This window comes from Streptomyces sp. NPDC040610, from assembly GCF_055594065.1.
This window is the reverse complement of sequence record NZ_JBVIXA010000010.1, coordinates 57,672-113,353: the sequence shown is the minus strand read 5'-3', so window position 1 is coordinate 113,353 and position 55,682 is coordinate 57,672. Positions and strand designations below refer to the sequence as shown.

Sequence of the window (55,682 nt, the reverse complement as noted above, 5' to 3'; positions counted from 1 at the left end):
TGAGCGCCACGTCCACTCCGTACGTCTCGCGCCAGCGGCCGACCAGTGTCATCAGGCGCACCGAGTCGAGGCCGTAGTCGACGAGGTTCTCGTCGAGGGGGATGTCGGCGGGCTCCTCGCCGAGGACGTCGGCGATGTCCTGGCGGAGCTGATCCAGGGTCAGGGTCGGGGTCACGGCGGTCAGTTCCCTTCGAGTACGGAGTCGGTGGTGGTCACCACGGCGCAGCGCCCGGCGGCCCAGCGCAGCGCCATCGCGTGGTCGTCGGCGGAGAAGTCCGCGACGGCGTCGGCGACGACGAAGGCCTGGATGTCCCGCATCCACGCGTCGCAGGCCGTCATCAGCACGCCGATGTGGGCGTAGATCCCCGTGATCACCAGCTGGTCGCGGCCGAGGGCGCGCAGGTGCTCCTCCAGGTCGGTGCGGACGAACCCGCTGTACTTCCACTTCGTGAGGACCTTGTCCTCCGGTGCGGGCGCGACGGCGTCGGCGATGGCGGCGGCGTGCGGGTCGTCCGGGAGTCCCGAGCCCCAGAAGTCCTGCTGGAGGCCGCGCTCCTCGGGGGTCTGCCCGCCGGGCTGGGCGGTGTAGAGCACGGGCACGCCGAGGGCGGCCGCGCGCTCCTTGAGTCCGCGCACGTTGGCCAGCAGTCCGGGGACGGGCGCGGCCTCGGTGTCGTACGCGGACAGGAAGTAGTTCTGCAGGTCGTGCACGAGGAGCACGGCGCGGGCCGGGTCGACCTTCCAGTCGACGCGGCTGGCGGGCAGGTCGGCGGCGGTCGGCAGGGGGTAGGGGGTGATGGCGGGCAGGGCCATGATGCTGAGTTTTCCGTTTCGGCTGGTCAGAGGGTGCCGGGGCGGGGCCCGGCGGGGTCGGCTGCGGGGGCCTTGCCGGTGTCGGTGGCACCGGCCCTGAGGTCCTTCTTGGAGATCTTCCCGACCCCCGTCTGCGGGAACGCGTCCACGAACTCCACGCGGTCGGGCACCTTGTACGCCGCGAGGCCGCGCTCGCGCACGAAGCGTTTGACGGCGACGGGCCTGAGCGGCTCGGCGCCCGCCTTGAGGATCACGTAGGCACAGGTGCGTTCGCCGAGGTACGGGTCGGGTTCGCCGACGACGTTGGCGTCGTGGACGGCGGGGTGGGCGAGGAGGTGGTTCTCGATCTCCTCGGCGGCGATCTTCTCCCCGCCCCGGTTGATCTGGTCCTTGGCGCGGCCCTCGACGACCAGGTGGCCCGTCGGGGTGAGCCGGACGATGTCGCCGGTGCGGTAGAAGCCGTCGGCGGTGAAGGAACGCGCGTTGTGCTCGGGCGCGTTCCAGTAGCCGCGGATGGTGTAGGGGCCGCGGGTCAGCAGATGGCCGGTGGCGCCGACGGGCAGGTCGTTGTCCTCGTCGTCGACGACCCGGATCTCGTCGTCCGGGGAGATGGGGCGGCCCTGCGTGGTGACGATGGTCTCCTCGGGGTCGTCGAGGCGCGTGTAGTTGACGAGCCCCTCGGCCATGCCGAAGACCTGCTGGAGGGTGCAGCCGAGCGCGGGCCTGACCCGCCGGGCCGCCTCCTCGCTGAACTTGGCGCCGCCCACGAGGAGCACGTCGAGGCTGCCGAGGTCGTGGGTCGTCGTCGCGGCGGCCTCCGTCCACAGCAGCGCCAGCGGCGGGACGAGGCCGGTGAGGGTGACGCCCTCGGCCTCGATCAGCGGGAAGGCGGTCTCGGGCGCGGGCTGGGGGCAGAGCACCACCCTGGCACCGGCGTACAGGGCGCCAAGGGTTCCCGGTGAGGACAGCGGAAAGTTGTGGGCGGCGGGCAGCGCGCACAGATAGACGCTGTTCTCGTCGACGCCGCACAGCTCGTTGGAGCCCCACAGCGAGTAGATGTAGTCGTCGTGGGTGCGCGGGATGAGCTTGGGCACGCCGGTGGAGCCGCCCGACAGCTGGAGGAACGCGAGGTCGTGCGGGGCGGGCCCGGCCACGGGCTCGGTGGGCTCGACGGGCACGTCGGCGAGGGCCTCGAACTCCCCCGGCTCGCCCTGCGCGACCCACACGTGCCGCAGCGTGGGCACGTCGGCGCGGACCTTCGCGGCCAGCGTCCGGTAGTCGTAGCCGCTGTGTTCGGCGGCGATGACGTAGGCGGCGGCCCCGGTGAAGCGGCAGAAGTAGGCGATCTCCGTCTCGCGGTGCGCGGGCAGCGCGAACACCGGCAGCGCGCCGACGCGGAACAGCGCGAAGACGACTTCGAAGAACTCGGCGATGTTGGGGAGCTGCACCACCACGCGGTCGCCCGCCGTGATGCCGCGGGCGAGCAGTCCGGCGGCGAGCCGGTCGGCGCGGATGTCGAGTTCGCCGTAGGTCCAGCGGCGGTCGGTGGCGGGGTCGACGACGGCGATCCGGTCGGGGTGTGCGGCGGCCCGTTCGCGCAGCACGCTCCCGAAGGTCTCGCCGCGCCACCAGCCCGCGGCGCGGTAGCGCTCGGCGAACTCCCTCGGCCAGGTGGGCGCCTGGGACTCCCGCGCGGTGTCGGACGCGACGGTCACAGCTCGGCCCCCACCGCGGCGAGGAACGTACGGAACTTGGCGGCGGTCTCCGCCGTCTCGGCCTCCGGCTCGGATGCGGCGACGACGCCCGCGCCCGCGAAGAGGCGCAGGGAGTCCCGTTCGGCCTCCGCGCAGCGGATGGTGACGACCCATTCGCCGTCGCCCGCGGCGTCGCCCCAGCCGACCATGCCGGTGAAGAAGCCGCGGTCGAAGGGCTCGCTGTCGCGGATGACCTCGCGGGCCGTGTCGGTGGGCGTGCCGCAGACGGCGGGCGTCGGGTGCAGCGCGCAGGCCAGTTCGAGGGCGGAGGCGCCCGGGCCCGCGAGGGTGCCGGTGACGGTCGTCGACAGGTGCCACATGGCGGCGGTGCGGATCAGGGTGGGCTTCGCGGGGACGGTCATGTCCGCGCAGTGGGGCGCGAGGGCCTGGTGGACGGCGTCCACGACGACGGCGTGCTCGTGCAGGTCCTTGGCCGACTGCAGCAGCGCGGCCGCCCGGCGCACGTCCTCGGCGAGGTCGTCGCTGCGCGGTATGGAGCCCGCGAGGGGGTTGGCGATGACGCGCCGCCCGCGCCGGGACACCAGGAGCTCGGGGCTCGCGCCGATGAGGGTGCGGGCGGGTCCGGTCGGCAGGGCGAAGGTGTAGCCGCCGGCGTCGCGCCGGGCCAGGCGCTGGAGCATGGCGGGGACGTCGAGGGGCTCGGCGCAGTCGAGTTCGAGGGTGCGGGCGAGGACGACCTTGCTGAACTCGCCGCGCCACATGCGGTCGACGGCGGCGGCCACGGACGCGCCGTACACCTCGGGCGCGGGGACCTGGCGGATGCGCCAGTCCACGCGGGCGGGCGACTCGGCGGGCAGCGCGATCAGCGGGTCGGCGGCCAGCGGCGGCGCGGTGCGCAGGGCAGCGGGCACCGCGAGGGCGGCCGGGGCCGTCTGGTCGAAGGGCACCGCCCCGATGACGACGGGCGACTCGGCCCCGTCCGCGCGGGCCTGCCCGAGCGTCTGGGCGACCCGCGCCGCCAACGGTCTCTCGTCGTGCGGCACTTCACTGTGCGCTCCCTGCCCGAGCAGGGTGCGGGTGGGGGTACCGAGGAAGCGGGCGCCCGGCCGGTAGTCGGCGAGGAGCGCGGTGGCAGCTCCTACGGCGGGGTGGGCCGGGTCGGCCAGGGCGGGGACATGTGTGGCGACATCGGGTGCCGTCGACACGGAGGGCTCCGTTTCTCCCGGGGCCCGCGCCTCCGGTGGGAGGTACGGCCGCGGGTGCGGGGGGGGTGAGTGAGGGCACGTGTGTTCTGCCGGTGGCGGCGGACGTGCGGGGGCGAGGCGCGAGGGGCGCGGCGGGTCACCGCAGGGTGGCGCCGCCGTCTACGTAGAGCTCTTGCATGGTGATGTGCCGCGCCCGGTCGGACGCGAGGAACAGCACCGCCTCCGCGATGTCGCGGGGCGCGGCGATACGGCCCAGGGGGATGCCGGTGCGGAACGTGGCGGGGTCGCCGTCGACGACCCGCTGCGGGGCCGCGTCGTCGGTCCACAGGGCTCGCTGCATCGCGGTGTCGGTGGATCCGGGGGCGACGATGTTGCAGCGCACGCCGCTGCGGGCGAGTTCGAGGCCGAGGCACTTGGTGTACATGGCCGCGGCGGCCTTGGAGGCGGCGTAGGCGGCCATGCCGGTGCGGGGCACTCCGGCCGCGTTGGAGCCGACGGTGACGATGCTGCCGCTGCCGCGCGCGGCCATGCGGGCCCCGACGGCGCGGGAGGTGTGGAAGACGCCGGTGGTGTTCACGGCGAAGGTGTCCGCCCAGTCCTCGTCACTGAGCTCAACGGCCGGACCCGGGCGAAGGATTCCGGCCACGTTGACCAGGATGTCGAGCGGGCCGCGGTCGCGTTCGACGGCGTTCACGGCGGCTTCGACGGCCGCGGCGTCCGTGACGTCCATGACCTGCGCGGTGATGGTGCCCGTAACGGTGGCGCCGCGCGGGGGCGGGTCGCCCACCGGCTCGGCGGTCAGCTCCTTCAGACCGTCCGCGGTGCGGTCGGTGGCCAGTACGTGGGCACCTTCGGTGGCCAGCAGCCGGGCCACGGCCGCGCCGATTCCTTGTCCGGCCCCGGTGACCAGGGCGGTCCGGTCGGCCAGTTCCGTGCGGTCGCCGGATATGGGTATGGGCATGATCAACTCCCCCCGTCGTTCTTAGGTAAGCCTAACCTTAGACGAATCGAGCGCGACACCACCCCATCTCGACCGCTTGTTTGGTTAGGCTAACCTCACTTCATGCAGTCGCAGCGCACGGGTACGTCACATCCCGCAGCCGAAGAGGACCCGTCACCGGGGCAGTTGACCGACACACCCGCGCAGGGTGGTGTTTCGGCCAGCACCGCGGTCCCGCCGTCGGCGGTGGAGGCGGTTGTACGGGAGACGGGGCCGGACGCCGCGCGCGAGCAGGCGGGCCCGGTCACCGACCGGCCGTCCGCTCCGGACCGCGCACGGCGCCGGATCCGTCTCTGGCTCGCGGGCCTCGCCGTCCTCCTGTTGGTGCTGTGCGCCCTGTCGCTGTCCATCGGGGCCGGTGAGGTCGGGCCGGGCGGTGCCCTGGACTATCTCCTCGACCGTGGCGGCGCCCGCGACGACGCGCGGCTCGCCCTCGTCATCGGCGACCTGCGGCTGCCCCGCACCCTCACCGCCGTCCTCGTCGGCACCGCGCTCGGCGTGGCCGGGTGCCTCCTCCAAGCCGTCACCCGCAACCCCCTCGCCGAGACGGGCCTGCTCGGGGTCAACGCGGGCGCCTCCCTCGGCGTCGTCGCAGGAATCGCGCTCCTCGGGTTCGACTCCGGATACGCCTACCTGGTCTGCGCGTTCGTCGGCGCCGTGGTCGCCAGCGCCCTGGTCCTCCTCATCGCCGGGCGCGGCGGCGGCTCCCCGATGCGTCTGGTGCTCGCCGGGTCGGCCCTCGGCGCCACGTTCGGCGGGCTCACCAGCGTCGTCGTCGTGAACTCCGCCGAGACGTACGACCGTTTCCGGTTCTGGGTGCTCGGCTCGCTCGCCGGTGTCGAGGGGTATGGCGAACTCGCCCGCCTCGCCCCGGTCCTCGGCGTGGGACTGCTCGTCGCCGCGCTCGTCGTCCGGCCCCTCTCCGCACTGGCCCTCGGCGACGACCTGGCCCGCGGCCTCGGCCACCGGCCGTCGGTCATCCGTACCGTCGTCGCCGTCGCCGTGACGCTGCTCACCGCCGCGGCCGTGGCGCTCGCGGGCCCCATCTCCTTCCTCGGCCTGCTCGCCGGGTTCGTGGCCCGCTCCCTCGCGGGGCCCCGGCTCGCGGTGCGCCTGGTCCTCGCGGGGCTCGTCGGCGCCGGTGTCCTCACCACCGCCGACGTCGCCGCCCGCGTGGTGTCCCGACCCTTCGAGGCACCCGTGTCCGTCATCGTCGCGCTCATCGGCGCGCCGGTCCTCATCGGCATCGTGCGCTCCAAGCAGCTCGCGACGATGGGGATGACGGACCCGGCCACGGAGGAGGCGGGCGGCGGCGGGCGGCGACTCGGGGGGACGGTGCGGGCGTTGGTGTCGCGTGCCGTGCGCTTCGGCCGGGCGGGCGGCGCTGATCGCCCACGCGGCGCCGGCGACCCCGAAAGCCCGGGCCACCCCGGCAGCTCTGCCAGCCCCGCAAGCCCCGCTCAGCATGGCCGACCCAAAAGCCCCATCCGCCCCCTCCGCCCCCTCCGCCCTCTCCGTCCCGAACGCACCGACGGCCTCATGGCCCTGCGCACCGGCCCGATCTCGTTCCTCGTGGCCCGCCGCCCCGCCTTCGCCGCTCTCGGCCTCGCCGCCCTCCTCGCCTGCGCCGTCGTCCTCTCCGCGTACGCCGGGCAGAGCGACATGGGCATCTCCCGGACCTTCCACGCCGTCCTCGGCCAGGGCGACCGCTTCGACGTGCTGCTCGTGCAGAAGTTCCGGCTCGGCCGGATCGTCGCCGGGCTCGTCGCGGGCGCGGCCCTCGGCCTCGCGGGCTGCCTCACCCAGACCCTGGCCCGCAACCGCCTCGCCACCCCCGAACTGCTCGGCGTCAACGACGGCGCCACCGCGGCCGTCCTGCTCTCCGCCACCCTCAGCGCGTCCGGCTCGTTCGGCGCCTGGTGGGCGGGGCCGCTCGGCGCGCTGATCGCCGTGATCGTGGTGACCGCGGTGTCCGGCGGGGTGGGCCAACGCGGCTACCGGGTCCTCGTCGTGGGCCTCGCGATGTCGGCCCTCGCCTCCGCCGTCACCCAGGTCGTGCTGTCCCGGCGCTCCCTCAACTCGGCCAGTTCGCTGTACGTGTGGACCTCGGGGAGCCTCAACGGCCGCGGCTACTCGGTCGCCGTGCCGGTCCTGATCGGCCTCGCGGTGCTGATTCCGGTGGCCCTGGCCGTCGCCCGGCATCTGGCGGTGCTGCGGTTCGACGACGACACCGCCGCCTCCCTGGGTTCGGCCCCCGCCCGTACCCGCGTCGTCTGTCTGCTGCTCGCGGTGGCGCTGGCCGGTCTGGCCGTCGGTGTCTGCGGTCCCGTCGGGTTCGTGGCGCTGGCCTCGCCGGTGATCGCGTCGCGGCTCGCCGGGCCGCTGCGGGTGCCGTTGATCGGCTCGATGCTCACCGGGGCCGTCCTCGTGGTCGCCGCCGACACGCTCGGACGGATCGCGTTCTCCGGCTCCGAACTGCCCGTGGGCATCGTCACGACCGTCCTGGGCGGGCCGTTCCTGCTGTGGGTGCTGCTGGGCCGCTCGGCGGCGACCCGCGTCTGAGACGGCTCCCTCGCCGAGAGAGCTGCCGTACCCGAGACAGCTCGCCCACGGAGACAACTGCCGTACCCAACAGGGCTCCCCCGCCATCACTCCCGGCACCGCCCCGTCCCGCCCCGCTCGACCCGTGAGAGGTACCCCACGTGACCGACACCCGCAGCCCCCTCCTGCGCTCCCTGCGTCAGGCCGTCCGCGCCCAGGTCGCGGGCGCGGAAGCGGAGTTCTGGCTCCGCGCGGAGGCGCTGGGCACCCCGCTCGTCGAACCCGACCCCGAGGGCGACCCCGCGTACCGTCTGGTCACGTTCGTGTGGCGCGACGACCCCGCGGCGCCTGTGTCGGACGTCCTGGCGCTGCTGCACACCGTCACCGACCGGGCCCGGCACGCGGGCGATCTCACCGCCCATCTCATGGACCACGTGGACGGCACCTCGGTCTGGGCGATCGGCCACCGGCTGCGCGCCGACCACCGCGCCTCGTACCAGTTCCTGCCGCACCGCGGCTCCCGCGAGGACGTCCTGCGCACCGACCGGGCGTCCTGGAGGGCCGTACTGGACGCGGCGGTTCCCGACCCCCTGAACCCCGCCCCCGCCCTGCCGTCCCGCGACGGCCGCTCCCCCGCGTCCATCGTGTCCCTCCAGGACGCCCCCGCGGAGCCGCACACCGGCCGCAGGCCCGGCGTGCCCCGGGGACGCGGCGTCGAAGCCGAGGTACAGGGGCGGCGGATCACCGTGCACCTGCCGCCCGGCCACACCCCGGAAGGCGGCCCGTACGCCGTGGCGGTGCTCCTGGACGGCGAGATGTGGGGTCCCGTCCTCGGCGTCGGCGATGTCCTCGACAACCTGCACGCGGACGGCGCGCTGCCGCCGACCGTCGCGCTGCTCGTCGACACGATGGGCCGCCGGATGGAGGACCTGTCGTGCAGCGGGCCGTTCGTCGACTGGCTGGCGGACACGTTGCTGCCGTGGGCGGCCGGACGGTACGGCACGGAGAGGCGGCCCGAGCGTACGGTCGTGGCGGGCCAGAGCGCTGGCGGCCTCACCGCGGCGTTCGCCGCGCATCACCGCCCGGACCGGTTCGGCCTCGCGCTGTCCCAGTCCGGGTCGTTCTGGTGGCCCGACGACGAGCGCGGCACCGAGTGGCTGACCCGGCAGTACGCGTCCACCCCGCGCCGACCGGTGCGCCTCCGCCTCGAAGTGGGCCTCCAGGAGTGGATGCTCCTGGAGGAGAACCGCAGGCTGCGGGACGTCCTCCAGGAGCAGGGCTACGACGTGTCGTACGCGGAGTTCAACGGCGGCCACGACTACGCCTGTTGGCGGGGCGGCCTCGCGTCGGGCCTGACGGCGCTCCTCTCGGAACGCTGAGCGGGCGGCTCGGTCACGCCACGGGGGCGGCCAGCGCCGGATCCTGACCGGACCGGCCGAGCGCCTCGGCGACGAACCCGGACGCCGTCAGCTCGGCCACCGTCTCGCTCAGGAACCGCACCGTCTCCGGACGCCGGTCCCTGGTCGTCCCCACGGCCTGCCGGATGGTCATGAACGCGGGCTCGACCAGCCGCAGTTCGGGCCGCGCGGCGACGTGCGCGGTCAGTGGCTGCCGGATGCCCGCCCCGGCCTCCAGCCTCTCGGAGTGGAAGACGTCGACGCCCTCGGGGCCCCGGACCACGGTGGCGTGGCGCAGCGTGCGCGTCAGATACAAGTCGTACGCGGAGCCCTGCTTCACCCCGATGCGGACTCCCGCGCGGTCCACGTCCTGCGGCGTCCGCAGCGTCGAGTCGGCCGGGACTGCGTACAGCCCCTCGATGTGCACGTACGGGGCGGTGAACGCGACCTCCGCCTCGCGGGCCGGGTCGACGGCGAGGAAGCACAGGTCGGCCTGCCCGGTGGCCATGGCCTCGTAGGACTTGCGGGCCGCGTCGAAGCACCGGAACTCGACGGGCAGGCCTAGGCGCCGGGCCGTCTCACCGGCGAGGTCGACCGTGACTCCGCGGGGCGCGTCCAGGGTGCCCTGGGCGAGGACGGGGTTGCCGAGGTTCACGGAGGCGCGGAGCACGCCGGTGGGGGCGAGGTCACGGGCGAGGGCGACGATGTCGGTGATCTCCATGGGGCCGAGTCTAGGAACGCCGGGCGGGCGCCCACCGGGCGGACCCCGCCCGAGCGTGCCTCAGGCCACCACCGCGTCCCCCTCCTCCCTCTCCGCCTCGTCCTTCTCTTCGTCCTCGTACTCTTCGTCCTCGTACTCTTCGTCCTCGTACGGCGGCGGCTGCGGTGCCTCGGCCGGAAGGCGCAGCGCCACCAGCGCGCCCACCGCCACCAGCGCCGCCGTCCCCCACACCGCAGCCCGGAACGGTCCGGCGTCCGGGGTGCCACCGTGGCCGCCGCCTCCGATGACGGCCGCGCACAGCGCGATGCCGACGGCTCCGCCGAGGGTGCGGACGATCTGGAAGAGCCCCATGGCCTGGCCCATGTCGGGCGGAGCGATCGACTCGAACCCGGCGAGCTGCACGGTGAGTACGGCGGTGCCGAGGACCAGGCCGACCAGGAACATCAGGAGCCGGACCGTCCACGCGTCGTCGGCGACGCCGGGCACGCCGAGGAGGGCGAAGACGGCGGTGGCGAGGAGGAGCGCGGGCACGGTGAGACGGCGGGGGCCGAGGCGCGGCAGGAGCCGGTCCACGAGCTGGGAGGCGAGCATCAGGCCGAGTGCCTCGGGGAACACGCTGAGCCCGGCGTCGAGCGCGGAGGCGCCCATGGCCGCCTGGTAGAGCAGCGGGAAGACGAAGAGCAGGCCCATGAGTCCGGCGGCGGTGAGGACGGCGAGCACCGAGGCCGTCCCGTAGTTCCGGTCGGTGAACAGGCGAAGGCGCAGGAGGGGTTCGGCGGTGCGCCGGAGGTGGCGGACCGCGGCGACGAGGAGGACCGCGCCGAGGACTCCGGCGGCGGCCACGGGCGGGCTGCTCCAGCCGTGTGCGGGGCCGTACCCGAGGGCGTACGTCAGCAGGCCGAGGGCCGGGGTGGCGAGCCAGAAGCCGGTGCGGTCGAAGGGGCCTTCGGTGCCCTCGACGTGCTCGCGCAGGCCGAGGACACCGATGAGGAGCGCGGCGAGGCCGACGGGCACGTTCACGAAGAACAGCCAGTGCCAGGAGGCGTGTTCGGTGAGCAGGCCGCCGAGCGGCGGGCCGAGCGCGGGCATGAGGGCGGTGGGGACGATGAGCGCCTTGGCCAGCCTGCCGCGTTCGTGCGGGGCGTACGTACGGAAGAGCAGGGTCATGCCGACCGGGGTGAGCAGGCCGCCCGCGAGGCCCTGCACCGCGCGGGCCGCGATGAGCGTCGGCAGGTCCTGGGCGAGTCCGCACAGCGCGGAGGCGGCGGTGAACACCGCGAGCGAGCCGAGGAAGACGCGCTTGGTGCCACAGCGGTCGCCGAGCCAGCCCGCGACGGGCAGGGTCAGGGCGAGGGCGACGAGGAAGGCCGTCTCGACGGCGTTGGCGGCGGAGACGGGACGGCCGAAGTCCTCGGCGATGGTGAACAGCGCCGGGTTGACGATCGTGGAGTCCAGGCCGTTCATGCACATCGCGGCCACGTAGACGACCACGACGGCGGCTCTCGGCGAGAGCAGGCGTGCGCGTACGGAGCCGTCCTTCGCCGGGTTCGCCTCGGAGTTGTTCACCGGGTCTGCGGGGCTGTCCTTCACCGGGCGAGCGCCCCGGCGTCACACGCGGTGATCCACTCCAGCGCGGCGGCGCGCGGGCAGGGCCCGTACACGACCGTCCAGCCGTCGGGGACGGCTGCGAACAACGGCCACAGGGAGTGCTGCCGCCGTTCGTTGACAAGGACGACGAAGGCGCTCGTGGGGCCGTCCGCGTCGAAGGGGTTGGCGGGGGCGTCGCCGGTCACGGACATGGGGGTCACTTCTCCAGATCGGTCAGGCGGTCGGCGACCACGCGGGCGATGTGCGCGATCGGCTCGGGCAGGGTCATGTCCTTGTGGGAGCAGGCGACATCGGTGTTGTCGACGCGTCCGCTCACATAGGGCGTCCAGGTGTCGGGCGTCAGGGCGTCGTCGATGGTGTCGACGGTGGCCCGGAAGAAGAGGACGTCGCCGTCGAACCGGCGGTGGTCGTAGCGCCGCACCAGGTCGTTGGTGTTGAGGTAGATGTCGGCGAGGGCCTCGATGGTCGCGGTGGGGAGCGCGGCGAGGGGGCTGTTCTCGCGGTGGAGCACGTCGACGACGTTGGCGGTCGTCAGCGCCTTGCCCTCCAGGCTGTCGGGGCCGTAGCCGCCCATCGTGAGGAGCGATTCGAGCGCTTCGGCGCGGTCGGACTCGGGCAGGTCGCGGAAGCCCTCGGCCGGGTAGGCGTCGAGGATCGCGAGGAGCTGCACCTCCTCGCCTTCGGCCTGGAGGTGGGCCGCCATCGCGTGCGCGATGATGCCGCCGGTGGACCAGCCGAGGAGCCGGTAGGGACCGTGGGGCTGGACCTCGCGGACGCGGGACGCGTAGTGCGCGGCGAGTTCTTCGAGGGTGGCGGGCAGCGGTTCGGCGGCGGTGGCGGGTCCGACGCCCTGGGCCTGGAGGCCGTAGACGGGCACGTCCGACGGCAGGTGCCGGATGAGGCCCGCGTAGCACCAGCTGAGCCCGCCGGCGGGGTGCACGCAGTACAGCGGGGCGCGGTCCCCGGCCGGACGCAGTGGCAGCAGGACGTCCAGCGGGTCGTCCTCGCGGTCGGCGTCGAGCACGGCGTCGAGGGCGGCGACGGTGGGCGACTGGAACACGGTGCCGATGGACACGTCGGTGCCGAACGCGGCCTGGACGCGGGCGGCGAGGCGCACGGCGAGCAGCGAGTGCCCGCCGAGGTCGAAGAAGTTGTCCTCGGCGCCGACCCGTTCGAGGCCGAGCACGTCGGCGAAGATCACGCAGAGCTGTTCCTCGCGCGGGGTGCGCGGGGCGCGGCCGCCACCGGTGGCCGCGGGCGCGCCGGGCGCGGGCAGGGCCTTGCGGTCGAGCTTGCCGTTGCCGGTCAGCGGGAGGCGGTCGAGGAGCACGACGGCGGAGGGGACCATGTGGACGGGCAGGTGCCGGGCGGCGTGTTCGCGCAGCTCCGAAGCGTCCGGGCCGTCCGCTCCCGGGGTGGGCACGGCGTAGCCGACGAGGCGCTTGTCGCCGGGGGTGTCCTCGCGGACGACGACGGCCGCGTCCGCGACGTCGGGGTGCGCGGCGACGACCGCCTCGATCTCGCCGAGTTCGATGCGGAAGCCGCGGATCTTCACCTGGTGGTCGGCGCGCCCGAAGTATTCGAGGGTGCCGTCGGCGCGGCGCCGCGCGAGGTCGCCGGAGCGGTACATGCGGCTGCCGCGCGCCCCGAAGAGGTGCGCGTAGGGGTCGGCGACGAACCGGGTGGCCGTCAGGTCGGGCCGTCCCAGGTAGCCGAGGGCCACGCCGTCGCCCGCCACGTACATCTCCCCGGTGACACCGGGCGGCACCGGCTGGAGCCGGTCGTCCAGGACGTACACGCGCAGGTCGGGGATGTTCACGCCGATGGTCGACGAGGTGGCAGCGGCGGCGGTGGCTCGGTCGAGCGGGAAGTAGGTGACGTGCACGGTGGTCTCGGTGATGCCGTACATGTTGACCAGCGTCGGCGCGTCCTCGGCGTGCCGCTCGTACCAGTCGGCGAGCCGTCCGAGCTCCAGCGCCTCCCCGCCGAACACGACGTAGCGCAGCGCCAGTTCGGTCCCGGGCGCGTCCCGGTCGGCGGCGGCCAGCTGGTAGAAGGCGGACGGCGTCTGGTTGAGGACGGTGACGCGCTCCTCGGCGAGCAGGCGCAGGAAGGCGCCCGGGTCGCGGCTGGTGAGGTGCGGTACGACGACGACCTTGCCGCCGTACAGGAGGGCGCCCCACAGCTCCCACACGGAGAAGTCGAAGGCGTAGGAGTGGAACAGCGTCCAGGCGTCGTCGGGGCCGAAGCCGAACCAGTGGTCGGTGGCGGTCAGGAGCCGGGTGACGTTGTGGTGGGAGACCACGACGCCCTTGGGGCGTCCGGTGGAGCCGGAGGTGTAGATGACGTACGCCGGGTCCTCGGGGGCGAGGGGCCTGGTGCGGTCCTCGTCGCGCAGCGGTGTGTCCGCGTACGAGCCGGTCGTGTCGCCGTCGACGGTGAGGACCGGCAGGTCGTGGGCGGGCAGCCGGGGCGCGGTGGCCGTGTCGGTGAGGACGGCGGCGGGCCGGGCGTCTTCGAGCATGTACGCGAGGCGCTCGGCCGGGTAGTCCGGGTCGAGCGGCAGGTACGCGGCGCCGGACAGGGACACCGCGAGGAGCCCGGTGACGAGTTCGGGAGAGCGGGGCAGGGCCAGGGCCACGATCGAGCCGGGGCCGATGGAGCGGGCGGCGAGCAGCCGGGCCAGGCGGTGGGCGCGGGCGGACAGTTCGGCGTAGGTGAGCTGCTGCCCGTCGTGGCTGACGGCGATGCGGTGGGGGTGACTGCGGGCCGCTTCCTCGTAGCGCTCGGCGAGGGTGGCGGGCTCGGCGTGGCCGCCGGGCAGGGCCTGGGCGTTGCCGTCCACCAGGGCGCGGCGCAGTTCCTCGGGGCCGAGCAGGGGCAGGAGGGCGAGCGGGGTGTCGGGGGCGTCGGCGGCGGCGGTGAGCAGCCGGGCGAGGCGGTCGGCGAGTGCCTGGGCGGTGGCGCGGTCGAAGAGGTCGGTGCGGAATTCGAGGAATCCGCCGATGCCGCCGCCGGGCAGTTCCCCGGCGTTGAGGGTCAGGTCGAACTTGGCGGTGCCGGACGGCACGGCGGTCATGCGGGCGGTGAGGCCGGGGCCGAGTGGGAAGGCGGTGTCGGGGACGGACTGCCAGGCGAGCATCGTCTGGAAGAGCGGGTGCCTGCCCAGGGAGCGGGCCGGGTTGAGCGCCTCGACGAGGTGGTCGAAGGGCAGCGCGTCGTGTTCGTGGGCGCCGAGGGTGGTGGCGCGCACCCGGTCGAGCAGGGCGCGGAACGTGGGGTCGCCGGAGGTGTCGGTGCGCAGCACCACGGTGTTGGTGAAGAACCCGACGAGGTCGGCGGTGGCGTCGTCGGCGCGGCCCGCGACGGGCGTGCCGAGGGGGATGTCGGTGCCGCAGCCGTGCCGGGTGAGCAGGGCGGCGAGCCCGGCCTGCACGGTCATGAACACGCTGGTGCCGGTGGCGCGGGCGAGCCGCGTCAGGGCGGTGTGCGCGGCCTCGTCGAGGTGGAAGGGGACGGTGTCGCCCTTGTGCGACGCGACGGCGGGACGGGGCCGGTCGGCGGGCAGTTCCAACTGGTCGGGCAGTCCCGCGAGGGCCTGCTTCCAGTACGCGAGGTGCCGTTCGGCGAGTGCCGTCGGTGCCTGGGCGGGGCCGAGGAGGCGCTGCTGGTGGGCGGCGTGGTCGGCGTACTGCAGGGGCAGCGGGGCGAACTGCGGGGCGCGGCCCGCGAGCCGGGCGGCGTAGGCCGTGGCGAGGTCACGGGCGAGGGGTGTGGTGGAGGCTCCGTCACCGGCGATGTGGTGCAGGAGCAGCAGGAGGGTGTGCCGGTCGGGTCCTGTGGTGAACAGCGTCGCGCGCAGCGGGGGTTCGGCGGCGAGGTCGAAGCAGTGGCGGACGGCGCCGCCGAGGTCGTCGCCGGGCGCGGCGAGGTGGAGGACCGGCCGGGCCGCGGGGTCGTCCGCGGCGAGGATCCGCTGGCACGGCAGGTCGTCGGCGGCGCCGTCCGCGATGGGGTACACGGTCCGCAGCGTTTCGTGGCGCGCGCTCAGGTCGTGCAGGGCCAGCGTGAGGGCGTCCCGGTCGACGGGGCCTTCGAGGCCGAGGGCGAGCGGGATGTTGTACGTGGCGCTCGGACCCTCCAGGCGGTGGAGGAACCAGAGCCGCTGCTGGGCGGGCGACAGGGGCAGGTCGCCGGTGCGGGGGACGGGGGTGACGGGCGCGGTGTCCTGGTCGTCGCCCGGGGCGCTCTCGACCTCCTGGGCCCGGACGAGCGCCGCGAGCCCGGCGGGCGTGGGGGCGCGGAAGACGTCGGCGAGGGAGACGGCGGCGTGGAAGGTCTCTCTGATGCGGGCGGCGAGCCGCGCCGCGAGCAGCGAGTGCCCGCCGAGGTCGAGGAACCCGGCGTCGGGGGCGACCGGGCCGTCGAGGCCGAGGAGGTCCGCGAAGAGCCCGCGGATGATCTCGGTGTACGGATCGGCGGTGGCGGCCGAAGCGTCGGGCGTCCCGGCGGCGGGGGTCTCCGGCTCGGGCAGGGCGCGGTGGTCGAGCTTGTCGTTGGCGGTGCGCGGCAACGCGTCGAGGAGGGTCACGGTCGTGGGGACCATGTGCTCGGGGAGGACGGCGGCCAGGTGGTCGCGGAGGGTGGCGGGGTCCAGGCCGGTGGAGAGGTCCGCGCCGGCGCCGGGGTTCGCGCCGGAGGCGAGGTCCACGCCGGTGCCGGGTTCCGCCCCCGCGCCGGTGCGCGGCACGGCGTACGCGAGCAGCCGCTTGCCCGTGGCGCCCTCACGGGCGATGACGGCGGCCTGCGCCACATCGGGGTGCGCGGCCAGGACGCTCTGGATCTCGCCGAGTTCGATCCGGAAGCCCCGGATCTTCACCTGGTCGTCGGTGCGCCCCAGGAACTCCAGGGTGCCGTCGGCCCGGCGGCGCACCAGGTCCCCGGTGCGGTACATGCGGCCGCCCGCGGGGCCGAACGGGTCCGCCACGAACCGCTCGGCGGTCAGGTCGGGCCGTCCGAGGTAGCCGCGGGCCAGGCAGGCGCCCGCGACGTACAGTTCCCCGGCCACGCCGTCGGGGGCGGGGCGCAGGCTGGAGTCGAGGACGTAGGCGCTGCCGGCGCGCACGGGCCGCCCGTCGGCGTCGGCACCGGTCCAGTAGTAGGCGTCGACGGTGGTCTCCGTGGGCCCGTACAGGTTGAGCGGATGCAGTCCCGGGACGGCGGACAGGCGCCGCCACAGCGGCTCCGGCACGGTCTCGCCGCCCACCACGAGGACGGCGGGGTGGTGTCTGCCCTCGTCGAGCAGGCCCTCGGCGATCAGCGCCTCCGCGTAGGAGGGCGTGACGTCGAGGTAGTCGACACGGTGGGCGTCGACGTAGGCGGTGAGGGCCGCCGGGTCGCGGTACGTCACGTCATCGAGCAGGTGCAGTTCGTGGCCGTGGACCATCCACAGGACGGGGTCCCAGGACGCGTCGAAGGCGAACGAGGCGCTGTGGGCGACGCGCAGGCGGGCGCTGCCGGTGCGGGCGACGGCCGGGGCGATGTGGTCGCTGCCGTGGCCCGCGAGGAGGTTGGCCAGGGAGGCGTGGGTGACGACGACGCCCTTGGGGCGCCCGGTGGAGCCGGAGGTGTGGATGACGTAGGCGGCGCTGTCCGGGGCGGGCGCCGCCGCGGGGACCAGGGCGGGTCTCTCCGCGAGCGCGGCCCGCACTCCTGGCTCGTCCAGGGCGAGTTCGGGCACGGTGTGCAACGGCAGCGCGGCCAGGGTGTCGGTCGTGCCGAGCACGCACACGGGCCTGGCGTCCGCGAGGACGGCCCGGGTCCGGGCGGCGGGGTGGCCGAGGTCCAGAGGCTGGCAGACTCCGCCCGCCTTGAGGACGGCGAGCAGGGCGACGACCATGTCGGTGCCGCGCGGCAGGGCGAGGGCGACGGGGCTCTCCGCGGTGACGCCCCGGTCGGCCAGTTCGTGGGAGAGCCGGTTGGCGGCGGCGTCCAGTTCGGCGAACGTGAGGGCCTGCTCGCCGCAGCGCACGGCGACGGTGTCGGGGGTGCGGGCGGCCTGCGCGGCGAAGGCGGCGGGCACGGTCGTCGTCGCGGGCTCCTCGGTCCGGCCCGACGTCACGCGGCGCACCTCGTCGGCGGCCATCAGGTCGAGGGCGGCGAGGGGGCGGTGCGGGTCGTCGAGGAGCTGGTCGGCCAGGGCGCGCAGGAGGTGCTGGAACGCGGCCTGGTGGCGGGTGAGTTCGTCGGCGTCGTAGCGGTCGGCGGCGGCGTCGAGGCTGACGGCGAGGCCTCCGTCGCGGCTGGGCCAGGCTCCGATCGCCAGGTCCTCCACGGGGCCCGCGGCGAGATTGCGCACGGTCCCGGGCAGGCCCGCGAAGTCGAGGGGGTCGCCGTCGAACGGCTTGACGTTGACCATGGGCCCGGTGAGCGGCGCGGCGGCGGAGCCGAGGCCGAGGTCCCTGCGCAGGTCCGCCTGCGGGTAGCGCTGGTGGCGGCGCACGGCGCGGATCTCCAGGACGACGCGGCGCAGCAGTTCGGCCGCGCTGTCCTGGGGGCGGACGGCGAGGCGCAGCGGCAGCACGTTCACCGTCATGGCGGGGGTGCGCAGGGCGGCGGGGGCGCGGCGGTTGGTGACGGGCAGGCCGAGCACGACCTCGGGGGCGCCGGTGATCCGGTGCAGATAGGTGGCGGCGGCGGCCACGACCAGCTCCGCCCAGGTGGCCTTGGCGGCGGTGGCGGCGGCGGAGATCCGGTCGAGGCCCGCCAGTTCGGCCGTCGCCTTGCGGAGTTCGCCCGTGGCGCCGGTCGCGGGGCGCCCGGAGAGCGTCACGGGCGCGGGGGCGTTCGCCATGCGCTCCGCCCAGAACGCCCGGTCGGTGGCGAGGCGGTCGCTCGCCAGGTACTGGGCCTCGTCCTCGACGAGTTCCCGCAGGGGCGCGAAACGGCAGGCGGGAGCGGATGCTTCGGGGTCGGCCGTGAACGCGGTGTACAGCTCGGCGACGCGGCGGCCGATCAGCTGGAGGGCGTAGGCGTCGACGGCGATGTGGTGGACGCGCTGGTACCACCAGGTGCGGTCGTCGGCGATCCGGATGAGGGCCTGCGTCATCAGGCCGTGCCCGTCCCCGGCGTCCCCGGCGTCGGCCGGGCGGGCCAGGTCGGCGCGGATCCAGGCGTCGGCGGCCTCCTCCGGCCGGTCCTCGGCGCGCAGGTCGATCCGATGCACGGGCACATCCGTCGCGTACGCCGCGTCCCGTACCCACTGCCGCGGCTCGCCGCCCGCCTCGGTCACGCGCAGGCGGAGCGTGTCGGCCTCCGCGACGGTCCGGCGCACGGCGCGCTCCAGCCGGTCCTCGTCCAGGGCGCCGTGGATCTCCATGAGGTCCGCGGTGTGGAACGCGGCGCCGCCGGGGTCCAGTTGCTGCGCGTAGTGGATACCGGCCTGCGGCGTCAGCAGCGGGAACACGTCGTCCGGACGCGGATGCATGCGTACAACTCCTCGGGGATCGAGCGCACCGGACCACCAGCGCGAAGTTAGGTAAGCCTAAGCTATGTTCTCGGGGGCGATGGCGCGAGCCGTTCCGTCCGCCCCCGCACACGAAGAGGACCGATGCCGCACCCCACCCCCGACGAAGCCGCAGCGACACGAGAAGCCGCAGCGACACAAGGCGCCACCACCGCCCCCGACGACCTCAAGTCCGCCGTGCGGCAGCGCGTCGACGCACACCGCGACGACCTCGTCGCCCTGAGCCGCCGCATCCACGGCCACCCGGAGACGGCCTTCGCCGAGCACCGCGCCGCCGCCTGGTGCGCCGAGGCCCTGACGGCAGCCGGATTCGCGGTCGACTCCCCCGCGTACGGCCTGGACACCGCGTTCTCCGCGACGCTCGGACCGGGGCCGCGGACGGTGGCGATCGTCTGCGAGTACGACGCCCTGCCGGACCTCGGGCACGCCTGCGGCCACAACCTGATCGCCGCCGCGGGGGTCGGCGCGGCCCTCGCGCTCGCCCCGTTCACCGACGAACTCGGCCTGCGGATAAGGGTGCTCGGGACACCGGCCGAGGAGCGCGGCGCGGGCAAGGCCCTGATGCTCGACGCCGGGGCGTTCGACGGGGTGGACGCCGCGATGATGGTGCACCCGTGCCCGTTCGAGATGTCCGACTTCCGGTCGTTCGCGCTCGGCACGCTGTCGGTCACGTACACCGGTCGCGCCGCGCACCCCAGCCTCAACCCGCACGAGGGCCGCAACGCCGCCGACGCCCTGACCGTCGCGCAGGTCGCGCTCGGTCTGCTGCGCCAGCACCTGCCGCCGCAGTGGCGGGTGCACGGCATCACCACGGAGGCGGGCACGAGCCCCAACGCGGTCCCGGCCCGCGCGACGGCCTCGTACGAACTGCGGGCGCTGGCCGCCGAGGACCTCGCCGAGCTGCGCGCCCGCGTGGAGGACTGTTTCCGCGCCGGTGCCCTGGCGACCGGCTGCGACGTCACACTGGAGCGGCCCGAGCCGGACTATCTGGACTTCCGCGGCGACCCCGCGCTGATCGACCTCTGGACGCGCAACGCGCGGGCGCTCGGGCGGCCGGAGCCGGTGCAGCGCCCGCCCTTCGCCTGCACCGACATGGGCAATGTGTCGCACGCGGTGCCGTCCATCCATCCGGTGCTCGACATCAGCGGCGGCACCTGCGGCCCGCACGAGCCGGAGTTCGCGCAGGCGGCGCTGTCCCCGGCGGGGGAACACGCGCTCCTCGACGGGGCGACGGCGATGGCGTGGACGGCGGTGGACTTCGCCCGCGCCGCCGGGGAGACGCCCGGCGGCTGACGTCCCTGTGGCCCGACGTGGCCGCTCCCCGGGCTCCATCGGGAAGCGGCCACGGCCACATGACGGCTCATCGGGACCGATCAGCTACCGGCCGCCGACAGCACGTCAGGACTCACAGACCCCTCGGGCTCCTCAAGGCCTTCAAGCCAAGGCCTTCAAGTCCCCCGAGTCGCCCTCGGGACCTCAGGACTTGGACAGCGCCTTCGTGATGTCCTTGAGCACGACATCGCTGGCCAGCGGCCCGCCACGGGTGGACCAGACCGACCCGTTCACGGTCACGACGTGCTTCTTCTTGACGGCGCCGAGCTCCTTGTACGCGGGCTTGGACTGGACGTCCTTCAGGGCCTTCTCGCCGTCGGACGTCAGGGTCGAGAGGAACAGCCAGTCGCCGTCGATCTGGTCGATCTTCTCCAGGCTGAGCGACGGGGTGTGCGCGTTGCCGTCCTTGTTCTGCGCCTTGGGCCGCTTCAGCCCCATCTCCAGGGCGACGCCGCTGGCGAACTGCTTCTTCTCCATCCAGCTGGGGCCGTCCGGGTTCCAGCGGACGATGGACACCTCGGCGCCCTTGTCGGCGCCGAGCTTCGCGCCCGCGGCCTTCGCGGCGGACTCGTGGTCGGCGATGACCTTGTTGGCCTTGTCCAGCTTGTTCACGGCGTTGCCGATGCCACGGAAGGAGAGCTTCCACTCGTCGGCGGGCGCCATCGTGACCAGGGTGGCGGGGGTGATCTCGCGGAGCTGCTTGAGGACCTGCTCGTCCTGCATGTCACCGGCGAGGATGAGGTCGGGCTTGGCGGCGACGACCTTGTCCATCACGGGCTGGAGCAGATTGCCGACGACGTCGATGTCCTTGACCTTGTCGGCCAGGTACGCCGGGGGCTTGTCGAGGCCCTGGCCGTTGGTGATGCCGACCGGCTTGACGCCGAGGGCGAGCACCGCGTCCAGGTCCTCCTGGGTCAGGGTGACGACGCGCTTGGGGTGCGCGGGGACCTTGACGGTGCGGCCGGTGGCGTCCTTCACCGTGCGCGTGCCGGAGGCCTCGCCCGCCGAGGCGCCCTTGGAGTCCTTCTTGTCCGAGCCGGAGTCGGAACCGCATCCGGTCAGCAGCAGCGCGGCCGCCCCGAGGACTGCGACTGCCTGCGCCGCGCGGCGCGGCACGAGGGGAAGGGATCTGCGGGGCAGGTTCATCAAGGGCTCCGTGTTCAATGGGACATGACTGGGCCGAGGCACACGCGACCATCCGGCCGCGCCACCCCACGGCGCAGAGACTAAGGTTAGCCTTACCTTACAGTTTCGAGGCAAGGGGTTGCCTCATCCCCCGGGAAGGGCGAGGCACACAGTGGAACTGCGCGTCGAGCGAGTCACCGCCGGATACGCCGGTCGCACCGTGGTCGACGAGGTCGACCTCACGATCGGCTCCGGCCAGGTGGTGGCCGTCGTCGGCCCCAACGGGTGCGGCAAGTCGACCTTGTTGCGGACGATGGCCCGGCTGCACACGCCGGATTCGGGCCGGGTCCTCGCGGGCGACGCGGACGTGTGGCGGCTGCGTCAGCGCGACGCGGCGCACCGCATCGCCCTGCTCCCCCAGGCCCCGCAGGCACCCGAGGCCGTCACGGTCGCGGGTCTCGTACGCTACGGCCGCCACCCGCACCAGGGCCTGTTCCGCCAGTGGTCCCGCGAGGACGAACAAGCCGTGACCAAGGCTCTGGACGCCACCGGCACGACCCCGCTGGCCGAGCGCCGCCTCGACGAACTCTCCGGCGGCCAGCGCCAACGCTGCTGGCTCGCCATGGTCCTGGCCCAGGAGACCCCGGTGGTCCTGCTCGACGAGCCGACCAGCGCCCTCGACATCGGCCACGCCGTGGAGGTCCTCGACCTGGTGCGCGACATCGCCGCGGGCGGCCGCACCGTCGTGATGGTCGTGCACGACCTCGCCGCCGCGGCCCGCTACGCCGACACCGTCGTCGCGATGCGCGACGGCCGCGTCCTGGCGTCCGGCCCGCCGCGCGAGACCATCGACGCGGACCTGGTCAGGGAGTTGTACGGCATCGATACGGAGATCCTGTTCGCGCCGTCCGACGGCGCTCCGGTCGTCGTACCGACCGCGCGGGTGGCGGCGACGGCCGGGGACAGCCGCTAGACGGGCAGTTGCGACAGTTCCGCGAGCCCTGATGGTTCCGCAAGCCCCGGTGGTTCCGATGGGGTGAGTGACCGGCTGCGGTCGGCGGCAACGCCGAGCACGGCCGCCTGCCGCAACCGGCTTGCCCGGGCGGCCAGGTGGCGCCCCGTCAGCGGACGGCGTCGGCCGCCGCGGTCTCCGGCTCGTCCGAGGCCGCGGGGGCCGGGCCCTTCGGGCCGCGCAGAGCGATGTGGACGAGCAGTGCACCCATGACGGCGACGCCCGCCCACATGGCCTGCTGCCACCCGTCGACGAAGGACTGCTGCGCGGCGTGGACGAGGTCCTGGGCGTGCGTACCGCTGCGAGGGGCCACCTCGACGGCGTTGGCGATGCCTTCGCGTGCGGTGTCCGCGGCTTCCCGGGGGATGCCGTCGAGCTTGTCGTCGATGGCGCCGCGGTAGCCCGCCGACAGCAGGGCGCCGAGCATGGCCACGCCGAGGGCGGTGCCGAGCTCGCGGGTGACGTCGTTGAGCGCGGAGGCGACTCCCTGCTCGGCGCGGGGCAGGGAGCTGGTGATGGCCTCGGTCGAGGGCGTCATCGAGAGGCCCATGCCGATGCCCATGGCCAGCATGCCGGCCAGGATGGACAGGTATCCGCCGTCGACGGAGACGAACACGGCCATCAAGGCCAGGCCGAGCATGCCCAGGGCGACGCCCACGGCCATGGTGACGCGGGCGCCGACGCGTCCGGCCATCCCGGGGGCCAGGCCGGACGCCACCATCATCATGACGGCCATGGGCATCATCGCCACCGTGGACAGCAGCCCGGACCAGCCCAGGACGGCCTGGAAGAACGGGAAGAGAACCACGGCGACACCCGCCTGGACCCCGAAGACCACCAGGAGCGTGATCGAGCCGCCGGCCAGGCCGCGCTCACGGAACAGGCGCACGTCCAGGAGGGCCGCGTCGCGGCGGCGCAGCTCCCAGGCCACGAATCCGACAGCGGCCATGACACCGACGACCAGGCTCATCAGAGTCACGGGCGCGGTCCAGCCACGCTCGGGGCCTTCCTGCAGGGCAAAGATCAGACCGATCACGGCGACGGCGGACAGGAAGGCGCCCGTGGTGTCGAAGGAATGAGCGGAGCGCCGACGGGAGTTGGGCACCGACTTCAGTGTCATCGCCAGAGCGACGACGACCAGGGCCACGGGCAGGACGAACAGCCAGCGCCAGTCGGCGACATCGACCAGGAGCGCGGACAGGAACATGCCCAGGACGCCGCCGCCCCCGGCGACACCGGTCCACACGCCGATCGCCTTGCCCCGCCGCTCCTCGGGGAACGTACTCGTGATGACGGCCAGCGTGATCGGCATGATCATCGCGGCACTCACGCCCGCGGCCACACGCGCGGCGATCATCACGCCGGCCGACGGAGCGAGCCCCGCCACGACGCCGGCGGCGCCGAAGACGGTCAGTCCGGCGATCAGCATGGGCTTACGGCCCAGCCGGTCACCGACGGCGCCGAGCGGCAGCAGCAGCGCGGCCAGGGCCAGGGTGTAGATGTTGATGATCCACAGGACGGTGTTCTGCGACGCGCCGAACTCCACGGCCATCTGGGTCTGGGCGACGTTCAGCCCGGACACCGACGCGATGACGGCCATCAGCGCGACGGAGACGGCGATCAGGATGGAGCGCAGCCGACGCGCGTCGGGTGTGCCTCCGCCGCTCGCCGATGCCGCCGCCTGGGGAGGCTGGTTCGTACTCATGTCGTCCTTCCGAGGGCATGCGGGACCAGCGCCGGAGCAGGGCCGGTCGCCGCACTGAAGGGGGGAACGTGCGTGGCCCACCGATCCGGGCCACCTGCCGTCGACGCTAGGCCCGCATTGCGGAGAAGGCATACGCTGTTGCCCATGACGCAAGAAGATGGGCAGCTGGACAGCCTCGTGCGCAAACGGATCCGCGCCCTGCGGGTCGCCCAGGGCTGGTCCCTGGAGGATCTGGCCACCCGCGCCAACCTCAGCCAGTCCTCGCTCAGCCGCATCGAGAACGGCCGGCGCCGCCTCGCCCTGGACCAGCTCGTCACCCTCGCCCGCGCCCTGGACACCACCCTGGACCAGCTGGTGGAGAACGCCGCCGACGACGTCGTCGTCAGCCCGATGATCGACGCCGCCCACGGACTGATGCACTGGCCCGTCAAGGGCGACCCCGGCATGAGCGTGATGCGTCAGCGGATGACCGAACCGCCGCCCGACAACCCTGCCCGCATGCGCGCCCATCCCGGCCGCGAATGGCTCGTGGTCCTGTCCGGCACCGCCGTCCTCATGCTCGGCCATCGCCGGTTCCGCGTCGAGACCAACCAGGCCGCCGAGTTCCCCACGATGATGCCCCACGCGATCGGCGCCGAGGGCGGGCCGTGCGAGATCATGGGCATCTTCGACCGCGACGCCCGCCGCGGCCACCAACGCGACACCGCCGAGGCCGATGGCGGCACTCCGGCCTCCGGCACGTGACGGCCCCGCGGCGCCCGCGGGATCTTGCGTGACGGGCAGCAGGAGCGGCGACTTCCTTGCGCAGGCAGCAAGGATCTGTGCCGCAGACGCATGAGCGTCCTACGGTGTCGCCATGACCCGAATCCACCAGCACACCCCGCACGGCGAAGGCGGCCACCACCAGGCACACGACCCCGGCCAGGCGGAGATCCTCGACCTGGACGCCGAGGTGCTCGCCGACCACATCGCGTTCATCACCGCCTGGCTGCCGCTGAAGGCCGAGCCGCGCCGGATCGTGGATCTGGGCTGCGGCACGGGGGCGGGCACCTTCGCGCTCCTGGAGCGTTTCCCCGAGGCGCACATCACCGCCGTCGACACCTCGGCCGGGCATCTTCAGCTCCTGCGCGAGAAGGCCCGCGCCCGTGGAGTGCGGGAGCGCGTGCGCACCGTGCAGGCCGACCTCGACGCCGCCTCCTGGCCCGATCTCGGGACGCCGGACCTGGTGTGGGCCTCGGCCTCGATGCACCACATGGCCCACCCCGACCGGGCCCTGGCCCGCGTCCACGACCTGCTCGCCCCGGGGGGCCTGTTCGCCGTCGTCGAGCTGGACGGCTTCCCCCGCTTCCTGCCCGCCGACGCCCCCGAGAACCGGCCCGGTCTCGAAGAGCGCTGCCACAGGGCGACCGACGGCTTCCACGCCGAGCACGTCCCGCACCGCGGCGCCGACTGGGGACCGATGCTCTCCGCCGCCGGGTTCACCGTCGAGGACGAGCGGACCATCACCGTCGACATCCAAGGCGACCGCAGCGAAGCCGTCGGCCGCTACGCCCACGGCAGTCTCCAGCGCGTCCGCGGCGCCGCGGCACCGGCGCTCAGCCCCGAGGACCTCGCCGCGCTCGACGAACTGCTCGACACCGAGAGCCCGTACAGCATCCTGCGTCGCGACGACCTCTCCGTACGCACCGAGCGCACCGTCTGGGCCGCCCGCCGCGCCTGAATCCCGGCCGCGTCGTGACTCCGCATTCTCTCGCGCAACCACCGCTAGGCTCACGCCTGATGCCGAGAAGCCGCCAACCCCCGCCGGGGTCATCCACTCCGCAGAAGATGCCCAGCGGAGCCGGGTGGCTGCCGCACGGCTACTCGGTGGCCCCCCACACGCACACGGCGGGCCAACTCGTCTACGCGGCAGCCGGGACGGTCGCCACCACGACGGAGCGCGGCACCTGGGTGGCCCCCGCCAACCGTGTGACGTGGACACCGCCCGGCTTCGCCCACTCCCATCGCTTCTACGGCCGCACCGACGCGCGGCTGCTGACCGTTCCGGTCGAGCTGTGCGGCGAACTCCTCGACCACCCCAGCGTGTTCGCCGTCAGCCCGCTGCTGCGCGAGGCCGTTCTGACCCTGACCGGCGACCGGCCCGAGAAGCGTTCCGGCGCCCACCGGCGGCTCCTCGCCGTGGTCATCGACGAGCTGTCCGACACCCCGGAGCAGTCCCTGCACCTGCCCGAAGGGGCCGATGACCGGCTCCGTGCGGTCACCGGCCTCCTGCACGCCGACCCCGCCCGGCCCGCGACCCTGGCCGAACTCGGACGCGTCGCGGGGGCCAGCGAGCGGACCCTGAGCCGGCTGTTCCACAGCGAGCTCGGCATGAGCTTCCACCGCTGGCGCACCATCTTGCGCATCCACCACGCGCTGGCCCACCTGGCCGAGGGCACGTCCGTCACCGATACGGCGATGGCGTGCGGTTGGTCGAACCCGTCCAGCTTCATCGACGCCTTCAACGAGGTCGTGGGCCAGACCCCGGGCAGCTACCGGACGGACCTGCGCAGCAGCCCTACGGTGCCCTAGCGGTCGCCCTCGAGAAGGTGCCGCACGTCCAGCCACACTCTTGGCGGGTTTTCAGCATCGCGTGTCCATTTGCCGGTTGGTGGCGCGGGCGTCGGGTTCCACAGTGGTGGCAGTGCGCCGCTCCACCAGGGGGCGGCACGGCCGCCCACGCACTGGTGCGTGCGGTCCCCTTTTCTGCGAGGAGTTCGAGGAACCATGACCGGAACCGTCAAGGACACAACCGTGGTGATCGTAGGGGGCGGGGTCGCCGGCCTCGCCCTGGGCACCTTCCTCCTGCGGAAGGGGATCGGGTGCGTCGTCCTCGAAAGGCACAGTCGTACCTACGTGGAGCAGCGACAGCGCGCCGGGGCCCTCGATGCCGGCGGTGTGGGTGTGCTGAACGAGTGGGGGGTGGGCGAGGCCGTGGTGGGCCACGGCCGCATCAGCTCCGACTCGGGTGTGCCCCTGCTGGTGGACGGAGCACAGCGGTGGTGGAAGAGGGGCGATGACGACGAGGGCGACAGCGACGGGGTGTTCTGTCCGCAGCAGGTTCTCGTCCGCAACCTGATCAGTATCTTTCTGCGCGACGGCGGCGACCTGCGCTTCGGGGCGGAGGACGTGTCGCTGTGGGACATCGACACCGAGCAGCCGCTGGTTCGCTACCGGGAGCCGGACGGCTCGACGCGGACGGTCACGTGCGACTTCGTCGCCGGTGCCGACGGTTACCGTGGCGTCAGCCGAACAGCCGTCCCCGAGGACGTCCTCACCTGCTCCAGCCATGAGTTCGGCTACGCCTGGCTGACGGTGATGGCGGAAGTGCCGGCGGATCCCCAGTCCCTGTTGGCCGTGCACGCGTGCGGTTTCGCCGCGCAGATCACGCGGGGGCCGAACGCGAGCCGTCTCTACCTCCAGTGCCCGCTGTCCGACACCGTCGAGCAGTGGCCCGACGAGCGTGTCTGGAGCGAACTGGAGAAGCGCTTCGGCAGGCCCGTGGAACGCAGGGGCCCGATCATGAGCAAGCAGGTCGTGCCGCTGCGCGGAGTGGTCTTCAGCCCCATGAGCCACGGTCGGCTCCACCTTCTCGGGGACGCCGCCCACCTCATCTCCCCGATGAGCGCGGAAGGCATGAGCCTCGCCCTCCACGACGCCGACGTGCTCGCCCGCGCGGTCGTCCAGCACGTGCAGAAGAATGACCCGAGCCTGCTCGACAGCTACTCCGACACCTGTCTCCACCACACATGGGAGCGCCAGGTGTCCGCGGTCCGGATAACCCGGACCATGCATGACTCCGGCGACCCCACCTACGAAGGAGAGTTCCGCAAGCAGATCGCCCGCAAGGAATTGGAGACCATGCTGAAGCCACTGACGGCGCCTCACCCGGCCGCGTAGGTCGCCGTGGCCGGACGCCGACGGAAACCACGGCCCGGCCGCCGCCCCGGCCCACTGTGCCCCGACTCGCCCGCACCAGAAGGGATCCGACGAGGTGACACCCCGAGCAGAGCCCGACCACCCGGCCGAGAGCCCGGCGGCCGCGGCCGCCCGCCTCACCGGACACGCGGCGACCGGACAGCACCCGCTGTCCGGCGCGCTCACCGAAGTCGCCCTCGACGGCGGGCAGTCGGTCGTCGTCAAGCGCGCCGACGCGCCGGGCGCGGTGCGGGCCGAGGCGGCCGGGCTGCGCTGGCTGGCCGCCTCGGGCACGGTGCGGGTCCCGGCCGTGCGCGGGCACGACCGGCACTGGCTGGTGACCGACCGCGTCCCGCAGGGCGCGCCGACCGCCCGGGCAGCCGTCCGGTTCGGCCGCGGCCTGGCGGCCCTGCACGCCTGCGGCGCCCCCGCGTTCGGCGCGCCGCCGCCCGACGGCATCGAGGACGCGTACATCGGACTCGCCCCCATGCGGAACGTCCCCGGCGACGACTGGCCGCGCTGGTACGTCGAGCACCGGGTGCTCCCCTACCTGCGGCGCGCCGTCGACGACGGGACCGTGCGCCCCGCCGAGGCGGACGTGGTCGAGCGGGTCTGCGCACGGCTGCCCGCACTCGCCGGGCCCGCCGAGCCGCCCGCCCGACTGCACGGCGACCTGTGGAACGGCAACGTCCTGTGGGGCGCCGACGGGCAGGCCTGGCTGATCGACCCGGCCGCGCACGGCGGCCACCGGGAGACCGACCTGGCCATGCTCGCCCTGTTCGGCTGCCCGCACCTCGACGACGTACTGGACGGCTATCAGCAGGAGGCCCCACTCGTCGATGGCTGGCGCGCACGCGTCGGCGTGCACCAGCTGTTCCCGCTGCTGGTGCACGCCGTGCTGTTCGGCCGCGGCTACGCCGAGCAGGCCGTCGCGGCGGCACGGGCCGCGCTCATGAACTGACCCGCCCGGGTGGCATGGTCACCGGATCGGGCAGCCGCATCAGGCGGAGGATGTTGCCGTGGTAGATCCGTGCGCGGTCGGTGTCCGTGAGGTCGAGCGTGTCCAGGGCGCGGATCGTCTCGCGGATGAACCCGGGCCCGCCTTCGGGGTCGAAGGGGCAGTCCGTGCCGAACAGGACGTGGTCGGCGCCGAAGAAATCGAGGCCGCACCGGATACCGCTGGCGGAGCCCGACAGGGCCGTGTCGGCGTAGAAGCGGCGGAAGTACTCCAGCGGCCTGTGCGGCAGCACCGTCTCGCGCAGCCGCGCGAGGTTCCCACCCGCGGTGCGGCTGCCGAGCTGATCGCTCCAGCCGAGTCCGATCCGCCCTTCGAGGTAGGGGATCATGGCGCCCAGATGATGGGTGATGATCTTGATGGTCGGGTGTTGTTCGAGCAGGCCGGAGAAGACGAGCCGGGCCATGGCGGCACTCGTCTCGTACGGCCAGCCGAGCGCCCACCAGATCTCGTACCGGGAGGTGTCCTCGGTGGCATAGTCGGCGAAGGCGGCTCCCCGGGCGGGGTGCAGCCAGATGGGCAGGTCCCGCCGGGCCATCTCGGCGAAGACGCCCCGGAACTCGGGGGCGTCCAGTGGCTTGCCGTCGACATTGGTGAAGAGCTGCACGCCCCGGGCGCCGAGGTCGTCGAGGGCGTGGGCGAGTTCGGCGAGTGCCGCGTCCGGGTTGTTGAGCGGCAGGGAGGCCACGAAGGCCGGGAAGCGGTCGGGGTGCCGTTCGCACAGCTCGTGCAGCGACTCGTTGGCGAGGCGTGCCAGCGCCGGGGACTCGTGCGGGGCGGCGAGCCGTTCGATCGGCGGTGAGGACAGCGTGAGGACCTGCTGGTAGCCGTCGCCGAACTCGTCCATCATCCGCAGGCGTGCGTCGATGTCGTGCAGCGCGTCCAGCTCCAGCCAGCGTTTGAGGGCGGCGGTGTCGACGGCGAGCTCGCGCATGCGCGCGAAGTAGCGCCGGGGCAGGATGTGGCTGTAGGCGTCGAGTTTCATCGCTCGCTCCTCGCGGTCCGGGGAACCCAGTGGGTGATCTTGCGGTCGACGGCCTGGACCAGGGCGAGGGCTCCCAGGGCGACGGCGACGACGACCAGGAGCACGGCGAGGACGCTCGCGCTGTCGAAGCGGCCGCCCGCCTCGGTGACGAGGTGGCCCAGGCCGACCACGGCGATGAACATCTCGCCGTTGATCATGCCGGTGACGGCGCGGCCGACGCCGAGCCGCACCCCGGCCATGATCATGGGCGCGGCGGCGGGCAGCGCGACGCGCAGCAGCACCTGGGGTTCGCTCGCGCCGTACGACCGTGCCATCTCCACCAGATGCGCGGGCACGGACCGCACGGCCTCTTCCGTGGTGACGATGACGATGAAGACGGCGTACATCACCACCACCGCCACGATCGAGGCACGTCCCGCCCCGAGCAGCGAGAAGAACACCGGCGCGAAGACGAGGGAGGGGGCGCTCAGCAGTGCGTGGACGTAGCCGCCGAGTGCTGCCTCGACACGGCGTGAGCAGCCCATGGCGGTGCCGACGACGAGCCCGGTGGTGAGGGAGACGGCCAGGCCGATGGCGAGGCTGAGCAGGCTGTCGGCCAGGCTGCTGAAGATCAGGCCCTCACGGCACAGGGCGACGAGCCGGTCGAGCACCCGGCTCAGGGGCGGCAGCGACGACGCCTCCGCCGTCCGCCCGACCACCTCCCAGACCGCGGCGCCGACCGCGAGGCTGACGGGCGCCGCGGGCACGCGTCGTAAGGAGGACCGGGCGTTCATGAGGCCGCCCTCTCCGGCCGGTGCTCGGCGTGCATCGCGCGCAGCCGCTCCCACAGGTAGCCCGTGAGCTCGCCGTACTCGCTGGAGCGCGCCACGCCTCCGACGTCGCGCGCACGCGGCCGGGGCAGCTTCACCGGCACGATCTCGGCGATCCGTCCCGGGCGGGCGCTCATCAACGCGACGCGGTCACCGAGGAGGACGGCCTCCTCCATGCTGTGGGTGATGAACACGACGGTCAGCCGCTGCTCCTCCCACAGGGACAGCAGTTCCTCCTGAAGGAGCCGCCGCGTCTGCTCGTCCACCGCCCCGAAGGGCTCGTCCATGAGGAGCACACGGGGGCGTACGGCCAGGGCGCGGGCGATCCCGACGCGCTGCTGCATGCCGCCGGACAGCTCGCCGGGCAGCTTGGCCGCGCAGTCCGCGAGTCCCACCATGGCGAGCAGCGCGCGGGCGCGTTCGGCGCGCTCGGCCCGGCCGACGCCGCGCACGCGCAGGCCGAAGGCGACGTTGTCCAGGACGGTCGCCCACGGCAGCAGCGCGAAGTTCTGGAAGACCACGCTCCGGTCGGGTCCGGGCCCGCGCACCGGCACGCCGTCGACGAGGATGTCGCCCTCGTCCCAGGGCACGAGCCCGGCGATGGCCCGGAGCAGGGTGGTCTTGCCGCAGCCGCTGGGGCCGAGGACGGTCAGGAACTCGTTCTCGGCCACGTCGAGGCCCACGTCGCTCAGTGCTCGCACACAGGTGCCGTCCCGCGCGGTGAAACTCTTGCTCAGTCCGTCGATGGTGATCATCGGGTGCTCCTTGCCGGGTACGGAGGGGACTTCGGGGTGCGGGCCCAGCGGGTCAGCCTGCGTTCGGCCCAGTGCGCGGCGGTCACCAGGAGCAGCGCCTCGGCGAGGATGATCGCGATGGTGCCGTAGAGCGGCGGAGCCTTGAGCAGGCCGCGGTAGGTGAGGATCAGCCCGCCCAATCCGTCGGAGACCATGAGCAGTTCGACCAGGACCATGCCGGTGACGGCGCGGCCGAGACCGAGGCGCAGACCGGTCATGATCGCGGGCAGGGCGCCGGGCAGCAGCACCCACCGCCAGATCCAGCGCTCGCCGGCGCCGAACGAGCGGGCCATCTCGATCAGCGCCGGGTCCACCTGCCGTACGCCCGCGCGGCTGTTCACGATCACCATGACGACCGAGAAGGCCGCGACGAGCGCGACCCGGGAGGCGAGGCCGACGCCGAACGACATCACCAGGAGCGGAATGACCGCGGCCACCGGGGTCACGAGCAGGATGTTCAGGTAGACGTCCGCGTACCGCTCGAGGAGCCGGAACCGGCCGAGCGCGGTGCCGGCCGGGACCCCGAGGACGACGGCGGCGCCGAAGCCGAGCACCAGGGCCTGGTTGCTCACGTACAGGGCGCGCCACAGCTCCGCGTCGCCGAGCAGGTCGACGGTGGCCCCGAGCGTCTCGGTGAAGCCGGGGAGCAGCAGGCCGCCCCGGGCGTGGGCGTAGAGCTCCCAGGCCGTGGCGAAGAGCGCGAACGTCAGGAGTTGGTAGGGCAGTTTCCGGTCGAGGGACCGCCGCAGCGGTCCCGGCCGCCGCGCGGTGCGGGGGCCCGCCTGTGGGCTGACGCGTCCGCGCCGCGTGCGGGGGGCCGCCTTCGGGGGCGTGGTCGCGGCTGTCACGACGCGGCCCTGAGGAAGCTGAGGTCGGCCGCGTCGCGTGCGGACACGCCCTGCCCGATCACACCGGCGCGGGCGAAGAAGTCGATGGTTCCCTGCACGTTCTGCGGGGTGAGGGCGGCCGCGTCGAAGAGCCGCGCCGCGCGGTAGCGTTCGGCGACGGGGCCCACGTCGGCCTCGTCCTCCTGGGGAAGGTAGCGGCGCACCAGACGTTCCAGGTATCCGGGCCGGGCGTTGATCCGGGCGTGCTCGCGCACCAGTGCCGTGACGAACGCCTGGGACACCTTTCGGTGGTCGGCGAGGAAGTCCGCGTTGGCGTAGACGGTCTGCGGGTGCAGGTCCGGCAGGGTCCGGGCGAAGTCGGCGAGCTTGGTGAGGCCGCCCGCGCCCGGCTGCGCGGAGGATCCCAGAGCGACGGCGTCGGCGACCTCCAGCGGCGTCGCGTCGATCTCCCCCGAGGCGAGGGCCTGTGCGCGGACGTCCGAGCCGCCTAGCGTCAGATAGCGCGGGCGCCGGTCCGCGCCGCAGTGCGTGCGCACCCAGTCCTTGGCCATGGCGGTGGCGACCGCTCCCGCGCTGAAGATCCCGAAGGGGCGCTTGTCGAGATCGTCGCAGGACGTGACGCCGGGGCGGCCGTAGAGCGCCCACTGGTTGCCGACGACATCGGCGATGATCTTGATAGGGGCGTTCTGCTCGATGGCGCTCAGCGCCGGCCCCGTCGCCTCGGCCGAGATCGCGTAGTCGCCCAGCGCGAGCCCCTCGATGGCCAGTTCGGGTGCGGCGAGCTCCACGACGTCGATGTCGTGCCCCTGACGCCGGACGGCGTCCACGGCCGCCAGGAACGGCACGGTCGTGATGTCCGGCTCGACGACCGCCACGGTGAACGACAGCGTCCCGTCCGCACGGGTCTCGGTGCCCGCGCCGCTGCCGCAGGCGGTCGCCGCCATGGTCGCGACGCATAAGACCGCGGTGGCGGTGAATCGCTTCGTGCGCGTCCAGGCGGCCCAGGCCGCGGTCGGAGTCCAGGCATGCATGGCCATCCCCCTTTGTGCCGCCTCGGTTCCCCGAGGTCATCAGCTAGGCAAACGTATGCCTTGCCCCGGGATGCTAGACAACCAGCCCTGCGATCCGTCAAGAGGCAACACGCAAACACTCAGCAGGAGTTGAGCCCTCACGTTGCCAACGATTCACTTCCTGTGGCATGTTGGGACCCTGGAGGGCAAACGTTTCCCGAACACCCTCCGCGAACCCCTGGACGGTGGTGTGTGAGCTCACTGGTGGAAGTCGCCCGAGCGGCGGGCGTGGCCGTCTCCACGGCGTCGCGCGTGCTCAGCGGGGCCGACCATCCCATCTCGGCCAAGACCCGCGCCAAGGTCATGGAGGCCGCAGAGCGCCTGGAGTACTCGCCCAGCGCCCTCGCCCGCGCCATGGTCTCGCCGCACAGCCGCCTCGTGGGCGTCCTGGTGAGCGACATCGACAATCCGTATTTCTCCGTCATCGCCCGCGGCGTGGACGACATGGCGACCCGCGCCGGGTACGTGACGATGCTGTCCAACGTCGACCGGCGCACCACCACGGAGATCAGCCGTCTGCGGGCCATGCGGGACTACCGCGCCGCGGGCGTCGTCTTCGCCGGCAGCGGCCACGTCGACGACCCGCAGGCGCCGGCCCTGGTCAAGGCCGTGCGCCGCGCCCAGGAGGAAGGCTTGCAGGCGGTCTCCCTGGCCGTGCGCGACCTGGGCTGTCCGTCCGTCGTCGTCGACAACCGCGCGGTGGCTCACGACATCACCGACCACCTGATCTCACTCGGGCACCGGCACATCGCGTTCATCGAGGGGCCACCCGGCATGACGGTCAGCGGGCACCGCCGCGAGGGCTTTCTGTCCCGCATGGCCGAGGCGGGCCTCACCAGGAGCGCTCAGTGCCACCCCGGCGGCTTCAACCACCAGGCCGGGCACGCCGCCACCCTGCGGATCATCGCCCGCGGCCTTCTCCCCGACGCCATCCTCGCGGCCAACGACGAGGTCGCCGTCGGCGCGCTGAGCGCCCTGCGCCAGGCAGGCATCGACGTGCCACGGGAAATCTCCGTGGCGGGCATGGACGACCTGCGGGTCGCGGAGTTCGTCGGCCTGACCACGGTGAGCCTGCCGCTGTACGAGATGGGCTCCCTGGCCGCCCGGCACATCATCGACACCGCCGGGCGCGCCGGTGCGGCACAGTCTGCGGGCACCGGCGCCCCGGACATCCCGGCGACGACCGTGCTCAGCCATCGCCTCGTCGCCCGGGAAACCACCACCCGACGGGCCGACGCCTGACCCGGGCCGCACCGGCGCGCGCACAGCGCCGTGCCGCGGCGCGGCGGGCACGGGCCGGACGCCGCGCTCTCCCCTGCCGACAGGACCTCTAGGCGGGCACCCGCTGCCCCCTCTTGCCCACACCGTCCGGCACAGCGACCCCCAGCCCCCCGGCGACGGCCTTGCGGGGCTCTTCGTCGATCGGCACCACGGCTCTTACCGCGCCGAACGCGGCCGCCGTGGCCCTGCGGGCGATCTCCTGGGTGGTGCCGTCCGCCTCGGTCCACTGAGAGGTGAGTTCGCGGTAGTCGTCGACGGCCGCCTCCACGGCCTTGGTCATGCGGCGGTGCAGGGCGATCTCGCGATCGGCGGCGGGGCGGGCGTAGAGCGCGCGTATCGCGGCGCGGAGTTCGGCGGCCTCGTCGGGACGTATCGCGTGCTGCTCGCTGCGGTCGACGAGGTGCAGAAGCTGGTGGAGAGCGTAGTGCTCGTTCATGGGTCGCCTCCTGTTGTGGGGCCGCCGAGACAAGTGCCCGCCGCCGTGAAGCGTGACGAGCATGATCCACGCATACCCCCGGATCACGTCGCCGCACCCCGATCGGGGAGAACTTGTGTTCGTGGGGGCGCTCCGACCGGTTCCGCACCCCTTGGACCGGAACACCGGCCGATTCCGGTCTGCCCGGAAAGGCTCATTCCTCCCTCCTGTCCCTCTCCTTCCCCTGGAAGTCTTCCGATGTCCCTTCAGCCGCACCCGTAAGGAGACTTCATGAGCAGAACCCGTAGCGGTCTGACGGCCCTCGCCGCCACCGCCGTCCTCGCGCTGACCCCGGTCGGGCTCGGGCTCACCTCGGCGCACGCCGCCCCGGCCGCGCCCGCCACCGGCAGCACGGCGGGCATCGCGTCCGGGGTGAAGGCGAGCGACACCGACACGGTGATCCGCGGGACCAGCGCGCTGGAGCGCGGCCAGGCCTGGCACTCACCGGACGGCAGGACCACGCTCGCCATGCAGACCGACGGGCACGTCGTGCTCTACCACAACGGCTCCGCGATCTGGACGGCCCCGGGCAGCTACGGCATCGGCAACACGCTCTACATGCAGGCCGACGGGAACCTGGTCGTGTACGACGCGGCCATGCGACCGGTGTGGAACAGCCGCACCCACAGCCACCCGGGCGCCCACCTGGCGATCCAGAACTCCGGGAACCTGGTCGTGTACCAAGGCGGCACCCCGCTGTGGTGGTCCAACCACCGCCCCGGCACGGGCCCGGTCGACCCGCCGGAGTGCCGGCCGACACCGCACCAGCTCTGCCCCTAACCCTCTGCCACCTCCCGAGCCGCCGCCCCCACGTGCTCCTCCTGCGTGAGGGCGGCCCGCCCCGCCTCGGCCGCGGTCGTACGGAACCGGGCCCGGTACGCGGTCGGCGCGACCCCCAACTGCTGTTGGAACACCCGCCGCAGCGACTCCGACGAGCCGAACCCGGCGCGCCGGGCGACCTCTTCGACGGTGTCGGGCCCGGCCTCCAGCAGGGCCCGGGCGGCCTCGAGGCGGACCGCTTCGACGTACTGCCCGGGCGTCACGCCGGTCTCGGCGCGGAAGAGGCGGCCCAGGTGCCTGGCGCTCACACCCGCCTGGCGGGCCAGCGAGTCGAGGCTGTGGTCCTCCGTGGGGTCGGCGGTGACGCTGTCCATGACGCGGCGCACGACCGTCCCCTCGGAGGGCTCCGGAGCCAGTCGCGTGCTGAACTGCGACTGGCCTCCGGGCCGGGCCATGAAGACGACGAGCTGGCGGGCGACATCGCGGGCGAGGTGCGCGCCGTGGTCGTCCTCGACGAGGGCGAGGGCCAGGTCGATGCCCGCCGTCACCCCGGCGGAGGTCACGACGGGCCCGTCCCGCACGAACAGCGGGTCGGCCGCGACCCGCACCCGCGGGTAGGCGGCGGCCAGTTCCCGGGCCAGCTCCCAGTGCGTGGCCGCGCGGCGGCCGTCCAGGAGCCCGGCCTCGGCCAGGACGAACGCCCCCGCGCACACGGAGGTGACCCGTGGGGCGCGGGCGGCGAGCGCGGCGGTCAGGCGGACGAGGTCGGTGTCGGCGACCGCCCGCCGCCAGTCCCTGCGGCCGGGGACGACCAGGGTGTCGACGCGGCGCGGCAGTTCGGCCGGGGTGCCGTCGACGCCGACGCGCACCCCCGACGACGTACGCACGTCGTGTCCGGTCGGGGAGACGACGTGCAGGTCGTAGTGCGCGCCGTAGGAGTTGGCCGTGGTGAGGACCTCGGCCGGGCCGCTCACGTCGAGGAGCTGCACGCCGTCGAAGGCGATGAGGGCGACGACGTGGCGGCGCGTCCTCCCGGTCCTCGCGGCGTGGGCTACTCCGGCCACGGCGAGTCCAGGATGGTGCGGACGAAGTCGCCGCGCTCGAATCCGGGGACGTGGGCCTCCAGGACGTCCGCCTTGACGTTGCCGAAGGTCGTCTCCGGCTTGGGACGGATCCCCTCGGTGAACGCGTCGAGGATCCGCCGTTTGAAGTCCGGGCGGGGGTGCAGGGCCACGATCGCGGCGCGGTCGGCCTCGGGGATGTCGTCGTACCCGATGCCGAGCACGTCGTACTCCACTCCCGCCGTCACGAGGGCGACCTCCGGTTCCATGAACGCGGGGATGCCGGGCGTGGTGTGCAGGGCGATGGCCGTCCACACCCGACGGATGCTGTCCTCCGGCAGCCCGTGCCCCCGCAGGAACCGCTTCGCCTCCTCGGCGCCGTCCACCTCGAACCGCCGGCCGCTGCGGCGCGCGTCCTCGCCGAGCCCCACGTCGTGGAACATCGCGCCGACGTACAGCAGCTCGGGGTCGAAGCCGAGGCCGCGGTTGCGGCCCTGCAGGGCGCCGAAGAAGTACACCCGGCGCGAGTGGTGGTAGATCAACTCACTGGTGGTGTCACGGATCAGCTCGGTGGCCTCCCGTGCCACCTTCGTGTCGGGAACGACCACGTCCACGCCGTTCCCACCCGCGCTCGCCCACACGTCCAGATCCGCGTCCATGTCTCCGCCCGCCTCTCCTACGACCCGCCGTGTCCTGCTTCCGTACCTCCAGGATCACGTCGGCAGGAGGGCGGCGCCATGGCGGTCCCGCCAGGTATCCCACAGATCAGGACATCGGGGCGGACGGTCCTGCCACGGATATCCCATGGCCCGGACCGAACCCCCCGGCCTAGGCTCGACGCCATGAGCAAGCTCCTCGTCGCCCTCCTCAGCGGAGCCGGCATCTCCACGGACTCCGGCATCCCGGACTACCGCGGGCCCCAGGGCCTGTGGCGGCGCGACCCCGAGGCCGAGAAGCTCGTGACGTACGAGTACTACATGGGCGACCCGGAGATCAGGCGCCGCTCGTGGCAGATGCGGCGCGCCAACCGGGCCCTTCAGGCGGAGCCCAACGCGGCGCACCACGCGGTGACCGCCCTGGAGCGCTCCGGAGTGCCGGTGCGCGTCATCACGCAGAACGTGGACGGCCTGCACCAGCTCGCCGGGATGCCCGGCCGCAAGGTCCTGGAGCTGCACGGCACCGCCCGCACGGTGATGTGCACCGGGTGCGGAGCGCGCGGGCCGATGGCGGACGCGCTGGCCCGCGTCGAGGCGGGCGAGAGCGACCCGCCGTGCCTGGAGTGCGGCGGCATCCTCAAATCCGCGACGGTGATGTTCGGCGAACGTCTCGACCCGGCGGTGCTCGGCGAGGCCGTGACCATCGCCGAGGCCTGCGACGTGTTCATCGCGGTCGGCACCACCCTTCAGGTGCAGCCCGCCGCCGCCCTCGCGGGCCGCGCCGCCGAGCACGGCGCCCGCCTGATCATCGTCAACGCCGAGCCGACGCCGTACGACGACCAGGCCGACGAGGTCGTACGCGAGCCGATCGGGACGGCGCTGCCCGCGCTCCTGGAACGGATCGCCGACTAGGCGGCGCCGTCGGCCGGAAGGCCGGATCCGGGACCTCAGCCGAGCGTGTTCCTGCCGCAGCTGCCGTGCGCGGTGCCGAGGATCCGCGACGCCTGCTTCCCGGTGAGCCGAAGTTCCCGCTTGGTCTTCTTGGCCTGGTCGACGAGGTCCTGTCCGCGGGCGACGCAGAGCGCGTTGCCGTGGGTGACGAGCACGTCGTCGTCGATGCGGTCCAGGTCCGGGTAGTGGTCCCGGATCGTCTTGAGGTAGAGCTTCGCCGAGAGGCCCTTCAGCTCGCGTACGTCAGCGGGGGCTGTCGTCGGGCTCCCGGACGGGGTGGCCGAGCGGGACGGGGCCTCGGCCGTCGGTGTCGCCGAGGTGCTCGACCCGCGGTCGTCGGACGAGCCGCATGCCGAGGTGCCGAGAGCGGCGAGGGCGAGACCGGCGGCGAGCAGAGGCAGACGCTTGTGCATGAATCTCCTGGTACAGAGGTGAACCTGGAGATTCTCCCCCATGTCCGGAGTGCCCCACGACTGTGTTTGCTCGTGGAACGACGGGGGTCTGTCACCCACTGATCACGACGCGATCAGGCACCGCATTCCCGCATGGCCTGTTCACGCCTTCCCGGCCTTCCGCGCGGCGCGATGTGGCATCGTAGATCAACTGTTGATTCGGGCCTCTGAGCGTCCATGTAGGGGGATTTTTATGCGCTTTCGTACCGTCGCGGCCTCCGCCGCACTCGTCCTGTCCGCCACGGCGGGCGCCGCTGCCTGTTCCTCCTCGTCCGATGCCGCGGACACCACCCGGCCCGCCGGTCCCTCCGCCCCCAAGAAGCCTGCCTCCGCCGAGGACTTGAAGGGCCGTATCGAGACGGGCAAGCGCCAGGCGGGCGCGCCGCGGGCAGCGGGACGGGACGCGACGGAGTGTGCGACCTCTGCCGCGGAGATCCCGGAGAAGTGCGCTCTCGACGTCTCGTTCGCCGAGACCACCGACGGCGAACCGGCGGCAGGAGCGCCTGGCACGCGGTGAATGGGCGACCTCCCGCACAAGCGACTTCCCGCCACGAGAAGCCCCTTCCGCCACATCCGAAGATCCATTAACCTCACATCTCGTTCACAATTGAAACAGTGACCTCGGATGTGGGGTCAGGGGGCGGGGGTAGCGGATCATGCGTGCGAACTGGCGAGTGAAGTTGAGTGTTCTCGCAGGTGCGTCGGCACTTGCGGTCTCGGTCGTCACTGCGGCGCCCGCACTGGCCGACGAGGCGCCGGGGGGCGGCCTCCAGGAAGTGCAGATGCCGGCGGATGTGGAGATTCTCGAGGGGGTCGCCCCGGCGCCCGAGGCCGCGGTTCCGTTCACGGGAGCCGCACCGAAGGCAGCCGCCGCGTCCGAGGCGTGCCTCGGAACGACCTCCGCCTACGGCGCCAGGGGTTGCTTCCAGCACAGCGGCGACATCGTCTGGGCCCGTGACACGGAGAAGGACGGCATGTCCGCGGCGATCGGGATCTACACCGACTACGGCCGGCCCGCCGCGGTCTGCATCAACAAGCTCGGCGCGGACACCTGGGCGACGTGCAACAAGGACTACAGCGAGAACGGGAAGGTGCGGCTGCGGGTCATGCGCTACGACGGCGGCAACGGCAAGTTCTACCTGCCCGAGACGTGGTCCGGCTGGATTCCGGTCGACGGGCAGTACTGACTCCGGACGCGTCGGGGCATTGTCACGGCCTGGCTACGGGATCGGTCGGGAGCCGCTCGGGCCGGGGGGCGTGCGCGAGGGTGTTCGGGACGGGGTATGCACCGGGCCGGGGGCCAAGTCCTCGGCCGGTCATAGGAGTTCGAGGAGTCGACCATGTCCATCACGTTCCGCAAGTCGTTCCGGGTCCTTCCGGGGGTCCGCGTGCACATCAACGGCCGCAAGTGGTCGATCACGCTGGGCGGGAGGCGCGGGCACCACACGATCAACTCCGACGGGCGGCGTTCGTCGTCGTTGGATCTGCCGGGGTCGATCCATGTCCGGCGCGACCACCACCGGCACTGAGCACGCGCCACCGCCGAGGGAGGGCGTCGCCGCCGAGAGTCCGTCGCGGCCGCCTCAGCCCGGCCGTACCGTCACGACCACGTCGGTACCGCCGGGCGCCCGCACCCACACCTGTCGGGCCTGCCCGGGCGGCACGCTCCGCGCACTGACCCACACCCCCCGGCCCGACACCGTGATCCGCCAGCCGGTGGCGCTCGGCGGCAGGGACAGCACGCTGGGGCCCGGCCGCTTCGCCGCCCGGTAGGCGAGGCGGTACGTGCCGCGTTCCGCGTCGTGCCCCTCGGCCCGCACGGCGCCCGCGACGGCGGGGGCGTAGGGCGTGGCGGTGCGTTCCTTGTTCGTACGGAAGCGTCCTTCGCGGTCGAGGGCGCAGTAGCCGCCGCCGTAGCACCAGACGTAGGCCGCCCACCCCGATGAGTAGCGGGTGAAGGAGGCGAGTGCGTCGTCGTGGAAGCGGCGCATGTTCGGCAGGCCGCTGTTCAGCGGGCCCCACTCCCCCACGACGACCGGGATCGACTGCTCGCGGGGGTAGGCGGTGACGGCTTTCTCGTACGCCGTGATCCAGCCCGCGGCGGGGTCGTAGTCGGCGCCCGCCTCCATCGCGGCGTTGTAGAAGTGCGGGGCGTACACGACCCGTTGGTCCTTGATGCGGCCGAGGCCGGTGGGTACGCCTTCGCCGACGATCGGGGTCGGCTCGACGAACAGCCAGTTCGAGCGGTCCCGGGTGCGGATCGCGTCGGCGAGGCGGTTGTACATCGGGGTGAGGTGCGTGGCCTCGATGCGGCGGGCGGCGGTCGCCAGGTCCTCGCCTTCGCGCAGCTCCCCCATCGGCTCGTTGATCAGGTCGTAGCCGAGGACGGCCGGGTGCGTGCCGAAGCGGTCGGCGAGGAGGCGCCACATGCGTTCCTGGGCGCGCCGCAGGTCCGCGTCCTCGTAGAGGTGGGTGAAGGCGCGCTGGACGGCGGGCTCGAAGTACTCGGCGAACCAGTCGTCGGGGTGCGGGGCGAAGGGCAGGCCGTCGGTGCGGGTCGCCCACTCCGGGATGCCGCGGTGGCCGAACGCGGGCCCGAACACGTCCTGATGGGCGTCGATGACGACGTGGATCCCGTACCGCTGCGCCCAGTCGAGGATCCGTCGGATCTTGCGCAGGTACGACTCGCTGTACTGGCCGCGCCGCGGCTCCAGGTCGTCCCAGAAGACCAGCAGGCGGGCGAAGTTGAATCCGTTGGCGCGCAGGTCGGCGAAGTGCCGTTCGGTGATGGCGCTCAGGGCGTCCTCGCCGGTGTGCTGCTTGTCCTCGACGTTCCAGCCGCGGAGAGTGAGGGTGCGGCCCCGGTCGTCGGTGAGGCGGGGGATGCCGTCGGCGGACGGGGTGGTGGAGGCAACTTCCGTACCGGACAAGGAAGACGACCCGCCGCGCACGCCGTCCTCGACCTTCCGGTTCGGGGCGGCAGGGGCCAGGCCCGCGCCCAGGAGCACGGTGGCGATCAGCGCGACCAGGGCCGCCAGGCCAAGGCGGTGTGCGCGGCGCCCTCCCCGGACGTGCGGACTCTCTCCCCGGACGCACGAGCGTCTACCCATGGCGCATGCCCCTGACTGCGGAAGGCGTACGAAGCCTCCACACTGACGGATGAACGGGGCTTGGTCCAGGACACCCTCAGAACTGCTCGTCCCCGCGCGCACGAGGCGGGGCGGCCTGGTGGCCTTCGCCCCGGGCGGCTTCGTTGATGTCTCGGACGTGGAGGACGGCGCATGGGCAGGGCGAGCAGGTGGTTCTCGGTCTTGCCCTTGACGCGGGCCCACATCCATCCGTCCCGCTCGGAGCTGTCCGTTCCCGGGCCGGGTACGACCCCGACGACCTAGTGATCGAAACCGTCCGACGCCTCCTGCGCGGATCCCGCGCAGGCCGAGGAAGCAGGCCGACAGCCGGTCGACGAGACCCTGGAGTCCGTCGCCGGCCCGCCGGTCGAGAAGGCGGCCCGGAAGGGCCGACCACTCCGGACGCCCCCTCACCCCGCGCCGGTTCAGCGCCCGTTCCCGAGCAGCGCCGGGACCACCTCGCCCCACACCCCGCGCGGGAACACCTCATGGCCGGTCCGCTCCATGGCGAGGAACCCGGCGCCGGGGATCTCGGCGGCGAGCGCGCGCCCGTGCTCCAGCGGGAACAGCGGGTCCTCGGTGCCGTGCAGGACGAGCGTCGGCGCCGTGATCGCACCCAGGCGGTCCCGCCACGGCGCTCCGGCGTCGATCAGGAAGGGATTGGTGACCTGCGCGGCGATGTCGCGTGCGTGGTCGGCGAGCCGTTCCGCCTGGGCGCGCACCGCGTCGGTGTCGAAGGGGCGCGAGCGGGCGGCGAAGGGGCGCTCGCCCTCGACGAGATACGCGACGACGGCGGCCCGGTCGTCCCAGTCGGGCGCCGCCGCCTCTTCGGCGAAGACCGCCTCCAGCGCCTTGGACATGGGCGGCAGGTCGGGCTGGTCGTGCCCCGGCCCTCCCGGAGTCGAGGACGCGAGGGCGAGGGCGGCGACCCGGTCCGGGTGGTCGAGGGCGAGCAGCTGCGCGACGGCCGCGCCCTGGGACATGCCCACGATCTCGGCCGACGGCAGGCGGAGCCCGTCGAGCAGTCCGGCGGCGTCGGCGACCAGGGCCCGCAGGTCGTACGGCGGCTCGCCCGCGGGGAATCCGGTGGAGCGGCCCGCGTCGCGGCTGTCGTACCGGATCACGTGTCTGCCACCGGCGACGAGGCGCCCGATGAATTCCTCGTCCCACGCCTGCATCGAGTGCCCGGCACCGTGAAGGAGCAGGAGCGGCGTGTCGGCGGGGTCGCCGAAGGTCTGCGCGTACAGCTCGACACCGTTGGCCTCGATGAAGTGTTCGGTGTTACGCATGGGGGTGCCGCCTTCCCGTCATTTTCGTTACGTGTAACGAAGACAGTAGCGGACACCTCCGTTACATGTCACCAACTTGGTTAGACTGGCCCCATGCCCCCGAGTCACAGGCCCGAACCCGCCGCCCTCGCCGCCTGGCACGCCTACCGGGCGCTGCCCCTGCTCATCGACGCGGAGGTCGCCCGCGACCTGGAGCAGGACACAGGCCTGTCCATGGCCGACTACGACGTCCTGGCCGCCGTGACAGCGCTGGCGTCCGTCGACACCTGCATCCGCGTCAGCGGCCTCGCCGCCCACCTGCACTGGGCGCACAGCCGCCTCTCCCGGCACCTCGGCCGCATGGAGCGCCGCGGTCTCGTCGCGCGCGAAGCGTGCGAGCGCGACGGCCGCGGCGACGACGTCCTGCTGACCTCCGCCGGACGCGCGGCGCTCGACGAGGCGACCCCCGCCTATCTGGCGTCCGTCCAGCGGCACTTCGCCGCGCTGCTGTCACGGGAACAGCTCGCCGCGCTCACCGGCATCGAGGCCACGATCACCGCGGGCCGCTGAGTTCCAGGGCGGAGAGGGAGATCCGGCGTCCGCCTCAGCCGCGGATCATCGACATCAGCAGTTCATGGGTCCCGGCGTCTGCCGCCGCCACAAGTCCGCGGCCCCCTTGCCCGATAGGGGCGCCGTCGACCCCGGTGACCACGCACCCCGCGGCCCGGCAGAGCGCGATGCCGGCCGCGAAGTGCACGCTCCCCGACAGGTCGCCGCCGTCGGTGACGTACGCGGCGCGCTTGCCGGCCGCGACCCAGGCCAGCGCCAGCGTCGTGGACACGACCCGCGGCCGGAACCGTCCGCCGAAGTCGGGGTGGGCCAGCAGGTCGACGGCCCGGAACCCGGGGGCGCTCGGGAACGGCGGGTCCAGATTGACGTCCACCAACTGCGTGGCGGGCGTCGGCGCCAACGGGGTGTCGGCGCCGTCCCGCCGCACCCAGGCGGAGGTGCCGTCGGTGCAGAACACCTCGCCGCCGAACGGGTCGGCCACCGCCGCCGCCCCGTCGCGCAGCGCCACGTTCACGGCCACCAGCATGTTGCCGACGGCGTAGTTCAGCGTGCCGCACAAGGGGTCCACCAGCCACCGGCGCGCGGCGTCGTCGGCGCCGTGCCGCCCGCCCTCCTCGCCGAGCACCGCGTCATCGGGCCGCGCGGCACGGATGACGTCGAGGATCGCCTTCTCGGCCCGCACATCGGCGGCGGTGGCGAAGTCCCCGGCGCCCTTGTCGATCCGGGAGAGCCGCTGCCCGTACAGGGCGCGCACCACGTCCGCGCCGGCGCTCGCCCCGGCTATGGCAACCTCGACATCCGCAGCATCCGCATATGAGTTGATCATGCCGCGCAGACTATCGCCGCCCGCCGCCCCTCCCGGAGGCGGCGAACCGGAGGACCCCCGGGGTCCTAGGCCCTCGCGCTCTCGTCCGGGTGCAGCGCGTCGAGGATGAGGGTGAGGCCGAAGGTGAACTCGTCGGCGTAGTCGTATCCGGGCTTGAGGGCGTGCTCCGTGGCGAGTTCGGTGAGGTGGGGGTAGGCGTCCGCGGGCATCTCGTCCAGGATGGCGCCCGCGACCTCGCCCAGTTCCGCCGAGCCGCTGAACGGCAGGCTCAGTTCCTGGATCACGAAGCCGTACAGATAGCTGTCGATCAGCGAGAAGGCGTGCGCCGTCATGGCGACGGAGAACCCTCCGGCGCGCAACGCGCCGATGACGGCGTCGTGATGGCGCAGGGTCGCGGGGCCCGGCCGGGAACGGGAGTCCATCAGGGCGACGGCCCACGGGTGGCGCCGGAGCACGGTGCGGGCGGAGGCCGCGCGGTGGCGCATGGCACTCTTCCAGTCCGTGCCGTGCGGTGGCAGGTCGATCTCGCCGAACACCGCGTCCACCATGCCGTCGAGCACGTCCTCCCGCCCCGCGACGTGGTGGTAGAGCGACATCGCCTCGACGCCCAGCGGCTCGGCGATGGCCCGCATGGTGAGCGCGGCCGAGCCCTTCTCGTCCGCGACCGCCACCGCCGTACGGATCACCCGCTCGCGGCTGAGCGGGGTGCGCGGAGTGCGCGGAGTGCGCGCCGAAGTCCCGCGCCGCCCTTTTCGGCCCTCGGGCATGTGCACCTCCCGATCGCTTCCCTTGACCGTCTTACAGCATAAGGCTAGCTTGCCTTACAACATAAGGTACGCATTCCGGCGAAGGGCCGCGCCATGGGTACGGATCGTGTGAAGAAGGTCTGCGTCATCGGAGCTTCGGGGAAACTCGGCCAGTACATGGTCCGGCACGCGCTGGAGCGCGGCTACGAGGTGGTCGGCGTGTGCCGGGAGCGCAGCGTGCCGAAGCTGGCCGCGTTCGAAGGCCGGATGGCCGTCGTCCCCGGGCCCACGAACGACCCGGAGGTGATCCGGCGGGCGGTCGCCGGGTGCGACGGGGTCCTGACGGTCCTCGTTCCCTGGGGCGTGCGGCAATACGCGTCGGGGACGGCCCAGGCGGTCCTCGACCACGCACGGCCGGGTGCGCGTCTGGTCTTCTCCTGCGGCTGGCACATCACGCGCGACGGCAAGGACCGGTACTCACGGATGTTCACCTTGGGCGTCCGGGTCGCCGCCCTGCTGGGCAGGCTCGTCCGCGTCGTCGAGATCGACGACCAAGTGGAGGCGTGCCGCCGGGTGTTCGCCAGTGACACCCGGTGGACCGTGGTGCGCGGCAGTTCCCTCGAGGAGGGCGGGAGCCAGGGCCTGCCCGTGTGGAGTCGGCACGTCGGCGATCCGGTGCTGGCCAGCAACGTGACCCGCCGGGTGGACTTCGCCCTGTTCATGGTCGAGGCGCTCACCGACGACGCGCTCGTCCAGGAGGCACCGGCGATCGTCGGCCGTCTCACCGCCAGCGCCCTCGCCCACGCCGGGGACACGCGCGACCGCGCGTAGCCAGAGCTCGGCTGCCTGGCTGCCTGGCCAGGGCCTGTCCGGCGGGCGCCCTTGTGGGTCGGGCGCCCTTGTGGGTCCGGCGGGTGCCCTTTGGAGTCCGCCGGACGCACACGCCGTAGCGATCCCCGCCGCCCCTCAGGCTCCCAGCAGCACAGCCAGCCTCTCCAAGAACGCCCGCTGCCCCGCCACAAGCTTCTCCCCCGCCCGGTCCAGCGGCAGCCAGGCCACCCGGTCGAGCTCCGGGAACTCCTGGACACGGCCCGAGCCGCGCGGCCACTCCATGCGGAACGTGCCGGGGACCACCGTCTCCGGGTCGAGGTCGGCCTCGACGGTCCAGACGGTCACGGTCTTGCCGCCCGCCTGCCGCACCTCGCCCAGCGGCTGGTAGGGCCCGGCGGGGGCGGGCAGGCCGAGTTCCTCCTCGAACTCCCGCACCGCCGCGGCCAACGGCTCCTCCTCGTCGCCGTACTCACCCTTGGGAATCGACCAGGCCGCCTGGTCGCGGCGTGCCCAGAACGGTCCGCCCATGTGGCCGATCAGCACCTCGGGCGTCGGGCCCGGGCGGCGGTGGAGGAGCAGTCCGGCGCTGCGGCGGCCGGTCATGACGGCGTGTCGTGTGGGGGCTGCATGTCAGCGGACCCTACGCCCACGTCGGCGACTCCACCGGGTCGGACGCGGCTCCTCCAGGGTCCAGGGCGGGGCCGACGGCCGTCGCATCACCCTGGTGCGGTACGAACTCTCTGTGAACCAAGAGATCCCACCCGAGACCGTGCGCGTGTTCATCGCGCTCGCCCCGCCCGACGACGCGAAACAGGAACTGGCGCGGGAACTCGGCCCCGCCTACCGCGCGCACCCGCGGATGCGCTGGAACCGCATCGAGGACTGGCACATCACCCTGGCGTTCCTCGGCGAGGTCCCGCCCACGGCCGTGTCGGTGCTGCGCCCGCCGCTGGCGGACCTCGCGGCCGCCCACCGCCCCCTCACCCTGGCGCTGCGCGGGGGCGGGCACTTCGACGAGCGGGTGCTGTGGAGCGGCATCGACGGCGACCTCGACGAGCTGCGTCTGCTCGCCGCCGACGTGCGCGGCGTGGTCAAGGAGTGCGGAATCAGCTTCGCGGAACGGCCGTTGCGCCCTCATCTGACACTGGCCCGGGCCCGCCGCGACACGCCGTCGTGCGCGGTCGAGGCCGCCGCCGGGCTCAGCGGTTTCACCGGCCGCCCCTGGCAGGCCGAGCGTCTGCACCTGGTCGCCAGCAACTTCGGCCGCGGTCCTGGGCCCATCCGCTACCGGGACGTCGACGCCTGGAGCTTCGCCGGTGAGCGTCATCACGCCGGTTAGGGGCCATGCGGCGAGCCCGGTCGCGCGAGGGGCCTCTCACGCCCCCTCGCGCGACCGGGCTCCCGTGGGCCGCGAGGCCTACAGCGGCTGTACCGAGATGTTCCGGTACCGCACCGCGTTCGCGTGGTCCTGCAGCCGGACGGCGCCCGCCGTCGGGCCCTCGGGATCCCCCGCTCCCGTCGGCCCGTCGATCGCCACGTCGTCGTGGACCTTGACGCCGTTCCACACCAGCGTGAGGCGCGCGTAGTCTGTCTTCTTGCCGCTGTCGTCGAAGCGGGCGGCGCGGAAGGTGATGTCGTACGTCTGCCAGGTCCCGGGCGGTTTGGCCGCGTTGGTGTCGGGGGCCTTCTTCTTGTAGATCGCACCGGCCTCGTCGTTGGCCGGGGAGTCGTCGCCGTAGGAGTCCAGGATCTGGATCTCGTAGCGCTCCTGGAGGTACACGCCGCTGTTCGCGCGGTCCTGACCGGTCACGTCCGGCGGCAGCTTCGGCAGCCAGAACTCGACGTGCAGCTTGAAGTCCTGGAACGCCTGCTTGGTGCGGATGTCGCCGCAGCAGACCTCCATCGCGCGGTCCCCGACGAGCGGCCACTGCGGGGTGCGGCCGTCGGTGTGCTGCCACGGCGAGCGGTCGGCGCCGTCGAAGAGGGTGGCCCTGGCGCCCTGGGGGTGGACGGCCAGCAGGTCGAGGTTCAGGTGGCCGGTGTCGCCCTCGTCATGGCGGTACGTGATGGTGTTGGCGCCCGCCCGCAGCTTCAGCCGTTCGGTGTGCGTGGACCACTTGTCCCAGGTGCCGGTGGAGAGGAGCTTCGCCTGCCGCACCTTCTCGCCGTTGACGTGGACGCTCAGCGTCTTGGTCCCGGCCTCGGGATGCGGGCCGTTGGCGTACCGCAGGCCGACGTCATAGGTGCCCGCCTTCTTGGCCCGGACGTCGAAGGTGGTGGCGGCACCCTTCGTACCGTAGCCGTCGACGAATCCGCTGCCGGAGTACGCGGCGTGGTCGGTGTTCGTCCTGGCACCGCCGTCGAGCCGGGCCTCCTCCGCCTCGTACAGGGACTGCGGGGCGGGCTTCACTCCGGGGATGCGGTTCAGCGTGTACCACGCCTCGGTGGACCACAGGCTCCTGCCGCCCTCGGCGGTGAAGGGGCGGGGCGAGCGCACATGGACGACGCGGTCGGGCTTCAGGCCCGGGATCTCCAGGACGACCTTCTTGCGGTCGGACGAGAGCGTCGCCGAGCGCACCGGCAGCGTCTCCTCGTCCACCTTGGGGCCGCCGTACGCCGCGGTCGGTACGTAGCGCCACTGCGCCACCTGGTAGCGGGCGGCGAGCTTCTCGGCCGTCACCTGGGACACCGGCTTGGTGTACTCCATCTCGAAGCCGGTCCTCGTGGCGCGCATGGCCTTGATGTCGAAGGCGTCGTCGCCCTGAGGCGTCAGCTTCTGCAGACCGTGCTTCAGCTTGCCCGGCTGGCCCCAGTTGCCGCCGGCGCCCAGACCACCGGCGTACAGGGCGCCGTCGGGGCCCGTGCTGATCCGGTTGACCCCGGCCTCCAGGCCCTGTGTGAAGCGGAAGACCGCGCCCTGGTACTCGCCGCCGACCTTCTCCAGGGACGCGCGCTGCACGCCGCCGTAGGTCACGTCGCCGAAGAGCAACTGCCCGGCGAAGGTGCCCTCCTTCAGGAGGACCGGGGTGCTCGGCGAGTTGCCGATCTCGTTCTGCGGCAGCCACAGCACGGGCCGCGTGACGGGCTTGTCGTCGAACGGCCCGTCGGGGTTCGTGTGATGGTTGAAGAAGCGGCCCTGTTTGACGTGCAGGAGCTTCGACGACGGCAGCCAGCCGCCCTGGTTGTCGGTGGCGAACAGCTCGCCGTCGGGTCCCCAGCCGATGCCGTTGGGGGTGCGCAGGCCGCCCGCGACGTAGGAGACCTCGCCGGTCGCGCGGTTGACCTTGATGGTGGTGCCGCGGTTCTTCGCGGGCTGCGGGTCGGTGGTGGCGCCGCCGAGGTTGATGGCGACGGACAGGTTCAGATAGAAGAAGCCGTCCCGGTAGAGCAGGCCGAAGGCGAACTCATGGAAGTTCTTGCCGAACGGCCAGGTGGCGACGGTCTCGTAGGCGTCGGTGACGTCGTCGCCGTCGGCGTCCTTCAGCCGGGTCAGCTCGTGTTTCTGGGAGACGTACAGCGAGCCGTCGACGTACTTGAGGCCCATCGGCTCCTTCAGGCCCTCGGCGACCTTCTTGGTGGTCACCTTGTCGGGGCCGGTGCTGCCGGTGACGTTGTCGAGGAGGTAGACCTCGCCCTTGGTGTTGTCGGTGCCGCCCCAGGTGGCCACGGCGAGACGGCCGTCGGGCAGCCAGTCCATCGCGGAGACCTGCGGCTCGAACCCCTTGGGCCTGAGGTCGGTGAGCCGGTAGTCGGGGTGGACGCCGTTCAGCGGCAGCCCGTCGCCCGGTGTCTCGGTGGAGTTCGCGCACTCCTTGCGGCCCGGCGCTGTCACGCGTACGACGCCCTTGTCGGTGCTCAGGACCGAATTCGGCACGACGGCGAAGTCACCGGCGCCCGGCGGCTTCCAGGCGAGCGTGACCTGCTGTTCGCCGCCTGCCTCGAAGTGCTCGATGAGCAGGGCGTGGTACCCGGCCGTCAACTCGACCGTGCCCTCCTTGGGGCTCGGCCCGTGCTGGCCGTCGTGGTCGACGACCCGCTTGTTGTCGATCAGAAGCCGGGAGCCGTCGTCGCTGGTCAGGCGGAAGGTGTAGGTGCCGTCCCGCGGGACGTCCAGGTTGGCGATGGTGTGCGAGACGAAGTTGTCGGCGAGGCCGCCGAAGTCCGCGGCCTCCTTCCAGTCGACGACCGGCTTCAGCTCGTCGACGTTCGGGGTCTGCCCGGGCTTGAGCTCGCAGAGCTTGTTCAGGGGCTGCTGCATGTCGTAGACGCGCTGGGTGACCCCGGGCTCCTGGGGCGGGAGTTCGACGAAGGGGCTCGGATCGTCGGCGGGGGCGGAGGCGGGTGCCGAGGCGGGGGCCGCCCAGGCGGCTCCGGTGACTCCCGTGGCCCCGGTGAGTCCGGCGAGGAGGGATCCGACGGCCAATAAGCTCAAGCGAGTACGGAATCTTCGGTACGACCGTGCGCTCATTGCTGCTCCCGGCAGGTGCTGAGGCGGGTGAAGTGGAGCGGGCGAATCGGGGCGGGACGCTAGTCAGCTTTCATCGAAGCCGGAAGCCCTTGCGCGACAAAGAACGCGACTTTTTCTTGAACCAGGACAAAGCGCGATCAGCCGCCGCTCCGCCGCCCACGACCACCCCCGCACTGCCGGGCCGGACGTCAGGGAGCGATCCCCACCCCCGGCACCCGCCCCCACACCCGCTCCTGCGCCGCCGTCATCGCAGGCCAGACATGCCCGCCGGGCCGCGCCCGCACCCGCGAGGCGTACTCCCCCGGCACGAAGCGGGGGTCGTAGAAGCAGCCCGTGCCGTACGTCGCGTCGAAGGCCGGGCAGGAGGCGGCCACGGACGCCGGGGTGGGCTTCCTGCCCTTGCGCACCCATGTGTCCAGCGCGGCCAGCGAGTTGGCGTACTCGGCCGCGCTCAGCCCGCTGTGCTCGTGCTCCCGTGTGAACGTCTGCACCAGCTGCCGGTCCCGTCCCGCTCCGCGCACCGAGGCGCGGTAGGCCGCCTCGTGTTCGACGAAGGCCGTCGGGTCGTCGATCGCGTGCAGCGTGAGCACGGGGATCGCTACCTTCCCGGTCAGGTCGCTGTCGTACGACAGGTCGCGCACCGCGGTGGGGTCGGCCGCGAACCGCTGCACCCCGGCGTTGAGGGCCTTGTCGTCGTGGGATCCGGAGTAGCGCACGCCCTTGTTGCCGAAGGGGTTCCGGCCGCCGAGCCGCTTGTCGACGATGTCGCGGAAGGTGAAGGTCGCGAACTTCAGATGGGATTCCAGGGTGCGCTCCGGGATCCGGGTGACGGCGAGGATGTCGTCGAGGTTGCGTTGCTGGCGGGCCGTGCGGTCGGCGGGCGCCGAGGCCAGGCCGGTGCACTCCTGAAGGCGGGCCTCGAGGTCGGCGCCGGTCATCGTGGAGTCCTTCGGCAGGCCGCTCCACAGCGGGTACTCGGGCTCGGACGGCCGGGGGTGGTTCTGGCAGTAGTACTGGTGGACGACGCGCAGATCCACGCGGTAGTCGTAGCCGCGCGAGCCGCCGCCGAGCACGCCGTTGGTGAGCAGCGCGCCGTCGTAGGGCCGTCCGCCGCGCGAGCCGTAGGTCTCCACGGCCTTGGCGGCGACGTCGCCTCCCCAGGACTGGCCGTGCAGGTATGTCTTCCGCGGCTTGCGGAACTCCCGCACGAAGAGCTTGCGCAGGTTCTCCGTGTCCGCGGCCGCCATGCGCGTGCCGTAGCCGCCCCGGCGGTAGGAGGAGCCGGCCCACGCGTACCCCTCGTCCACCATCACCGACCAGCGGCCGAGGTCGTCGGCGCTGCGCTGCGGGTCGGAGCGGGCGCCGAGGTCGGGGCCGCCGTGGGCGTGCAGGACCAGTGAGCCGTTCCAGTCCCGGGGGACGGCGATGGTGTAGTACGCGCCGTTGCCGTCCCGGCCGGTGTAGCACGTCGCCTTCGCGCCCACGCTCGCCGGGCAGTCCACGGGGCGGGGGCGCCCGGGGTCGGCCGCGGTGGCGGGCGCGGGTCCCGCGAGGCCCGCGGTGAGGACCAGAGCGACGCCAGCGGCCAGGGCGTCGGCGTACCTCCGCCGGTGGTTCATGCGTGGACGGCGCTCTCGCCGTGCGGTCAGCCAGTTGCCCATGAGTCGTCCTTCCCCGGGCCTCCAGGCGCGTCCCTCGCGCGGAGGGCTCGATGCTAGGCACCGGTGAAAGGGCGGACGAGGGCTCGGGGATTGCGTTCATATTGATCTCCGCGGCCGCCCGCTCCAGGCGCACCGCCCGCTCAGGTCGTCACCACCCCCACCCCGGCGAGGCGCCCCGCCAGATACCGCTGGAACTGCCACAACGGACGCTCCAGGTGCGAGAACCGGCCACCCGACGGTGCGGGGTCGGTGGCGAGGCCGCGCTGCACTCCCCGGATCGCCACCAGGTCCTCCGCCTGGATGACCTCGAACTGCTGCCGGGAGGCCTCCACATAGGCGTCGAAGCCGGGCCGCTCCTTGGCCTCCGCGGGGACCAGGACGGTGAAGACCGCGTCGTGGGCGGCCGGGCCCCTCGGGATCCAGCGTGCGAACGCCACGCTGTCGGGCATCAGGGCCATCGCCATGTTCGGGAAGACGCCCGCGACCGTCATGCCGGAGAGCTGGCGCATGCCGAGCCCGGGGATGAGGGTGCCCACCAGGTCCATGCCGTCCGACCCCTGCGGGATCTCCATGTCGGGGGCGAACGGGGTGTACATGCTGAACCCGCGCCCCTCGCAGGCGTCGACGACGGTGTCCTTGCCGGGGAGGATCCGTTCGAGGGTGTCGGCGTGCGAACCCATGTGGTGGTAGTTCTCCGAACCGTTCTCGAACGCAACCTTCCAGTTCGCGGGGACGCCGTCCCAGCGGGCCGTGAACCCGACGACGAGGTCCGCGAGGCGGTACGGAGCCACCGTGGTGTCGAGCGCGGTCAGCTGCGGGGCGAGCGGGGCCGCGTCCGGGTCCGCGTTGACCATCAGCAGCCCGTGCCAGACCTCCAGGCGGTGCTGGGGGAGTCGGCAGGCGGCGCGGTCGAACTCGACCTTGTTCATCAGCGGGGCGCCCGCGAGCTGCCCCGCGAACTCGCCGTTCAGGCGGTACGTCCAGGTGTGGTACGGACAGGTGAGCCGTTTGAGCGAGCCCTGGTCGGGGGTCGTCTCGGGCGGCAGTACGTCCATGAAGCGGTGGCGGCACACCCTCGACAGGGCGTGCAGGTCGCCGTTCTCGTCGCGGGTGACGACCAGGGGCTCGCCGAGGTCGTCCGTACGCAGATAGTCGCCGGGGCGGGCGACCTGCGAGACGTGGCCGACGCACACCCAGTCGCTGCCGAAGACGCGGTCCTTCTCCAGCTCGTGGAAGTCCTCGCTGGTGTAGGCCCGGGCGGGAAGGGTCTCGCCGCGCTCCAGGGGAAGCTCGGCGAGCCGGGCCAGTTCGCCGAGCAGGGCGGGCAGTTCGCCGTTCGAGGTTCCGTCGTACGGGGAAAGTCGTCCGTCGCGCGAGGAAAGACGTCCGCCGTGCGGGGAGGCAGGTCTGCCGTGCGGGGAGGGGAGTCCGTCGTGCAGCATCGTGGCACCGCCTTCAGTCCGGGATCTCCTTTCATGCTCCGCCGCGGCCGACGGAGCGGGATCGACAGCCTGAACGACATTCGGGTACATCCTTTGGCTGACCCGGGCAATCCGGATGTCCGATGCACGGGAGACAGGCGATCGACGTAAACTCGCCCCTCATCTAAAGGTCTAGGCCAATGGCTGACGCCCGGGGCACGGGAGACAGGGGTCAACATCGAACGGCCGCCACTCCGCGATCACCCCAAACCCCTTGCCTGTGCAGCACATTTGAGCACACACCGGCACGGAACCACTCCTTGACGCGGTTGATTGGTATAGGCCAATATCCACCTCGTTCGCACCGCTTTCGCCGCGGTCGACCGATCCGCCGATCCCGCACCCCGCTCCCCCGGAGGTCCCTCATGGCAAGCGACAGCCACCCGCGCCTCACCCGGCTGGCCAACTCCGTGCTCCAACCGGGCTTCGCGGGCACCACCGCCCCGGACTGGGTGCGCCGCCGCATCGCCGACGGGCTCGCGTCCGTCGTGCTCTTCGGCCGCAACATCGAGAGCCCCGAGCAGGTCGCCGCCCTCACCTCGGCCCTGCGCGCGGAGAACCCGGACCTGATCGTCGCCATCGACGAGGAGGCGGGCGACGTCACCCGCATCGGCGCCCGCACCGGCGCCTCCTGGCCGGGCAACCTCGCGCTCGGCGCCATCGACGACCCCGACCTCACCGAGCAGGTCGCCCGCGACATCGGCCGCCAACTGCGCGCGATCGGCGTGTCGTTGGACTTCGCCCCCAGCGCCGACGTGAACTCCAACGCGATGAACCCGGTCATCGGCGTCCGCTCCTTCGGCGCGAGCACGGACGTGGTGGCCCGGCAGACCGCCGCCTGGATCCGCGGCCTGCAGTCCGTCGGCGTCGCCGCCTGCGCCAAGCACTTCCCCGGCCACGGCGACACCGACGTCGACTCCCACCACGGCCTGCCGCGGTTCACGGCCGACGCCGACGAGATCGCCCGGACCGCCCTGCCGCCGTTCGCCGCCGCGATGGACGCGGGCGTCCGCGCCGTCATGACCGCGCACATGCTGGTCCCGGCACACGACGACGAGATGCCCGCCACGCTCAGCGGCCCGATCATCAACGGCCTGCTCCGCGAGAAGCTCGGCTTCACCGGCCTCGTCGTCACCGACGGCATCGAGATGGGCGCCGTGACCGGCCCGTACGGCATCACCGGCGCCACCGTCCGAGCGGTCGCCGCGGGCGTGGACGCGGTGTGCGTCGGCGGCGAGAGCGCCGAGGAGTCCACCACCGTCGACCTCGCCGACGCCCTGGTGCGCGCGGTGCTCGACGGCACGCTGCCCGAGGAGCGCCTGGCCGAAGCGGCCGCGCGCGTGGGCGAGTTCGCCACCTGGTCGGCCGCTCTCGCCCGGCAGGCGGACCCCGAGGCGGACGCCTCCGACATCGGCCTGGTCGCGGCCCGCCGCGCCGTGCGCGTGCATCGCAGCGGCAACGGCGCCGAGCTGCCGCTCACGGCCGACCCGCACGTCGTCGAGCTCTCCCCCACCATGAGCCTCGCCGTCGACGGCGCCACCCCGTGGGGCGTCGGTGAGCCGCTGCGCGCGCTGCGCCCGGGCACGACGTCCGTGCGGATCTCGGAGTCCGAACTGACCGGCCAGGACGACCTCCTCGACCGGCTCGCCCTGACCCCCGCGAACGGCCGGGACCTGATCGTGGTCGTCCGTGACGCGGCCCGGCACCCGTGGATGTCCCAGGCGCTCCAGGGCCTGGTGCGCCGCCGCCCGGACGCCCTGGTGGTGGAGATGGGCGTTCCCGCGGGCGAACAGGTCGGGGCGGTCCACGTGACGACGTACGGCGCCACCCGGGTCTCCGGCATCGCCGTCGCCGAGGTGCTCGCCGGCGC

At 73.0% G+C, this 55,682-nt stretch carries 47 protein-coding genes (2 of these 47 cut by a window edge); 19 read left to right on the top strand and 28 right to left on the bottom strand.

The features are described from left to right. The 5 genes from ACZ6AA_RS29890 to ACZ6AA_RS29870 all read right to left on the bottom strand — a co-directional run. On the bottom strand, positions 1 to 184 hold the 5' portion of the coding sequence (locus tag ACZ6AA_RS29890) for a phosphopantetheine-binding protein (RefSeq protein WP_468456987.1). The gene continues 62 nt to the left of window position 1, outside the view; 184 of the gene's 246 nt are visible here — the first part of the coding sequence; it begins with the start codon at positions 182 to 184; its stop codon lies off the left edge, out of view. Beyond that, a complete protein-coding gene (locus ACZ6AA_RS29885; protein WP_468456821.1) occupies positions 181 to 813 on the bottom strand; it encodes an isochorismatase family protein in 633 nt (210 codons plus the stop codon). The genes ACZ6AA_RS29890 and ACZ6AA_RS29885 overlap by 4 nt, the downstream gene beginning before the upstream one ends. A gap of 26 nt (positions 814 to 839) precedes the next feature. Beyond that, the gene (locus ACZ6AA_RS29880) at positions 840 to 2,528 is read right to left on the bottom strand and encodes a (2,3-dihydroxybenzoyl)adenylate synthase (protein ID WP_468481385.1); all 1,689 of its coding nucleotides are present in this window, start codon (positions 2,526 to 2,528) and stop codon (positions 840 to 842) included. Further along, positions 2,525 to 3,733, bottom strand: a complete 1,209-nt coding sequence (gene dhbC, locus ACZ6AA_RS29875) for an isochorismate synthase DhbC (protein WP_468456817.1) — start codon at positions 3,731 to 3,733, stop codon at positions 2,525 to 2,527. The genes ACZ6AA_RS29880 and dhbC overlap by 4 nt, the downstream gene beginning before the upstream one ends. 136 nt (positions 3,734 to 3,869) lie before the next feature. After that, the gene (locus ACZ6AA_RS29870) at positions 3,870 to 4,694 is read right to left on the bottom strand and encodes a 2,3-dihydro-2,3-dihydroxybenzoate dehydrogenase (protein ID WP_468456815.1); all 825 of its coding nucleotides are present in this window, start codon (positions 4,692 to 4,694) and stop codon (positions 3,870 to 3,872) included. A gap of 102 nt (positions 4,695 to 4,796) precedes the next feature. Here ACZ6AA_RS29870 and fhuB point away from each other — a divergent pair, with 102 nt between their 5' ends. Both fhuB and fes read left to right on the top strand, forming a co-directional pair. Further along, on the top strand, positions 4,797 to 7,295 hold the full coding sequence (gene fhuB / locus ACZ6AA_RS29865; protein WP_471461010.1) for a Fe(3+)-hydroxamate ABC transporter permease FhuB: 2,499 nt from the start codon (positions 4,797 to 4,799) through the stop codon (positions 7,293 to 7,295). A gap of 140 nt (positions 7,296 to 7,435) precedes the next feature. Continuing rightward, complete coding sequence (gene fes / locus ACZ6AA_RS29860) at positions 7,436 to 8,653, top strand: enterochelin esterase (RefSeq protein WP_471461006.1); 1,218 nt, start codon at positions 7,436 to 7,438, stop codon at positions 8,651 to 8,653. A 13-nt stretch (positions 8,654 to 8,666) separates the two neighbouring features. Here fes and ACZ6AA_RS29855 read toward each other — a convergent pair whose 3' ends face one another. From ACZ6AA_RS29855 to ACZ6AA_RS29840, 4 genes are all read right to left on the bottom strand, one after another. Continuing rightward, the gene (locus ACZ6AA_RS29855; RefSeq protein WP_471461002.1) at positions 8,667 to 9,392 is read right to left on the bottom strand and encodes a transporter substrate-binding domain-containing protein; all 726 of its coding nucleotides are present in this window, start codon (positions 9,390 to 9,392) and stop codon (positions 8,667 to 8,669) included. Positions 9,393 to 9,452: 60 nt separating this feature from the next. Then, positions 9,453 to 10,907: a DHA2 family efflux MFS transporter permease subunit gene (locus ACZ6AA_RS29850; protein ID WP_471461398.1), complete on the bottom strand. Its 1,455-nt coding sequence runs from the start codon at positions 10,905 to 10,907 to the stop codon at positions 9,453 to 9,455. Between the two features lie 71 nt (positions 10,908 to 10,978). Next, a complete protein-coding gene (locus ACZ6AA_RS29845) occupies positions 10,979 to 11,191 on the bottom strand; it encodes an MbtH family protein (RefSeq protein ID WP_468456807.1) in 213 nt (70 codons plus the stop codon). 5 nt (positions 11,192 to 11,196) lie between these two features. Beyond that, on the bottom strand, positions 11,197 to 18,486 hold the full coding sequence (locus tag ACZ6AA_RS29840; protein ID WP_471460998.1) for an amino acid adenylation domain-containing protein: 7,290 nt from the start codon (positions 18,484 to 18,486) through the stop codon (positions 11,197 to 11,199). Between the two features lie 123 nt (positions 18,487 to 18,609). On the opposite strand from ACZ6AA_RS29840, the gene ACZ6AA_RS29835 reads away from it, so the two are divergent. Further along, positions 18,610 to 19,818, top strand: a complete 1,209-nt coding sequence (locus ACZ6AA_RS29835) for a M20 family metallopeptidase (protein ID WP_471460995.1) — start codon at positions 18,610 to 18,612, stop codon at positions 19,816 to 19,818. A gap of 183 nt (positions 19,819 to 20,001) precedes the next feature. On the opposite strand, the gene ACZ6AA_RS29830 is transcribed toward ACZ6AA_RS29835, so the two are convergent. Next, positions 20,002 to 21,003 (bottom strand): ABC transporter substrate-binding protein, encoded by a 1,002-nt coding sequence (locus ACZ6AA_RS29830; protein WP_468481378.1) that lies wholly within the window; start codon positions 21,001 to 21,003, stop codon positions 20,002 to 20,004. Positions 21,004 to 21,154: 151 nt separating this feature from the next. Between ACZ6AA_RS29830 and ACZ6AA_RS29825 the strand changes: the two genes are divergently transcribed. Then, entirely contained in the window at positions 21,155 to 21,955 is an 801-nt protein-coding gene (locus ACZ6AA_RS29825; RefSeq protein ID WP_471460990.1) for an ABC transporter ATP-binding protein, read from the top strand. 148 nt (positions 21,956 to 22,103) lie between these two features. Here ACZ6AA_RS29825 and ACZ6AA_RS29820 read toward each other — a convergent pair whose 3' ends face one another. Continuing rightward, complete coding sequence (locus ACZ6AA_RS29820) at positions 22,104 to 23,699, bottom strand: MFS transporter (protein WP_471460987.1); 1,596 nt, start codon at positions 23,697 to 23,699, stop codon at positions 22,104 to 22,106. A 144-nt stretch (positions 23,700 to 23,843) separates the two neighbouring features. Here ACZ6AA_RS29820 and ACZ6AA_RS29815 point away from each other — a divergent pair, with 144 nt between their 5' ends. The 5 genes from ACZ6AA_RS29815 to ACZ6AA_RS29795 all read left to right on the top strand — a co-directional run bounded on the left by ACZ6AA_RS29815 (position 23,844) and on the right by ACZ6AA_RS29795 (position 28,617). Further along, on the top strand, positions 23,844 to 24,443 hold the full coding sequence (locus tag ACZ6AA_RS29815) for a helix-turn-helix domain-containing protein (RefSeq protein ID WP_471460985.1): 600 nt from the start codon (positions 23,844 to 23,846) through the stop codon (positions 24,441 to 24,443). 112 nt (positions 24,444 to 24,555) lie between these two features. After that, positions 24,556 to 25,419, top strand: a complete 864-nt coding sequence (locus tag ACZ6AA_RS29810) for a class I SAM-dependent methyltransferase (RefSeq protein WP_471460982.1) — start codon at positions 24,556 to 24,558, stop codon at positions 25,417 to 25,419. Positions 25,420 to 25,526: 107 nt separating this feature from the next. After that, a complete protein-coding gene (locus tag ACZ6AA_RS29805) occupies positions 25,527 to 26,270 on the top strand; it encodes a helix-turn-helix transcriptional regulator (protein ID WP_471460978.1) in 744 nt (247 codons plus the stop codon). Between the two features lie 195 nt (positions 26,271 to 26,465). After that, the gene (locus tag ACZ6AA_RS29800; protein ID WP_471460974.1) at positions 26,466 to 27,638 is read left to right on the top strand and encodes a 4-hydroxybenzoate 3-monooxygenase; all 1,173 of its coding nucleotides are present in this window, start codon (positions 26,466 to 26,468) and stop codon (positions 27,636 to 27,638) included. Positions 27,639 to 27,732: 94 nt separating this feature from the next. Continuing rightward, positions 27,733 to 28,617, top strand: a complete 885-nt coding sequence (locus ACZ6AA_RS29795) for a fructosamine kinase family protein (RefSeq protein ID WP_471460971.1) — start codon at positions 27,733 to 27,735, stop codon at positions 28,615 to 28,617. Here the strand turns inward: ACZ6AA_RS29795 and ACZ6AA_RS29790 are convergent. Genes ACZ6AA_RS29790 through ACZ6AA_RS29770 form a run of 5 tightly spaced genes read right to left on the bottom strand, consistent with a single transcriptional unit; the run spans position 28,607 to position 33,138 of the window. Next, complete coding sequence (locus ACZ6AA_RS29790; RefSeq protein WP_471460967.1) at positions 28,607 to 29,656, bottom strand: amidohydrolase family protein; 1,050 nt, start codon at positions 29,654 to 29,656, stop codon at positions 28,607 to 28,609. The genes ACZ6AA_RS29795 and ACZ6AA_RS29790 overlap by 11 nt on opposite strands. Continuing rightward, the gene (locus tag ACZ6AA_RS29785) at positions 29,653 to 30,402 is read right to left on the bottom strand and encodes an ABC transporter permease (protein ID WP_468456783.1); all 750 of its coding nucleotides are present in this window, start codon (positions 30,400 to 30,402) and stop codon (positions 29,653 to 29,655) included. Before ACZ6AA_RS29785 ends, ACZ6AA_RS29790 begins: the two co-directional genes overlap by 4 nt. Before the next feature lie 23 nt (positions 30,403 to 30,425). Then, positions 30,426 to 31,220, bottom strand: a complete 795-nt coding sequence (locus tag ACZ6AA_RS29780) for an ABC transporter ATP-binding protein (protein WP_471460961.1) — start codon at positions 31,218 to 31,220, stop codon at positions 30,426 to 30,428. Beyond that, entirely contained in the window at positions 31,217 to 32,107 is an 891-nt protein-coding gene (locus ACZ6AA_RS29775) for an ABC transporter permease (RefSeq protein ID WP_468456779.1), read from the bottom strand. The genes ACZ6AA_RS29780 and ACZ6AA_RS29775 overlap by 4 nt, the downstream gene beginning before the upstream one ends. After that, positions 32,104 to 33,138 (bottom strand): ABC transporter substrate-binding protein, encoded by a 1,035-nt coding sequence (locus ACZ6AA_RS29770; RefSeq protein ID WP_468481369.1) that lies wholly within the window; start codon positions 33,136 to 33,138, stop codon positions 32,104 to 32,106. Before ACZ6AA_RS29770 ends, ACZ6AA_RS29775 begins: the two co-directional genes overlap by 4 nt. A gap of 243 nt (positions 33,139 to 33,381) precedes the next feature. Here ACZ6AA_RS29770 and ACZ6AA_RS29765 point away from each other — a divergent pair, with 243 nt between their 5' ends. Further along, complete coding sequence (locus ACZ6AA_RS29765; RefSeq protein ID WP_468456775.1) at positions 33,382 to 34,419, top strand: LacI family DNA-binding transcriptional regulator; 1,038 nt, start codon at positions 33,382 to 33,384, stop codon at positions 34,417 to 34,419. A gap of 88 nt (positions 34,420 to 34,507) precedes the next feature. On the opposite strand, the gene ACZ6AA_RS29760 is transcribed toward ACZ6AA_RS29765, so the two are convergent. Beyond that, positions 34,508 to 34,894 carry a hypothetical protein gene (locus ACZ6AA_RS29760; RefSeq protein WP_468456773.1) on the bottom strand — a complete coding sequence of 129 codons (387 nt, stop codon included), beginning with the start codon at positions 34,892 to 34,894 and terminating at the stop codon, positions 34,508 to 34,510. 270 nt (positions 34,895 to 35,164) lie between these two features. On the opposite strand from ACZ6AA_RS29760, the gene ACZ6AA_RS29755 reads away from it, so the two are divergent. Further along, the gene (locus tag ACZ6AA_RS29755; RefSeq protein WP_468456771.1) at positions 35,165 to 35,713 is read left to right on the top strand and encodes a hypothetical protein; all 549 of its coding nucleotides are present in this window, start codon (positions 35,165 to 35,167) and stop codon (positions 35,711 to 35,713) included. Here the strand turns inward: ACZ6AA_RS29755 and ACZ6AA_RS29750 are convergent. Together ACZ6AA_RS29750 and ACZ6AA_RS29745 are read right to left on the bottom strand one after the other, a co-directional pair. After that, complete coding sequence (locus tag ACZ6AA_RS29750) at positions 35,710 to 36,777, bottom strand: GlxA family transcriptional regulator (protein ID WP_471460948.1); 1,068 nt, start codon at positions 36,775 to 36,777, stop codon at positions 35,710 to 35,712. The genes ACZ6AA_RS29755 and ACZ6AA_RS29750 overlap by 4 nt on opposite strands. After that, positions 36,765 to 37,433, bottom strand: coding sequence for an HD domain-containing protein (locus ACZ6AA_RS29745; RefSeq protein ID WP_468456767.1), 669 nt, complete (start codon positions 37,431 to 37,433; stop codon positions 36,765 to 36,767). The genes ACZ6AA_RS29750 and ACZ6AA_RS29745 overlap by 13 nt, the downstream gene beginning before the upstream one ends. A gap of 183 nt (positions 37,434 to 37,616) precedes the next feature. Between ACZ6AA_RS29745 and ACZ6AA_RS29740 the strand changes: the two genes are divergently transcribed. Beyond that, the gene (locus tag ACZ6AA_RS29740; protein ID WP_471460943.1) at positions 37,617 to 38,342 is read left to right on the top strand and encodes a Sir2 family NAD-dependent protein deacetylase; all 726 of its coding nucleotides are present in this window, start codon (positions 37,617 to 37,619) and stop codon (positions 38,340 to 38,342) included. Between the two features lie 35 nt (positions 38,343 to 38,377). On the opposite strand, the gene ACZ6AA_RS29735 is transcribed toward ACZ6AA_RS29740, so the two are convergent. Beyond that, positions 38,378 to 38,794 carry a hypothetical protein gene (locus ACZ6AA_RS29735; protein ID WP_468481363.1) on the bottom strand — a complete coding sequence of 139 codons (417 nt, stop codon included), beginning with the start codon at positions 38,792 to 38,794 and terminating at the stop codon, positions 38,378 to 38,380. Between the two features lie 232 nt (positions 38,795 to 39,026). Here ACZ6AA_RS29735 and ACZ6AA_RS29730 point away from each other — a divergent pair, with 232 nt between their 5' ends. The 3 genes from ACZ6AA_RS29730 (at position 39,027) to ACZ6AA_RS29720 (ending at position 40,362) form a co-directional block, all read left to right on the top strand. Continuing rightward, the gene (locus ACZ6AA_RS29730; RefSeq protein ID WP_468456762.1) at positions 39,027 to 39,350 is read left to right on the top strand and encodes a hypothetical protein; all 324 of its coding nucleotides are present in this window, start codon (positions 39,027 to 39,029) and stop codon (positions 39,348 to 39,350) included. Between the two features lie 139 nt (positions 39,351 to 39,489). Then, positions 39,490 to 40,020 carry a hypothetical protein gene (locus ACZ6AA_RS29725; RefSeq protein ID WP_468456760.1) on the top strand — a complete coding sequence of 177 codons (531 nt, stop codon included), beginning with the start codon at positions 39,490 to 39,492 and terminating at the stop codon, positions 40,018 to 40,020. A 153-nt stretch (positions 40,021 to 40,173) separates the two neighbouring features. Then, entirely contained in the window at positions 40,174 to 40,362 is a 189-nt protein-coding gene (locus ACZ6AA_RS29720) for a DUF4236 domain-containing protein (RefSeq protein WP_468456758.1), read from the top strand. A 54-nt stretch (positions 40,363 to 40,416) separates the two neighbouring features. Here ACZ6AA_RS29720 and ACZ6AA_RS29715 read toward each other — a convergent pair whose 3' ends face one another. Further along, positions 40,417 to 41,943 carry a glycoside hydrolase family 5 protein gene (locus ACZ6AA_RS29715; RefSeq protein ID WP_471460932.1) on the bottom strand — a complete coding sequence of 509 codons (1,527 nt, stop codon included), beginning with the start codon at positions 41,941 to 41,943 and terminating at the stop codon, positions 40,417 to 40,419. Between the two features lie 443 nt (positions 41,944 to 42,386). Beyond that, entirely contained in the window at positions 42,387 to 43,250 is an 864-nt protein-coding gene (locus tag ACZ6AA_RS29710; RefSeq protein ID WP_471460928.1) for an alpha/beta fold hydrolase, read from the bottom strand. A 93-nt stretch (positions 43,251 to 43,343) separates the two neighbouring features. Between ACZ6AA_RS29710 and ACZ6AA_RS29705 the strand changes: the two genes are divergently transcribed. Further along, on the top strand, positions 43,344 to 43,799 hold the full coding sequence (locus ACZ6AA_RS29705) for a MarR family winged helix-turn-helix transcriptional regulator (protein WP_468481360.1): 456 nt from the start codon (positions 43,344 to 43,346) through the stop codon (positions 43,797 to 43,799). 34 nt (positions 43,800 to 43,833) lie between these two features. Here the strand turns inward: ACZ6AA_RS29705 and ACZ6AA_RS29700 are convergent, their stop codons facing one another. Further along, complete coding sequence (locus ACZ6AA_RS29700) at positions 43,834 to 44,625, bottom strand: inositol monophosphatase family protein (protein WP_471460923.1); 792 nt, start codon at positions 44,623 to 44,625, stop codon at positions 43,834 to 43,836. 65 nt (positions 44,626 to 44,690) lie between these two features. Beyond that, positions 44,691 to 45,392, bottom strand: coding sequence for a TetR/AcrR family transcriptional regulator (locus ACZ6AA_RS29695; protein WP_471460919.1), 702 nt, complete (start codon positions 45,390 to 45,392; stop codon positions 44,691 to 44,693). A 93-nt stretch (positions 45,393 to 45,485) separates the two neighbouring features. Here ACZ6AA_RS29695 and ACZ6AA_RS29690 point away from each other — a divergent pair, with 93 nt between their 5' ends. Continuing rightward, positions 45,486 to 46,202: an NAD(P)-dependent oxidoreductase gene (locus tag ACZ6AA_RS29690; RefSeq protein WP_468456747.1), complete on the top strand. Its 717-nt coding sequence runs from the start codon at positions 45,486 to 45,488 to the stop codon at positions 46,200 to 46,202. A 135-nt stretch (positions 46,203 to 46,337) separates the two neighbouring features. Here ACZ6AA_RS29690 and ACZ6AA_RS29685 read toward each other — a convergent pair whose 3' ends face one another. Continuing rightward, a complete protein-coding gene (locus tag ACZ6AA_RS29685) occupies positions 46,338 to 46,805 on the bottom strand; it encodes an NUDIX hydrolase (protein WP_468456745.1) in 468 nt (155 codons plus the stop codon). A gap of 139 nt (positions 46,806 to 46,944) precedes the next feature. On the opposite strand from ACZ6AA_RS29685, the gene thpR reads away from it, so the two are divergent. Then, positions 46,945 to 47,541, top strand: coding sequence for an RNA 2',3'-cyclic phosphodiesterase (gene thpR / locus ACZ6AA_RS29680; protein WP_468456743.1), 597 nt, complete (start codon positions 46,945 to 46,947; stop codon positions 47,539 to 47,541). Positions 47,542 to 47,619: 78 nt separating this feature from the next. Here thpR and ACZ6AA_RS29675 read toward each other — a convergent pair whose 3' ends face one another. The 3 genes from ACZ6AA_RS29675 to ACZ6AA_RS29665 form a co-directional block, all read right to left on the bottom strand. Next, positions 47,620 to 50,670 carry a 3-keto-alpha-glucoside-1,2-lyase-like domain-containing protein gene (locus ACZ6AA_RS29675; RefSeq protein ID WP_471460909.1) on the bottom strand — a complete coding sequence of 1,017 codons (3,051 nt, stop codon included), beginning with the start codon at positions 50,668 to 50,670 and terminating at the stop codon, positions 47,620 to 47,622. A 188-nt stretch (positions 50,671 to 50,858) separates the two neighbouring features. After that, positions 50,859 to 52,331: a hypothetical protein gene (locus tag ACZ6AA_RS29670; RefSeq protein WP_468456739.1), complete on the bottom strand. Its 1,473-nt coding sequence runs from the start codon at positions 52,329 to 52,331 to the stop codon at positions 50,859 to 50,861. 140 nt (positions 52,332 to 52,471) lie between these two features. Then, on the bottom strand, positions 52,472 to 53,773 hold the full coding sequence (locus ACZ6AA_RS29665; protein ID WP_471460905.1) for an aromatic ring-hydroxylating oxygenase subunit alpha: 1,302 nt from the start codon (positions 53,771 to 53,773) through the stop codon (positions 52,472 to 52,474). 404 nt (positions 53,774 to 54,177) lie between these two features. On the opposite strand from ACZ6AA_RS29665, the gene ACZ6AA_RS29660 reads away from it, so the two are divergent. Next, on the top strand, positions 54,178 to 55,682 hold the 5' portion of the coding sequence (locus tag ACZ6AA_RS29660; RefSeq protein ID WP_468456735.1) for a glycoside hydrolase family 3 protein. 7 nt of this gene lie beyond the right edge of the window; the window shows 1,505 of its 1,512 coding nt (coding positions 1-1,505); it begins with the start codon at positions 54,178 to 54,180; its stop codon lies off the right edge, out of view.

Excerpts from the sequence above, each read along its gene's own strand:
- ACZ6AA_RS29885 (WP_468456821.1), bottom strand. The coding sequence starts at position 813 with ATGGCCCTGCCCGCCATCACCCCCTACCCCCTGCCGACCGCCGCCGAC.
- ACZ6AA_RS29870 (WP_468456815.1), bottom strand. The coding sequence starts at position 4,694 with ATGCCCATACCCATATCCGGCGACCGCACGGAACTGGCCGACCGGACC.
- fhuB (WP_471461010.1), top strand. The coding sequence starts at position 4,797 with ATGCAGTCGCAGCGCACGGGTACGTCACATCCCGCAGCCGAAGAGGAC.
- ACZ6AA_RS29855 (WP_471461002.1), bottom strand. The coding sequence starts at position 9,392 with ATGGAGATCACCGACATCGTCGCCCTCGCCCGTGACCTCGCCCCCACC.
- ACZ6AA_RS29845 (WP_468456807.1), bottom strand. The coding sequence starts at position 11,191 with ATGTCCGTGACCGGCGACGCCCCCGCCAACCCCTTCGACGCGGACGGC.
- ACZ6AA_RS29840 (WP_471460998.1), bottom strand. The coding sequence starts at position 18,486 with ATGCATCCGCGTCCGGACGACGTGTTCCCGCTGCTGACGCCGCAGGCC.
- ACZ6AA_RS29835 (WP_471460995.1), top strand. The coding sequence starts at position 18,610 with ATGCCGCACCCCACCCCCGACGAAGCCGCAGCGACACGAGAAGCCGCA.
- ACZ6AA_RS29830 (WP_468481378.1), bottom strand. The coding sequence starts at position 21,003 with ATGAACCTGCCCCGCAGATCCCTTCCCCTCGTGCCGCGCCGCGCGGCG.
- ACZ6AA_RS29820 (WP_471460987.1), bottom strand. The coding sequence starts at position 23,699 with ATGAGTACGAACCAGCCTCCCCAGGCGGCGGCATCGGCGAGCGGCGGA.
- ACZ6AA_RS29815 (WP_471460985.1), top strand. The coding sequence starts at position 23,844 with ATGACGCAAGAAGATGGGCAGCTGGACAGCCTCGTGCGCAAACGGATC.
- ACZ6AA_RS29810 (WP_471460982.1), top strand. The coding sequence starts at position 24,556 with ATGACCCGAATCCACCAGCACACCCCGCACGGCGAAGGCGGCCACCAC.
- ACZ6AA_RS29805 (WP_471460978.1), top strand. The coding sequence starts at position 25,527 with ATGCCCAGCGGAGCCGGGTGGCTGCCGCACGGCTACTCGGTGGCCCCC.
- ACZ6AA_RS29800 (WP_471460974.1), top strand. The coding sequence starts at position 26,466 with ATGACCGGAACCGTCAAGGACACAACCGTGGTGATCGTAGGGGGCGGG.
- ACZ6AA_RS29790 (WP_471460967.1), bottom strand. The coding sequence starts at position 29,656 with ATGAAACTCGACGCCTACAGCCACATCCTGCCCCGGCGCTACTTCGCG.
- ACZ6AA_RS29780 (WP_471460961.1), bottom strand. The coding sequence starts at position 31,220 with ATGATCACCATCGACGGACTGAGCAAGAGTTTCACCGCGCGGGACGGC.
- ACZ6AA_RS29770 (WP_468481369.1), bottom strand. The coding sequence starts at position 33,138 with ATGCATGCCTGGACTCCGACCGCGGCCTGGGCCGCCTGGACGCGCACG.
- ACZ6AA_RS29760 (WP_468456773.1), bottom strand. The coding sequence starts at position 34,894 with ATGAACGAGCACTACGCTCTCCACCAGCTTCTGCACCTCGTCGACCGC.
- ACZ6AA_RS29755 (WP_468456771.1), top strand. The coding sequence starts at position 35,165 with ATGAGCAGAACCCGTAGCGGTCTGACGGCCCTCGCCGCCACCGCCGTC.
- ACZ6AA_RS29745 (WP_468456767.1), bottom strand. The coding sequence starts at position 37,433 with ATGGACGCGGATCTGGACGTGTGGGCGAGCGCGGGTGGGAACGGCGTG.
- ACZ6AA_RS29740 (WP_471460943.1), top strand. The coding sequence starts at position 37,617 with ATGAGCAAGCTCCTCGTCGCCCTCCTCAGCGGAGCCGGCATCTCCACG.
- ACZ6AA_RS29735 (WP_468481363.1), bottom strand. The coding sequence starts at position 38,794 with ATGCACAAGCGTCTGCCTCTGCTCGCCGCCGGTCTCGCCCTCGCCGCT.
- ACZ6AA_RS29730 (WP_468456762.1), top strand. The coding sequence starts at position 39,027 with ATGCGCTTTCGTACCGTCGCGGCCTCCGCCGCACTCGTCCTGTCCGCC.
- ACZ6AA_RS29725 (WP_468456760.1), top strand. The coding sequence starts at position 39,490 with ATGCGTGCGAACTGGCGAGTGAAGTTGAGTGTTCTCGCAGGTGCGTCG.
- ACZ6AA_RS29720 (WP_468456758.1), top strand. The coding sequence starts at position 40,174 with ATGTCCATCACGTTCCGCAAGTCGTTCCGGGTCCTTCCGGGGGTCCGC.
- ACZ6AA_RS29715 (WP_471460932.1), bottom strand. The coding sequence starts at position 41,943 with ATGGGTAGACGCTCGTGCGTCCGGGGAGAGAGTCCGCACGTCCGGGGA.
- ACZ6AA_RS29710 (WP_471460928.1), bottom strand. The coding sequence starts at position 43,250 with ATGCGTAACACCGAACACTTCATCGAGGCCAACGGTGTCGAGCTGTAC.
- ACZ6AA_RS29705 (WP_468481360.1), top strand. The coding sequence starts at position 43,344 with ATGCCCCCGAGTCACAGGCCCGAACCCGCCGCCCTCGCCGCCTGGCAC.
- ACZ6AA_RS29700 (WP_471460923.1), bottom strand. The coding sequence starts at position 44,625 with ATGATCAACTCATATGCGGATGCTGCGGATGTCGAGGTTGCCATAGCC.
- ACZ6AA_RS29695 (WP_471460919.1), bottom strand. The coding sequence starts at position 45,392 with ATGCCCGAGGGCCGAAAAGGGCGGCGCGGGACTTCGGCGCGCACTCCG.
- ACZ6AA_RS29690 (WP_468456747.1), top strand. The coding sequence starts at position 45,486 with ATGGGTACGGATCGTGTGAAGAAGGTCTGCGTCATCGGAGCTTCGGGG.
- ACZ6AA_RS29685 (WP_468456745.1), bottom strand. The coding sequence starts at position 46,805 with ATGACCGGCCGCCGCAGCGCCGGACTGCTCCTCCACCGCCGCCCGGGC.
- ACZ6AA_RS29675 (WP_471460909.1), bottom strand. The coding sequence starts at position 50,670 with ATGAGCGCACGGTCGTACCGAAGATTCCGTACTCGCTTGAGCTTATTG.
- ACZ6AA_RS29670 (WP_468456739.1), bottom strand. The coding sequence starts at position 52,331 with ATGGGCAACTGGCTGACCGCACGGCGAGAGCGCCGTCCACGCATGAAC.
- ACZ6AA_RS29665 (WP_471460905.1), bottom strand. The coding sequence starts at position 53,773 with ATGCTGCACGACGGACTCCCCTCCCCGCACGGCAGACCTGCCTCCCCG.